Source organism: Acinetobacter sp. V104_13, assembly GCF_031798995.1.
Taxonomy (GTDB): domain Bacteria; phylum Pseudomonadota; class Gammaproteobacteria; order Pseudomonadales; family Moraxellaceae; genus Acinetobacter; species Acinetobacter pittii.
The window spans coordinates 115344-173014 of record NZ_JAVQNP010000026.1 but is presented as its reverse complement, the minus strand read 5'-3'; the positions used below and the strand labels follow the sequence as shown (position 1 = coordinate 173014).

The 57671-nt window shown below is 40.3% G+C and carries 49 protein-coding genes and 2 pseudogenes (2 of these 51 cut by a window edge); 25 read left to right on the top strand and 26 right to left on the bottom strand.

Going from position 1 to position 57671, the window contains the following annotated elements:
• The 6 genes and pseudogenes from RMB06_RS12195 to lgt form a co-directional block, all read right to left on the bottom strand.
• Positions 1 to 1039: the 5' portion of a DUF4105 domain-containing protein gene (locus RMB06_RS12195; RefSeq protein WP_311079674.1), read on the bottom strand. 17 nt of this gene lie to the left of the window's left edge; 1039 of the gene's 1056 nt are visible here — the first part of the coding sequence; the start codon lies at positions 1037 to 1039; its stop codon lies beyond the left edge, outside the window.
• A 14-nt stretch (positions 1040 to 1053) separates the two neighbouring features.
• The gene (locus tag RMB06_RS12190; protein ID WP_002114723.1) at positions 1054 to 1563 is read right to left on the bottom strand and encodes a dihydrofolate reductase; all 510 of its coding nucleotides are present in this window, start codon (positions 1561 to 1563) and stop codon (positions 1054 to 1056) included.
• Positions 1564 to 1607: 44 nt separating this feature from the next.
• Entirely contained in the window at positions 1608 to 2450 is an 843-nt protein-coding gene (gene thyA / locus RMB06_RS12185; RefSeq protein ID WP_017398793.1) for a thymidylate synthase, read from the bottom strand.
• An 18-nt stretch (positions 2451 to 2468) separates the two neighbouring features.
• A pseudogene (locus RMB06_RS12180) lies at positions 2469 to 2934 on the bottom strand (hypothetical protein).
• 9 nt (positions 2935 to 2943) lie between these two features.
• Positions 2944 to 3303: a hypothetical protein gene (locus RMB06_RS12175; protein WP_002115133.1), complete on the bottom strand. Its 360-nt coding sequence runs from the start codon at positions 3301 to 3303 to the stop codon at positions 2944 to 2946.
• An 80-nt stretch (positions 3304 to 3383) separates the two neighbouring features.
• Entirely contained in the window at positions 3384 to 4202 is an 819-nt protein-coding gene (gene lgt / locus RMB06_RS12170) for a prolipoprotein diacylglyceryl transferase (RefSeq protein ID WP_005066098.1), read from the bottom strand.
• 93 nt (positions 4203 to 4295) lie between these two features.
• Here lgt and RMB06_RS12165 point away from each other — a divergent pair, with 93 nt between their 5' ends.
• Positions 4296 to 5075, top strand: coding sequence for an NRDE family protein (locus RMB06_RS12165; protein ID WP_032005164.1), 780 nt, complete (start codon positions 4296 to 4298; stop codon positions 5073 to 5075).
• Between the two features lie 47 nt (positions 5076 to 5122).
• On the opposite strand, the gene RMB06_RS12160 is transcribed toward RMB06_RS12165, so the two are convergent.
• The 5 genes from RMB06_RS12160 to RMB06_RS12140 form a co-directional block, all read right to left on the bottom strand.
• A complete protein-coding gene (locus RMB06_RS12160; RefSeq protein WP_311079668.1) occupies positions 5123 to 7456 on the bottom strand; it encodes a PhoX family phosphatase in 2334 nt (777 codons plus the stop codon).
• Positions 7457 to 7661: 205 nt separating this feature from the next.
• The gene (locus RMB06_RS12155) at positions 7662 to 9614 is read right to left on the bottom strand and encodes an alkaline phosphatase PhoX (protein WP_311079667.1); all 1953 of its coding nucleotides are present in this window, start codon (positions 9612 to 9614) and stop codon (positions 7662 to 7664) included.
• A gap of 175 nt (positions 9615 to 9789) precedes the next feature.
• Complete coding sequence (tatC, locus tag RMB06_RS12150) at positions 9790 to 10560, bottom strand: twin-arginine translocase subunit TatC (protein WP_017398798.1); 771 nt, start codon at positions 10558 to 10560, stop codon at positions 9790 to 9792.
• Positions 10557 to 10994 (bottom strand): Sec-independent protein translocase protein TatB, encoded by a 438-nt coding sequence (gene tatB, locus RMB06_RS12145; RefSeq protein ID WP_002114889.1) that lies wholly within the window; start codon positions 10992 to 10994, stop codon positions 10557 to 10559. The genes tatC and tatB overlap by 4 nt, the downstream gene beginning before the upstream one ends.
• 12 nt (positions 10995 to 11006) lie before the next feature.
• Complete coding sequence (locus tag RMB06_RS12140; RefSeq protein ID WP_002114991.1) at positions 11007 to 11225, bottom strand: Sec-independent protein translocase subunit TatA; 219 nt, start codon at positions 11223 to 11225, stop codon at positions 11007 to 11009.
• A gap of 253 nt (positions 11226 to 11478) precedes the next feature.
• Here RMB06_RS12140 and RMB06_RS12135 point away from each other — a divergent pair, with 253 nt between their 5' ends.
• Complete coding sequence (locus RMB06_RS12135) at positions 11479 to 12354, top strand: AEC family transporter (protein WP_057085655.1); 876 nt, start codon at positions 11479 to 11481, stop codon at positions 12352 to 12354.
• Between the two features lie 192 nt (positions 12355 to 12546).
• On the opposite strand, the gene rdgB is transcribed toward RMB06_RS12135, so the two are convergent.
• The 7 genes from rdgB to RMB06_RS12100 form a co-directional block, all read right to left on the bottom strand.
• Positions 12547 to 13173 (bottom strand): RdgB/HAM1 family non-canonical purine NTP pyrophosphatase, encoded by a 627-nt coding sequence (gene rdgB, locus RMB06_RS12130; protein ID WP_002114893.1) that lies wholly within the window; start codon positions 13171 to 13173, stop codon positions 12547 to 12549.
• 174 nt (positions 13174 to 13347) lie between these two features.
• Positions 13348 to 13935 carry a tetratricopeptide repeat protein gene (locus RMB06_RS12125; RefSeq protein ID WP_005804213.1) on the bottom strand — a complete coding sequence of 196 codons (588 nt, stop codon included), beginning with the start codon at positions 13933 to 13935 and terminating at the stop codon, positions 13348 to 13350.
• Entirely contained in the window at positions 13932 to 14525 is a 594-nt protein-coding gene (gene metW / locus RMB06_RS12120) for a methionine biosynthesis protein MetW (RefSeq protein ID WP_001217230.1), read from the bottom strand. The genes RMB06_RS12125 and metW overlap by 4 nt, the downstream gene beginning before the upstream one ends.
• Positions 14525 to 15685 carry a homoserine O-acetyltransferase gene (locus RMB06_RS12115; RefSeq protein WP_002114709.1) on the bottom strand — a complete coding sequence of 387 codons (1161 nt, stop codon included), beginning with the start codon at positions 15683 to 15685 and terminating at the stop codon, positions 14525 to 14527. The genes metW and RMB06_RS12115 overlap by 1 nt, the downstream gene beginning before the upstream one ends.
• Positions 15686 to 15768: 83 nt before the next feature.
• Positions 15769 to 17466: a 2-isopropylmalate synthase gene (gene leuA / locus RMB06_RS12110; protein WP_005066113.1), complete on the bottom strand. Its 1698-nt coding sequence runs from the start codon at positions 17464 to 17466 to the stop codon at positions 15769 to 15771.
• A gap of 460 nt (positions 17467 to 17926) precedes the next feature.
• Positions 17927 to 18610 carry a Fe2+-dependent dioxygenase gene (locus RMB06_RS12105; RefSeq protein ID WP_032035366.1) on the bottom strand — a complete coding sequence of 228 codons (684 nt, stop codon included), beginning with the start codon at positions 18608 to 18610 and terminating at the stop codon, positions 17927 to 17929.
• Between the two features lie 106 nt (positions 18611 to 18716).
• A complete protein-coding gene (locus RMB06_RS12100) occupies positions 18717 to 21005 on the bottom strand; it encodes a TonB-dependent siderophore receptor (RefSeq protein WP_311079660.1) in 2289 nt (762 codons plus the stop codon).
• Between the two features lie 414 nt (positions 21006 to 21419).
• Between RMB06_RS12100 and tig the strand changes: the two genes are divergently transcribed.
• The 4 genes from tig to RMB06_RS12080 all read left to right on the top strand — a co-directional run bounded on the left by tig (position 21420) and on the right by RMB06_RS12080 (position 25841).
• Positions 21420 to 22754 carry a trigger factor gene (gene tig, locus RMB06_RS12095; RefSeq protein ID WP_002114878.1) on the top strand — a complete coding sequence of 445 codons (1335 nt, stop codon included), beginning with the start codon at positions 21420 to 21422 and terminating at the stop codon, positions 22752 to 22754.
• Between the two features lie 193 nt (positions 22755 to 22947).
• Complete coding sequence (clpP, locus tag RMB06_RS12090; RefSeq protein WP_002114870.1) at positions 22948 to 23553, top strand: ATP-dependent Clp endopeptidase proteolytic subunit ClpP; 606 nt, start codon at positions 22948 to 22950, stop codon at positions 23551 to 23553.
• 105 nt (positions 23554 to 23658) lie between these two features.
• On the top strand, positions 23659 to 24972 hold the full coding sequence (clpX, locus tag RMB06_RS12085) for an ATP-dependent Clp protease ATP-binding subunit ClpX (protein WP_002114726.1): 1314 nt from the start codon (positions 23659 to 23661) through the stop codon (positions 24970 to 24972).
• Positions 24973 to 25124: 152 nt separating this feature from the next.
• Positions 25125 to 25841, top strand: coding sequence for a DUF2846 domain-containing protein (locus RMB06_RS12080; protein ID WP_002115030.1), 717 nt, complete (start codon positions 25125 to 25127; stop codon positions 25839 to 25841).
• A gap of 25 nt (positions 25842 to 25866) precedes the next feature.
• Here RMB06_RS12080 and RMB06_RS12075 read toward each other — a convergent pair whose 3' ends face one another.
• From RMB06_RS12075 to RMB06_RS12055, 5 genes and pseudogenes are all read right to left on the bottom strand, one after another.
• Positions 25867 to 26421, bottom strand: coding sequence for a DUF2059 domain-containing protein (locus tag RMB06_RS12075; RefSeq protein ID WP_311079655.1), 555 nt, complete (start codon positions 26419 to 26421; stop codon positions 25867 to 25869).
• Positions 26422 to 26563: 142 nt separating this feature from the next.
• Positions 26564 to 28090, bottom strand: coding sequence for a fumarate hydratase (locus RMB06_RS12070; protein WP_002115045.1), 1527 nt, complete (start codon positions 28088 to 28090; stop codon positions 26564 to 26566).
• 226 nt (positions 28091 to 28316) lie between these two features.
• The gene (pta, locus tag RMB06_RS12065) at positions 28317 to 30461 is read right to left on the bottom strand and encodes a phosphate acetyltransferase (RefSeq protein ID WP_311079653.1); all 2145 of its coding nucleotides are present in this window, start codon (positions 30459 to 30461) and stop codon (positions 28317 to 28319) included.
• Between the two features lie 45 nt (positions 30462 to 30506).
• Entirely contained in the window at positions 30507 to 31709 is a 1203-nt protein-coding gene (locus RMB06_RS12060) for an acetate kinase (protein WP_311079652.1), read from the bottom strand.
• Positions 31691 to 31810, bottom strand: a pseudogene (locus RMB06_RS12055) (hypothetical protein). The gene RMB06_RS12060 and the pseudogene RMB06_RS12055 overlap by 19 nt, the downstream one beginning before the upstream one ends.
• A 659-nt stretch (positions 31811 to 32469) precedes the next feature.
• On the opposite strand from RMB06_RS12055, the gene edd reads away from it, so the two are divergent.
• The 5 genes from edd to RMB06_RS12030 all read left to right on the top strand — a co-directional run bounded on the left by edd (position 32470) and on the right by RMB06_RS12030 (position 38843).
• Positions 32470 to 34323, top strand: a complete 1854-nt coding sequence (edd, locus tag RMB06_RS12050; protein ID WP_311079651.1) for a phosphogluconate dehydratase — start codon at positions 32470 to 32472, stop codon at positions 34321 to 34323.
• A 20-nt stretch (positions 34324 to 34343) separates the two neighbouring features.
• Entirely contained in the window at positions 34344 to 34973 is a 630-nt protein-coding gene (eda, locus tag RMB06_RS12045; protein WP_311079648.1) for a bifunctional 4-hydroxy-2-oxoglutarate aldolase/2-dehydro-3-deoxy-phosphogluconate aldolase, read from the top strand.
• Positions 34974 to 35158: 185 nt separating this feature from the next.
• Positions 35159 to 36517 (top strand): gluconate:H+ symporter, encoded by a 1359-nt coding sequence (locus RMB06_RS12040; protein WP_016142252.1) that lies wholly within the window; start codon positions 35159 to 35161, stop codon positions 36515 to 36517.
• A 17-nt stretch (positions 36518 to 36534) separates the two neighbouring features.
• The gene (locus tag RMB06_RS12035) at positions 36535 to 37047 is read left to right on the top strand and encodes a gluconokinase (RefSeq protein WP_009390752.1); all 513 of its coding nucleotides are present in this window, start codon (positions 36535 to 36537) and stop codon (positions 37045 to 37047) included.
• A gap of 167 nt (positions 37048 to 37214) precedes the next feature.
• The gene (locus RMB06_RS12030; RefSeq protein WP_311079645.1) at positions 37215 to 38843 is read left to right on the top strand and encodes an NADP-dependent glyceraldehyde-3-phosphate dehydrogenase; all 1629 of its coding nucleotides are present in this window, start codon (positions 37215 to 37217) and stop codon (positions 38841 to 38843) included.
• 117 nt (positions 38844 to 38960) lie between these two features.
• On the opposite strand, the gene RMB06_RS12025 is transcribed toward RMB06_RS12030, so the two are convergent.
• Positions 38961 to 40226: a glutamate-5-semialdehyde dehydrogenase gene (locus tag RMB06_RS12025; RefSeq protein WP_005066156.1), complete on the bottom strand. Its 1266-nt coding sequence runs from the start codon at positions 40224 to 40226 to the stop codon at positions 38961 to 38963.
• 299 nt (positions 40227 to 40525) lie between these two features.
• Between RMB06_RS12025 and RMB06_RS12020 the strand changes: the two genes are divergently transcribed.
• Positions 40526 to 41839, top strand: coding sequence for an alpha/beta fold hydrolase (locus RMB06_RS12020; protein ID WP_033849442.1), 1314 nt, complete (start codon positions 40526 to 40528; stop codon positions 41837 to 41839).
• A gap of 55 nt (positions 41840 to 41894) precedes the next feature.
• On the opposite strand, the gene RMB06_RS12015 is transcribed toward RMB06_RS12020, so the two are convergent.
• Both RMB06_RS12015 and nagZ read right to left on the bottom strand, forming a co-directional pair.
• Positions 41895 to 42737, bottom strand: a complete 843-nt coding sequence (locus RMB06_RS12015; protein WP_033849440.1) for a class I SAM-dependent methyltransferase — start codon at positions 42735 to 42737, stop codon at positions 41895 to 41897.
• A gap of 302 nt (positions 42738 to 43039) precedes the next feature.
• Positions 43040 to 44059 carry a beta-N-acetylhexosaminidase gene (nagZ, locus tag RMB06_RS12010; protein ID WP_311079640.1) on the bottom strand — a complete coding sequence of 340 codons (1020 nt, stop codon included), beginning with the start codon at positions 44057 to 44059 and terminating at the stop codon, positions 43040 to 43042.
• Positions 44060 to 44251: 192 nt separating this feature from the next.
• Between nagZ and RMB06_RS12005 the strand changes: the two genes are divergently transcribed.
• The 13 genes from RMB06_RS12005 to der all read left to right on the top strand — a co-directional run.
• The gene (locus RMB06_RS12005) at positions 44252 to 46435 is read left to right on the top strand and encodes a carboxy terminal-processing peptidase (RefSeq protein ID WP_017398811.1); all 2184 of its coding nucleotides are present in this window, start codon (positions 44252 to 44254) and stop codon (positions 46433 to 46435) included.
• Positions 46436 to 46573: 138 nt separating this feature from the next.
• Positions 46574 to 47863, top strand: coding sequence for a glycosyltransferase family 1 protein (locus RMB06_RS12000; RefSeq protein WP_075383343.1), 1290 nt, complete (start codon positions 46574 to 46576; stop codon positions 47861 to 47863).
• 24 nt (positions 47864 to 47887) lie between these two features.
• Entirely contained in the window at positions 47888 to 48439 is a 552-nt protein-coding gene (locus RMB06_RS11995; protein WP_311079637.1) for a phosphatase PAP2 family protein, read from the top strand.
• Between the two features lie 99 nt (positions 48440 to 48538).
• Complete coding sequence (gene iscX / locus RMB06_RS11990) at positions 48539 to 48739, top strand: Fe-S cluster assembly protein IscX (protein WP_004698764.1); 201 nt, start codon at positions 48539 to 48541, stop codon at positions 48737 to 48739.
• A gap of 113 nt (positions 48740 to 48852) precedes the next feature.
• On the top strand, positions 48853 to 49284 hold the full coding sequence (gene ndk, locus RMB06_RS11985; RefSeq protein ID WP_000963851.1) for a nucleoside-diphosphate kinase: 432 nt from the start codon (positions 48853 to 48855) through the stop codon (positions 49282 to 49284).
• Positions 49285 to 49407: 123 nt separating this feature from the next.
• Positions 49408 to 50643, top strand: a complete 1236-nt coding sequence (gene rlmN / locus RMB06_RS11980) for a 23S rRNA (adenine(2503)-C(2))-methyltransferase RlmN (protein WP_002115097.1) — start codon at positions 49408 to 49410, stop codon at positions 50641 to 50643.
• Positions 50644 to 50657: 14 nt separating this feature from the next.
• Positions 50658 to 51458 carry a type IV pilus biogenesis/stability protein PilW gene (gene pilW, locus RMB06_RS11975; protein WP_199977444.1) on the top strand — a complete coding sequence of 267 codons (801 nt, stop codon included), beginning with the start codon at positions 50658 to 50660 and terminating at the stop codon, positions 51456 to 51458.
• Positions 51449 to 52240 carry a RodZ domain-containing protein gene (locus RMB06_RS11970; protein ID WP_033849429.1) on the top strand — a complete coding sequence of 264 codons (792 nt, stop codon included), beginning with the start codon at positions 51449 to 51451 and terminating at the stop codon, positions 52238 to 52240. The genes pilW and RMB06_RS11970 overlap by 10 nt, the downstream gene beginning before the upstream one ends.
• Positions 52241 to 52261: 21 nt before the next feature.
• On the top strand, positions 52262 to 53377 hold the full coding sequence (gene ispG, locus RMB06_RS11965) for a flavodoxin-dependent (E)-4-hydroxy-3-methylbut-2-enyl-diphosphate synthase (protein WP_086400274.1): 1116 nt from the start codon (positions 52262 to 52264) through the stop codon (positions 53375 to 53377).
• A complete protein-coding gene (gene hisS / locus RMB06_RS11960) occupies positions 53374 to 54666 on the top strand; it encodes a histidine--tRNA ligase (protein WP_044101238.1) in 1293 nt (430 codons plus the stop codon). The genes ispG and hisS overlap by 4 nt, the downstream gene beginning before the upstream one ends.
• A gap of 28 nt (positions 54667 to 54694) precedes the next feature.
• Positions 54695 to 55393 carry a tetratricopeptide repeat protein gene (locus tag RMB06_RS11955; RefSeq protein WP_125518849.1) on the top strand — a complete coding sequence of 233 codons (699 nt, stop codon included), beginning with the start codon at positions 54695 to 54697 and terminating at the stop codon, positions 55391 to 55393.
• Positions 55393 to 56538, top strand: a complete 1146-nt coding sequence (bamB, locus tag RMB06_RS11950) for an outer membrane protein assembly factor BamB (protein WP_064785518.1) — start codon at positions 55393 to 55395, stop codon at positions 56536 to 56538. Before RMB06_RS11955 ends, bamB begins: the two co-directional genes overlap by 1 nt.
• 189 nt (positions 56539 to 56727) lie before the next feature.
• Positions 56728 to 57671: the 5' portion of a ribosome biogenesis GTPase Der gene (gene der / locus RMB06_RS11945; protein WP_199997429.1), read on the top strand. 466 nt of this gene lie beyond the right edge of the window; 944 of the gene's 1410 nt are visible here — the first part of the coding sequence; it begins with the start codon at positions 56728 to 56730; its stop codon lies off the right edge, out of view.

The window sequence follows — 57671 nt, the reverse complement described above, 5'->3', positions numbered from 1 at the left end:
AACCTTGTCGAACGATTTGAGAGAAGTGTTGACTACTCTGATCTGAAAGCTGTTCAAAATTTTCAGTACGTGGGTTGATATGCGCAATTTGATACCACTGTTTTAAACTGATATTTTGATTAAGTGCTTTAAGGTCATATAAATAATTAGGTAAGTAACCCGAAGCGATTAGACGATAATCTTTAGGAAGTTCATAGGGGTTAATCGCTTGAACCATATCAAAAATTAAAGTTGTACAGTTACTCGTAAGTGTGTTATACCACTCTGGCTTCTTGCGCAGCTCATCCGATTTCTTAAGATATTCTAAAAATAGCGCTTTTTGCTCGCTACGCGGCATATTGACTGGGAAATTATAAACCTGCTCTTTGCGGATGTTACTGCGCGTGTAGACAATATCTTTTTCATCAGAAGCAATTAAGCTCAGTTCATATTTTCTAAAAAAACCGCCAATTGCCGAAAACTCCTCAGTCTTTTCTTTACGAATCTCGATTGAGAAGACTAGTGGTTGTTGGTGTGCAAATTCGAAACTTACCAGTGTGTGAGCAATTTGTGGTCCCATCCAGTAAGAAGTAATGATATTTACTCCATTTAACTGGTTGAGGTCAAAAGTGCGGGTTTCCCATCGCACATCATAGGTTCCGTCAGGATGCCAGTTGAAGTTACGAACATTGTGCAAAGTGATCACATCACCGTGCTTTTCGTAACTCAGTATATTGGCAACTTCAGGGTTCCAGTCTCGATCTTGACGTGCAGTAATCGAAAAATACCAAACAAGAGAGCAGGCAAACGCTAAAAGATAAATCAGGATATCGGTACGGCGGCTAACAATATGACCTTCAACATATAAGCCAGCCATGCTGAGTGCAAAAGCAATCCAGATGCCAATGAGTATGCGGCTGCCTAACCAGCCAAAAGGTTGTTGAACCCAAAGCGCTACGCATACCCAAATGCTAGAGAACACAATAAACAGCGTGAATAAACTATGTAATAGCCCAAAAAGTAGAGCAGTAATAAATTCACGTGTTCCGATATTGTGCATAGGCATCCATAAAATTATTTTTTATAAGTGGCAAACTCGAATGAAGTTCCTGATTTTTCATCAACATGCTGTTCACTTGCGGTTTTATGAAACTCACTTGGTATTGTTGGATAATGTGCATCACCTTGCACATCTAAGTCAACATGAGTAAGTTCAAGACGGTCTGCAATCGATAAGGTTTGCTTGAATATCTCGCCCCCACCAATGATGAATAAAGCTTGTTTTTCGGTATTCTTTACATCTTCTAAAGCTGCGTTTAAAGCATCTTCAATTGAATATGCAACTTTAACACCGTCAAATTGCCAGTTAATGTCACGGGTAATTACCCAGTTCACACGGTTTGGTAGAGCACGGCCCATAGACTCAAGTGTTTTACGGCCCATCACGACCACACCGCCTTGTGTGATTTCTTTAAAATGTTTTAAGTCGGCAGAAATATGCCATGGCAACGCATTGCCTTTACCAATACAGTGGTTTTTGTCCATTGCCACAACGTGGACAACTTCTACATTTTGCCATGCCATAATCTTATTCTCTAAACCGTAATCTAATGAAATTTAAGCCGTCTTTATACTGCAACTGGTGCTTTAATTGCAGGATGTGACTCGTAACCTACAATCTCGATATCTTCAAATTTGAAATCAAACAAATCAGTTATTTCTGGATTTAGTTTCAATTGGCATAGCGGTAAAGGCTCACGTGTCAATTGAAGTTTAGCTTGTTCAAAATGGTTTACATAAAGATGTGTATCACCACCAGTCCAGACAAAATCACCTACACCTAAACCGCACACTTGAGCAATCATATGGGTGAGTAGAGCATAACTCGCGATATTAAAAGGCACGCCTAAGAATACGTCAGCACTACGTTGATAAAGCTGGCATGACAATTTGTTGTCTTGTACGAAAAATTGGAAGAGCGTATGGCAAGGCGGTAAGGCAACTTGTCCAGCTTCATTTGGGTTCCAACCAGAAATAATTAAACGGCGCGAGTTTGGATTGGTCTTAATTTCGTTAATTAACCATTTAATCTGGTCAAAACCATCTTGATTATAAGTACCGTCAGCATTTTTAGTTGCGCCGAAATTACGCCATTGATGACCATAGACTGGTCCAAGTTCATGCTCTGGACGGCCAAAGCGAGCAGTTTGTTCTGCTGTTGCCCATTCATCCCAAATTGAAACTTTATTGTCTTTTAGGTATTGGACGTTGGTGTCGCCTTTTAAAAACCAAAGTAACTCAATCACAATCGAGCGGAAATGAACTTTTTTTGTGGTGAGTAAAGGAAAACCTTTAGAGAGATCAAAACGCATTTGATGACCAAATACAGAACGGGTTCCTGTGCCTGTACGGTCGCCTTTGTCACCGCCATTATCAAGGATATGTTGTAGTAGGTCTAAATATGCACGCATAACACTCTCGAGTTCGGATTAATTCCATAAAATAGAAGGGGAGATGGTTTCTGGATCAATAAACCGTGGAAGATAATAACATGGTTTAATGACAGGTAGGAAAGCGAGCAATAGTTTGTAATTAAAATCGTTTAGCACGATTTTGATAAATCGAGACAAGGAAAAAGCCAATCAGTACAAAGCCTAAAGCTTGTATGAGATGAATCCATTTATGTTGAACCGGAAGTAAATACATCAAAATAATAATGATTAAAATAGGATAGATTTTGATTAAAACTCCCAAGCTCGATTTGCCTGATGTGTTGTTTGAAAGTTTGGTATTCAAGTAATGCCCAATATGTAAGCCAAACCCGAAAATAAGGCTGAGTATTGTATAAATAGGAGATAAAGGCTGAACCTGATTGGCTGCATAAACTGCAACACAAACAACAATAATGAAGATAAGTTTGATGTGACGTGGTGCGTTGTACCAATAAGCCAGCATATATTGAGCCTATTTATTAAAAAGTGATTGAGGTGAAAAGATAAAAGCTGCAAGCGCCATAAAAGCGATTCCTTGCACACCCCAGATCAGCAAGTTCGGCATTGTTTTAACAAAAATAAGTGCAAATAAAAGAGCGATAGGTATCCACGTCAGCAGGCGATAAAGTAGGCCAGTTGGATTTTTTTGAGCAAAATGCAATTTAAAATAGCGGCAGATTAAAAAAATAACCCCAGTTCCTGTAAACATTAGAATGGTATCTAAAGGCAGTGGTTGATACTGATATAACCCAATACAGATCAACAGTGTAATAATTAAAATTACTAATTTTTTAAATGTCGGGACTTGAGTGTTAAACCAGAATTCCAGCATGTCGTATCTTCATTTTTGGGAGAGTAAAAACTGTAGCATAAAAAAGAAAAGAGGAGCCGAAACTCCTCTGATTTATCATATTAACTGTTCTTTTGTGGGCCCCAGTCATAGATTTTCTTTTGGTAGGCATACCACATCATCCAAAGGCCAATTAATAGCATTGGAACGGTGAGGATCTGACCTTTAGTCATCCAGCCAAACAAAATAAAACCTTGGTCGGCATCTGGTTGACGGAAGAATTCCATTACGAAGCGTGCAACACCGTAGCCCATTAAAAATAGGGCAGAAACTGCCATGCGTGGACGTGGTTTTGAACTAAACCACCACAAGACAATAAATAGGATTAAGCCTTCACAAATTGCTTGATAAATTTGTGATGGATGGCGTACCAGTTGTAATGGGTCAGTTGGGAAGATCATACCGAATGGATAATTTGGGTCAGTTACTGCACGACCATATAACTCTCCACCAATGAAGTTACCAAAGCGACCAAACATTAAGCCAGTCGGTACACATGGGGCGATAAAGTCGAGGGTTTGGAACCATGTTTTTTGATATTTTTTACACCAAAATAACATCGCAATCATGACGCCTAAAAAGCCGCCGTGGAAACTCATACCACCTGTCCAGACTTGGAATAACCAAATCGGATTTTCAAGGAATTTATCAAACTCATAGAAAAGGACATAGCCGACACGACCGCCCAGAACGACACCTAAAGCACCGTAAAACACCAGATCGGAAACCATTTCTGATGTCCAGCCATCACGCTGTTTGGCACGGTAGGAAGCAAGCCCCCAAGCACATAAAAATGCCAATAAATACATGAGTCCATACCAATGGACTTGAAGAGGTCCTAGATGTATTGCGACCGGATCGATATTAGGATAGGTCAGCATTGCTGCTCCTTGATCTTACGTTTTGACAGATTGTAGCGGAATGATGTGAAAAATGTTGTACATTCAATGTGTAAAGATAGGGAATAAGAAAAGATGTGTATTGTGGCTTTAGCATGGCATGTTCTGGATGATATGCCCTTATGTCTTATGTCAAATCGGGATGAGTTCTATCATCGACCAACAGCATTGTTACATCAGTGGCAACATACACCGATTATTGCTGGGCAAGATTTACAGTCGGGTGGGACTTGGATGGGCGTTACACCTGAAGGCCGATGGGCTGTCTTGACCAATTTTCGTGATGGACGAGATCAAAAATCATATGAAACTTCTCGGGGGCATTTAGTTCAGGCTTTTTTAGAGTCAGATTTATTACCGATTCGATTTGCTCAACAATTAGAACAGCAGCAACAGAACTTTGCTGGCTTTAACCTATTTATGGGAAATGCTGATCAAGCGGTTTATATGAGTAACCGTGGTGAAGCCCCGCAAGTATTAGCCAATGGTGTTTATGTGGTTTCAAATGGTTTGATGTCTGAACATTGGGAAAAAACCAGACATTTAAGAACACGTTTTACGCAAGAGTTTTTGCCTATGCTTCAGCACCAGACGGAAGAGTTAACTTTGCAACATGCTGCATGGGATATTCTTGAAGATGAACGTAAGGTCACAACGGCATTATTACCCAATACCGGCATTCAGCCAGAGATGGAAGAGTTATTATCATCGACTTTTATTCAAAGTCCTGTGTATGGCACACGTTGTTCAAATTTTTTAAGGATGACCAATAACGAATGGCTTTGGCTGGAAAAGACTCAGCAAGGCGAGCATAGTGGTCAAATTGTTCAGCAGCAGGTTCTCTTAAATCGATGATAATAAAAATGCCGATCAATTGACCGGCATTTTTAATCATCTAAGAATTAGCCTACGATCACACCGCCATCTTTACGGGTAATCACAACAGTTGCTGAGCGTGGACGCGCAGTTTTGTTGCTTGGATCTTTCTGGGTGGCTGGCCAGTTACTTTCTGGTGTCGAGTAACTTGCAGAATCTTCACCAGGATGTTGAACATTAATGAAAATTGCTTTGTAGTCAGGTGTCATCGCAATACCTGTAACCTCACATTGCTTAGGTCCCACTAAGAAACGGCGCAAAGTTGAGTCTGTAACTTTAGCACCGACTAAAGTTTGCTGACCATTTGACGTAGTTGCAGGAGCACCATCTCCAATCTGGCCTGGTAGCGCAGCAAGCATCATACAGTTAGTAACATCGGTGTAAGCACCATCATCTGTTTGAATCCAAAGTACGCCACGTGGGTCAAACCACATACCATCTGGAGATGACAAATCATTATTGTCTGTCAGACCCGATAAGTTGATGTTTGAAGCCATAGATGCTTCTGCACCAAATAGGTAAATATCCCATTTGAAGGTTTCAGCAGTGGTTTTGTCATCAGTTTCTTTAAAACGGATGATATGACCGTTAACGTTACCTTTCTGTGTGGTTTTTCCATCTTTAAGGTCTGTATAGTTACGAGGGTTCGCAGCATCGGTCGCGTAATCTTTACCACGATTTGAATTGTTGGTTAGGGTGACATAAACTTCACCGTTCACTGGGTTGACCGTACACCATTCTGGGCGGTCCATTTTTGTAGCACCGACTGCATCGGCAGCTAAACGTGCAAATGTGACAACGTCAGCTTGAGATTTAAATGGGTAGGTCGTGTTGCTTTCATTTAAGCCATTTTTGCCATAGGCAAGTTCAATCCATTGACCTGAACCATCATTATTAAACTTGGCAACATACAATTTACCTGCGTTCATGTATTTGTCGCCAGCCGCATAACCACGATTTACATCTTTGACATCCCACACTGCGGTAGAGACGAATTTATAGATGTACTCACCGCGAGAATCATCGCCCATATAAAATGCTAATGGTTGACCTGCTACGGCACGACAAGCACTATCTTCATGTGCAAAACGTCCCAATGAGGTACGTTTAACCGGATTTAGGCGAACATCAAACGGATCAATCTCGACCATCCAACCGAATGTATTTGGACCGTTACGATAATCTTGGGTAGCTTGTGCAGCTTTTACGTCGGCATTCCAGCGGTCATATAAGTCTTGTGACTCTACTTGACCAATTGCTGTTTCCCAGCCGTAACGCGAACTTGTGCCTAAATAAATTTGTCGCCCTTGTTCATCAACGTTAGGAATGAGCTCACCATTTTTATCTTTTAAGTAAATGATGTTGCCATCTTTATCTTTTTTAGGTGCACCTTTTTCATCTTTCTCATATAGATAAGGTTCATCTTTTTTAACGCCCAACCCGTAACGCTTTAATGCAATTTTTTCTGCATCTGTACGTGCATATTCATCGCTACCTGAACGCTGGAAATAACCAATAAAGTTTTCTTCCGTGGTTAAGTATGTGCCCCAAGGTGTATAACCATTACCGCAGTTATTATGAGTACCGCGAGTTTTACTTGCAGTAGGGGAGAAGCGAGTTGCAAGCAAGCCAGAACCAGCTGCAGCACCTGCAAAATCCATTTCTGTTGATGCTGTAATACGGCGGTTAAAAATAGAACTTTTATCAATTGTTACTTTTTGAGTTGCAGCATCTTTTTTGATGTAAACAATAGAAACGCCATGCGCATTGGTTTCACGAATGACCTCATCTTCAGGGCGGCGTCCATCAACTTTTGTTGGGCCTTTTGGGTGAAGGAAAGTCTGATTAATATATTCATGATTCATGACCAACAAACCTTGCGCTGAAGCACTCTCGTCAAAGCGGTTTGTTGAAGTATTTAAACCAAAATAATGCATACCATCATGACAGTCGCCTGAACGGAACTGGAAGCTTGGGCCAGATGGAATATTATTATCGTCCCAGTCGCCAAAAGCAGGGTTGATTGAATCACCCAAAGCAAAAATGACATTTGCTTCATAGCCTTCAGGTACAGTCACGATGTCGTTATGGTTTTTCGCAACTGCGGTAAAAGTTAATTTTTCTGGTTTTTTATTTGGATCTACAGGTGTGGTTCCACCGTTGTTTGAACCTGAGTCATCATCACTATCATTACAGCCTGTTAAGGTAGAGGCTAAAGTTAGCGCTACAGCACCACTTGCTGCTTTAGTAATTAAACTACGGCGACTGATGTGTTGTTCTAAAATGTCGCGGAAGTGGATATTGTCAGAAGTATTATTGTCCAGTTCTTGGTCTTCATGATATGGCGTCAGCTCTGTCATGGGGAATTCCTAAGTAAATAAAGAGATTGTTCTAAAATTCTTCATGAGCTTAGTTTGTGAATGTGACGAGGCGTTGACGTTTTGATGATAAGTTAATGAAAAGTTCTGTAATTTTTCATTTAATTTTCATAAAAAGTAAAAGTTGAATGTAAAAACATTAAAGCTGGTCTTAGCCAGCTTTAATGTTTAGAGAGCTTATGAAAAATTATTTAGTTGTGACTGAAGGGGCAATTGGGTCTGCTGTAATATAGCCGACGTTAGCACTATAACCATTGTTGTAATTTTGGTTAATTAATGCCTTAACATCCTCAGGTACACTACTACTATCGCCTGGATGTTGGAAGTTGCTCATGATGTAAGTCCAACCATTGATTGAATCTACAGCATGTAAACCTGTTGACTCTGCACCTGCAGGTGTAGAAAGCAGTCGTGTTAACTCTTTGGTATCTACATTGTATGCCCACAAGAAGTTGTTCACGTGGTTACCTGAGTCTTCACCAATGAATAATGTACGTAAAGTTTCAGAGAACTTCAGATTGTCTGGGCTAGCAATTTTGTCTGGGTTCGCTGTATTACCTAAACTATCTTTCGCAGCAAGATCTTCACCCATGAGCAGCATATATGAGTAAAGAGGAACCCACTCACTATTAATTGCGCTGCCTTCATTGTCTGTAAAGCTATTACCTAACTTGTGTGCAAGCACGCCACCAGCAGTAATCTTTTTAGAGAACGCGACATTATGTCCAGCGACATAACCTTTACCGCCAATGACCATTGAATCTTGAATATTAGCTAAAGCAGAGTAAGCAACTTTATCTTTAATATTTACGTTAGTACCTTCCATCTTGGTGAACGCCATACTTGCACCTTTTAGTGCTGCATAACGATGTGTTTCCAAGAAAGCTGCTGCTTTTTCCATACCTGGTTTAAGTTTGACCCAAAGCTGTTTCTTTGCCAAAGTGATTTCAGTATAGCTCGCATCATTTGGATTGGTTGTTAAACTTTCCATGATGTCAGTTGACTTAATCCCACCAGCAACTAAATCCTCAATTTCTTTACTTGTCGCATGGCCAAGTTTGATCCATTGAATGCTAGCAGTTGAGGTTTCAGTTAGCGTATTGATGTATTTAGCAACATATAGTGTCCCTGCAGATAAATCTTTTTCTTTATCTGCAACGAACATGAAGAAACCACCATTGGTGTAGTCATCTCCCATAAGTGCTGTACGGTTGTCTGGCATAACATGGATAAGTTCGTGAGAAATACGACCCAAACAATAGTGCTTTTTAATGCTACCTGTACCATCAAGGTTAACCGTTACTTCTGGCAAATGACCGTAGTTATATGGGGTTGCTTTGGTTTCATCACCAAAGAAGTATTTACCAAGATATTTTGGATCTGTACCGCCAATACCTTGATTGAATGCATCTGGCTCGTATTCTTCACTTGATAAGTGAGTGTTCCAAGGTGATAAGCTAGCACCGCAAGTAATCCATAAACCGTGTACTGGTGCAGTATCAACATTGAAGTATTTTTTAAGTTCTAGGTGACCTGTTTTTTGGTCTTGATCTAAAGTTAAAATTGCGATTGGTGAAGGTAATTGACCGTAAGTATCACCACCTGCTTGGTCTTTAGAGTTGTATTCAAATTGAACGACATGGAACACTGGGTTTGCTACGCCTTCAACTTTCGCACCTTCTAATTGAATTAGAGATGAACCATCTGGACAGTCTGAAAAGAACTGACGCTCTTTACCAGCAACTGACTTATCCATAATTGGATTGCCGTTAACATCAAAATAACCACCCGCAATAATCGTCCCACCACCAAGTTTTGGTACGCTATCACCAGTTTTAAAGAAAGGTTTATAAGCGAGTTGGTATTCAGTACTGGTTGAATTTTCCCAATCAATTTTTAATTTAGAATTCACTACAGTTGTTGCACGATCAGCTGCAGTTGTTGGCGCTGGCATTGCTGTGAATTTTGCATTTTTAAATTTGCTTGGTTGTGGTGTTGGAGTGACTACTGAGCTGTCATCACTATCATTACAACCTGCTAATGTTGCTGCCGTAGCCATCGCTCCTAATGGTAGAAAAGGAATCCCCGAAAACCATTTTAAAATTTCGCGACGCGTTGGTTGAGTAGAAGCAGTTGTCATAAGAAATCCGTAAATTTTGTGGGTATATTTGTTGAGTTGATTCTATGGACTGAAAATGACACTTTTCTTACATTTTTAAGTCACTTTGAAGACAGTTTATTGCTTTGTAGATTAAAAAGTGTTCTACATAAAAAAGCCTGAACTTGTAGGTTCAGGCTTTTCCTTAGAAACTATTTTATTCAGCAGAATGGGCTTTTCTTTTCTCAAGAATTTTACCAAAGAGTAGGCCAAGTTCGAAAAGCAACCACATTGGGATGGCTAACATCACCATTGAAATTGCATCTGGTGGGGTAATAAACATCGCTACAAAAAAGCATCCAACAATGATAAAACGTCGCTTTTCAGCAAGGCTTTTTGTATTTACCACACCGATTAAAATAAGGAGGAGTGTCGCGATTGGAATTTCAAAAGTCAGTCCAAATACTAAAAATAACTTTAAGCAGAAGCTTAGGTAGCTATTAATATCCGTCATCGGTGCAACAGTTTCAGGCGATACACTAATAAAGAAATGTAAAATTGCTGGAAGAGTAATGTAATATGCAAAAGCAACACCCGCATAAAACAAGACAATACTACCGATGAGTAATGGTAGTGCTAAATGACGTTCTTTTTGATACAGCGCTGGACGAACAAATGACCAGATTTCATACAGAATAAATGGCATTGCCAGCACAAGTGCGACAAATAAATTGAGTTTAAAAGGTGCCATGAATGTTGCAGTGACATCGGTTGCAATCATTGACGAGGAGGTCGGAAGTTGCAGCCTCAAAGGTTCAGATAGTAATTGGTAAGTATTATTTCTAAAAGGTAATAAGCAAAAAAATAAAAATAAGGTTACTCCGACAATCCTAAATAAATGACGTCGTAAAACGACCAAATGGCTCATGATTGGCATTTGGTCTAAATTTTCCTGATTATTTACAGTGGTTGAAGGCAGTTGGTTCATACGGCAATCTTCAATTTAACAGGTGATGTCTCTGAAATATCAGTTGATGATGCTAAAGGCATAAATTTTCTAATGTATGGGACTTTATAATGGCCTGATATAGGAAGACATATCCGAATAGGTTGGGGCACTGATTTGGTTGCCTCAGCCTTATCTATATTTTCAGAAATATTCTGCTTTTGAATTTCTTCAAGCTGTTGTTGTACTTTACGTTCTAGTGCTTCAATGCGGTTGAGTTCTTCTTGCATTTCTTTTCGAAACTCAGAAAGACGCAACTCTTGATCAATCTCATTTTGCAAATTGGTAATATAACGTTTTAGACGAACATACCAACGACCAGCAAAGCGTGCAGCTTCTGGAAGTTTATCTGGACCTAAAACTAAAATTGCAATAATTGCAAAACAGAGTAGCTCTGTCATTCCTACATCAAGCATGGTCGAAAACCTTTAGCTTTTTACTGATGTGCTGTCAGGTGTTTTGACTTGGGCATCAATGGTACGTGGAGTATTAAGAGCAGTAGTCTCATCTTCTTCACGAACTGATTTTTTAAAGTCTTTTACTGCACCGCCTACGTCTTTACCGATATTTTTTAATTTAGACGTACCGAATAATAAAATAACGACAATTGCAAAAATAACGACATGCCAAATAGATAAACCGGCCATGATCTTATACCTCTTTTTCAGTTTGCTTTATATCAACAGGTTGCCATGACAGGAATGTGACATTTATATGTCATTTTTAAGACAATGAATGGCTGCCAAAATCTAAAAAGTTAATTTTATAAACTGCATATCTCCTTTTTTTATTTATACATAGTTTGAAAAAAGTCACTTAAATTACTTGAAATGGAGAATACATTTGATTTTGAAAAGGTGTAGCATAGCAAGCTGGTTTTAATGAGCAAGAGGAGAGAGCATGGCGCTACTACTGCCTGTATTGGCATTTATCACAGGACTTCTACTTGCTCAGACTTCCATTGCAGAAACCATAAAACCTATTCTTTCAGCTTGGCTTGCACGACTCCTGATTCCAATTGTTATTATTTACAACATGGTATTTTATCAGCCAGGTAGTTTGAGTTTGATGCTGTTTAGCTTCGGTTCAGCATTTCTTATTTTCTTTGCCTATTTAGCTCTATTTAAAGATAGATTATTAGCGCTATGCGTGAGTTATACCAACATGGGGTGGCTTGGCTTTCCCTTTGCCATGGCTTTATTTGGTCCTGATGCTACGGCCCCTATTGTGGCTTTATATATTGGTATGTCTCTTTTTGGAAATGCATGGGCTGTTACGGCAGTCACCACTGCACCACAAAGTAAGCTCAACATATTAAAAAAGGTTTTAACCTCTCCACCGTGTATTTCAATATTCTGTGCACTTTTACTTAGGTCGTTAGGTGCTCAACATATCGAGCATCCTGCTATACATTGGGTATATGAAGTTGCCAAGTTTGTCATGACTTTTGCTGGTATGTGTGTGCTGGGAATGTGGCTACGTCGTACTCGAGTGCATTTGAAAGACTTAATTTACAGTACTAAAGCTCAAGCATTTAAAGTAGTGTGCGGATTTATTCTCTGTGGCTTAACTTATAGATTTTTACCCATTCCAAATATCAGTCAGCAAATTGGAGTGATGTTTTTAATGTTCTGTCTGCCACCAGCAGCCAATATTGTAGCGCTAGAAACACATTATCAAGGAACTGGTAGATCTGCGGCTTATATTGCTTCGGGGACGATTGTAAGTTGTGTGTGTATTGCGATTTATGCTGTTTTTTTGCATTTCCCACTATAATTAATTTAAAAATTTTTCCCCTACATCTGCTTGTACGAAGGCGGCATGGATGCCGCCAGTTAGACGGTGGTACATGAGCGTACCATCAGTCTAACAAAAGATTTTTGCTTACTTTTCATCTTTGAAAAGTAAGGTCTGCCTATACAAAGTTTAATATATTCTAACGCTGCATATTGTGGCCATGTGATCAGCTTACTTCTGCAAGCTCTCTTTAAATAACTGCATCGCTTGCCCACGATGACTAATCTTATTCTTGTCTTCTTTAGACAATTCAGCGCTAGACACTTGTAGCTCAGGCAACCAGAACAATGGGTCATAGCCGAAGCCATTTTCACCACGTGCAGCTTCTAAAATTTCACCGTGCCAGATACCTTGGAAAATTTGTGGTAATGGATCTTCTGCATGAGTGACTAAAGCAAGTACGCACACAAACATACCTTCAATCACTTCACCATTTTTACGGTAGGGTAAAAGGTCATTTAATAATTTGGCATTGTTCGCTGCATCGTCACCATGTTCTCCAGCATAGCGTGCTGAATAAATGCCAGGTGCACCGCCTAAGACTGGTACACAAATACCAGAATCGTCAGCCATAGCAGGTTTACCCGAAATTTTAGAGGCATGACGAGCTTTGATAATGGCATTTTCAATAAAGCTTAAACCATCTTCAATTGCATCAGGAATATTAAGGCGACCTTGAGGAATAATTTCTACTGGTAACTTAAGCTGTTCAAAAAGTTTTTCAAACTCTGCGACTTTACCTTTGTTATTGCTGGCAAGAACTAAACTGCCCTGATCAAACCAATGTGGGGTAGACATAATAAAACCAAACTTTATAGCTAATATCGAACATCAGTTATGTTACGTGTTTTTTGGAAGGGGATATAGAGGAAAACAAATAGAATATAAAATGGGATAACCTAAACTGAAGCCACCTTGTAGAGCATACAATGTGGCTTCAGTCGAGTAAGGTTTTTTACGGATGAACCGTTATTATTGTGCTTGAATCCATTTGTCCGCACGGTCACGTGCTGTACGGATTTGTTCTTGAGTTAAGTTCGCTGCTAGAGCAGTTTTCTTACCTTCAGATAGGCTAATCACTTTATTGTCGAGCATGCCATCACGAGTTGAAAGCTCATACCATTGGTAAGCACCAACGTAGTTTTTCTTTTGCTCTTCCATCATCGCAAGGTTATAGCTTGCACGGTTATCACCATTGCTTGCTGCTTTTTCAAAGTATTTACGAGCCATAGACTCATCTTTTTTAACACCAATACCGTCGGCATACATGCGGCCTACGTTTAATTGTGCTGGCGATAAACCTTGATCCGCTGCTGCTTTAAACCATGCGAAAGCCTGTTTGTCATCTTTTGCTACGTCTTTACCATATTGATAATGCGTACCAAGATAAAACTGTGCGCCTGCTTGACCAGCTTTTGCTGCTTTCTGAAGATCGTTAATCCCCATTGTTGAAAAACGTGCAGCCTGACTCGCAACCGATTGTGGCTGGGCGATATAATCTGCATGAGCCTGCATACTTAGCAGTCCTGCAAATAGTGTGCTAAATAATGTCTTTTTCATAGTGCACTCACTCGATAAATAGCGACTTCACCAAACAAATTCGGAACATGTTTGCTTAACAGGCTTCCCTGCTGATTTCCATTGACGGCGAGTCGATTAATAATTTGTATCTGATTTTCAGCACATAGTGCTTCGAAATCTTTAAATGTACATAAATGAATGTTGGGGGTGTTATACCACATATATGGTAGAGCATCCGATACAGGCATCATTCCTTTTAATGCAAGAAAAGAGCGAGTCTTCCAATGCGCAAAGTTTGGAAAAGTAATAATTGCCTGCTTACCCACACGCACCATGTCTCTTAATAAAACATCGGGTGCATCTACGGCTTGCAAAGCTTGTGCCATAACCACATAGTCGAAGGACTGGTCTGCAAAGCGGCTTAAGCCGAGATTCAAATCTTGTTGAATAATATTTAACCCGCGACTGACGGCAATTGCAATCTTTTCTTGATCAATTTCTAAACCATAAGCACGAATTTGATGCTTTTGGCTCATATGAGCGAGTAATTCACCGTCACCACACCCTAAATCGAGTACGCTTGAGCCGGGTTTAATCCACTTTTCTGCTAGTTGTTGATCAATACGCATTAGCTTGCCTCCAGTGATGTCGATTTTAAGTGTTCTTCACCGCCTAAGAAAGCGCGCATGGTTTTGACATACAGTGGAATCGGGAATAAGAACGAGTCATGGCCTTGTTCAGCATCAATGTCGAGATAACTTACTGGCTTATGATTGGTAATAAGTGCATCTACAATTTCTTGTGAGCGGCTTGGTGCAAAACGCCAGTCAGTTGTGAACGAGACAATAAGGAACTGGCATTTAGTTTTACCCATCGCTTCAGTTAAAGAATGACCGTACTCACGTGATGGGTCAAAGTAATCTAAAGCTTTAGTCATGATGAGATAAGTATTGGCATCAAAGTTACGGCTGAACTGTTCACCTTGATAACGTAAATAGCTTTCGACTTGAAACTCGACATCAAAACCGTACATAAATTTGCCAGATTTTAAATCACGGCCAAATTTTTGTTTCATAGCTTCTTCTGAAAGATAGGTGATATGACCGACCATGCGAGCCAGAATTAGTCCGCGTTTCGGATAACTATCATTTTCTAAATAACGGCCATGATGGAAGTCTGGATCAGACAAGATTGACTGACGAGCAACCTCATTAAATGCGATATTCTGTGCTGAAAGCTTTGGTGCACTGGCAATAATCACACATTTTTGTAGGCGGTCAGGGTAGTCTACGGACCATTGTAGTGCTTGCATGCCTCCTAATGATCCACCGACCACTGCATACCAGACATCTACACCCAAACGGTCAGAAAGCATGGCCTGAGTTTTAACCCAGTCGCGTACCGTTACTAATGGGAAATCAGGTCCATAAGGGCGATTGTCATTTTCAGGATTTGGTGAGGTCGGGCCAGTTGAGCCATTACAGCCACCAATATTATTGAGCGAAACTACAAAAAACTTATTTGTATCGATTGCCTTACCCGGGCCAATACAACTATCCCACCATCCAGCTTTTTTATCATCTTCGTGGTGATAACCCGCTGCATGATGATGTCCGGAAAGAGCATGACAGATTAAAATTGCATTTGATTTATCAGCATTTAAAGTGCCGTAAGTTTCGACCATTAGTTCAAAACGTGGCAAAACACGATCACATTCAAGGTGTAATGGTTCTTCAAATTGGAACTTTTGCGGAGTGACTAACCCCACTGAATCAGCTGGAAAAGACACGGGAACATTTCGCCTTTTAAATCTTTCAGGAATAAAAAGAAAGGATACCAAGCTAGGTATCCTTTCCAAAGTCTTTTTTTTAATTAAACAGCGGCGGCAACAACCTGATCTGTACTTAAAACACCTTGATCAATCAAACGGTTGGTACACGCAATAATTGCTTCAATTGATGAGGTGACTGTATTGTCATGGACACCGGCACCAAACGAACCTTTACCTGTACCTTTTACTTGAAGTTCAATTAAGGTTAATGCTTTCGCATTTGCACCTGAACTAATACTACGTTCTTCATAGTTCAATACGTCAATTGGTAATTGAAGAGCATTTAAGAATGCAGAAATTGGTCCATTACCTTCACCACGAAGTTGTTGCGTTTCACCTTCGACATCAATATCAAGTTCGATAATTTGAGTGCCATTAATGTCAGATAACTTGTAGTGTTTGACTGTGTAGTGATGATTCTTCACATCAACATACGCGTCTTTAAATAACGTCCAGATTTCTTTAGCGTTAATTTCTGTACCGTTCTCATCAGCATATTGTTGAACAACCTGACTGAATTCGATTTGCAAACGACGTGGCAACACAACGTTGTAGTTTGATTCTAATAAATAAGCGATACCACCTTTACCAGACTGACTATTTACACGAATTACAGCATCGTAGTCACGGCCCAAATCTTTCGGGTCGATTGGTAAGTAAGGCATATCCCAGATTTCTTCGTTTTTCTGGTACTCGAAGCCTTTTTTAATCGCATCCTGATGTGAACCAGAGAATGCAGTAAATACCAAGTCACCTGCATATGGATGACGAGGGTGTACAGGTAAACCAGTACATTCTTCAACCGTTGCAATCACTTCATTAATATTAGAAAAATCTAACTCTGGTGCTACACCTTGGGTATACATGTTCAATGCAATTGCTGCAACGTCAACGTTACCTGTACGTTCACCATTACCGAACACACAGCCTTCAACACGGTCAGCACCTGCCATAATGGCAAGTTCTGATGCAGCAATACCACAGCCGCGGTCATTGTGGCAGTGAACAGAAATAATTACACCATCACGACGTGCCAAATTACGATGCATCCATTCAATTTGGTCTGCATAAACATTTGGTGTAGAAACCTCGACAGTCGCTGGCAAGTTTAAAATAACTTTATGATCTGGACGTGCATCCCAGATTTCTGTGACGGCATCACAGACATCTTTAGCCACTTCCAATTCAGTTGCAGAGAAACATTCTGGGCTGTATTGGAAAATCCAGTCTGTTTGAGGATATTGAGCTGCATACTCTTTAACTTTTTGAGCAGCATTAATTGCTAATTGTTTTGCGCCATCAACATCTACATTCAACACCTTTTGACGGAAGGTTGGAGAGTTGGAGTTATAAATATGTACAATCGCTCGTTTAGCACCTGCCAAAGATTCAAAAGTACGTTCAATTAAATGGTCACGTGCTTGAACCAAAACTTCAATGTATACGTCATCAGGAATATGATTTTCTTCGATCAACATACGAGTAAAATCGAAGTCAATTTGAGATGCAGAAGGGAAACCGATTTCAATATGTTTAAAACCGATTTTCACAAGCATTTTGAACATTTTAAATTTTTGTTCCATGTTCATCGGTTCAAAAATTGCTTGGTTACCGTCACGTAAATCCGTACTCATCCAGATTGGCGCTTTTGTAATTTCGTTATTTGGCCATTGGCGATCTGGTAAATCCACACGCTGGTACATACGGCGGTATTTTTTGCTAGGGTCAGCCAACATCATGAGAAAACTCCTTGTCTCGTAGCGCGGTTGCTCTGGATATATTTAAAAGGCAACGTCTCTACTTAATATATATGGTATCTAATTCAAAAAAATTAAAGGGAATTTCAAAGTGCTGCTTTAAAAAGCAGACAAAATTTTTATACGCGCGCTTGGCGCAGCATCAGGAGTTGCAGATGATGTCTTGCTTGAGTAGGCGGGGCAAACAAGTAATTCGTTTTCATCTCTAGACCGTGAAATAATAAGTTTGGTGGTTTGCAGGTAATCTTGTTATTTAGATATATCACATCTAAACAATGATTACACCTTGTGCAAAATTCTTATCATAATTTTAGTTAAGTTGTTTAGAAAATAATTTTCTAATTTTGCGCTGTTTTGTTTTTTGTGGGAAATAATTTTCATATTTTTGCCTTATTAAGGTAAAAAAGATTATCCAGTCTTAAAAAGGCAAAAATAAATATAGTTACAGTTCTGACCACATACGAATTAAATTATGATAAATGTTGGTCAGCTTCATGACTTCTGGATAGTTATCACCGTGTGATTTACGTAGTTCTCGAATGCTCTCATCAAGATTAAATAAAAGATGGCGTTTACTATCGTCACGGACCAAACTTTGTACCCAGAAAAAAGAAGCAAAACGAGTACCTGAGGTAATGCTACTGACTTCGTGCAGGCTAGTAGACGGGTAGAGCACGACATCACCTGCTGGTAATTTAACTTCGTGATAACCATAAGTATCTTCAATCACTAGGTCACCACCTTCATATTCATCGGGTTCACTTAAAAATAATGTACAAGATAAATCAGTGCGGAGCTGTTCAGAAGTTCCACGGATAAGGCGAATTGAGTTATCTACATGGAAACCAAAGCTTTCATGTTCATCATAACGATTAAAAAGCGGTGGAATAATTTTGTGGGGTAGGGCAGCAGCCTGAAACACTGGATTTTGCCAAATTGCTTTGATGACAAGATCACTTAAATGATGAGTAAGCGGGTCCTGTTCTGAGAGTTGCTGATTTCTTTTCACAGAAGCAGACAAGGTGCCGGCAGTCACTTTCCCACCTACCCAATTGGCGTCTTTCATGAGCTTACGAAACTCGGCAACTTGCTCTTTGTTTAAAACATTGGGGATATGATGAATCACGGCAAATACCTTTTTAATAGATACTTCATTTGTAAAAATAGCCTCATGACGAGGCTATTTTATATGAACTTCAATTAATTCCATAAATAAATTATGGAATTTAACCTTAGTACTTAAAGTTAATCGCTAAGACAGCATTACGACCATTGCCTTCAAATGCGTAGTGAGCTGCATGTGCACTAGTGAAATAACGCTTATCAGAAATATTATTAATATTAAGCTGTAAGTTTACGTTCTTGTTCACGTCGTATTTAGCCATAGCATTGTAAATAGTATAGGTTGGCAAGTATTTCGGAGCAGTCGTATTTACGAAAACTTGATCACGATATTCAACACCAGCACCTAAAGTCAATTGAGGCATTACTCGGTAAGTAGACCATAAAGTAGCGCTGTTTTTCGCTACAAATGGTAATGGTTTACCTTCTTGAGCAACTGCATTGTATGCCGCTTCAGTAATTTCACTATCTAAATAGCTATAGCCTGTAGAAACATCCCATTTGTCGGTAATTTTTCCGTTCAAACTAATTTCAAATCCATCAACTTTACTTTTACCTGCATTGGCAGTCGTAGTAGGGTCGATTTGGATACGTGTATTTTGCTTTTCAGTACGGAAAACTGCTGCTGTTAAGTTCGCACGATTGTTAAACAGGTCCCATTTAGTTCCTAGTTCAAAAGTACGAGCTTCTTCTGGTTTTAGATCATTTGCACTCGCACTTGCAGCACCTGAGTCGCTAATAGAATCTGAACCTGTATCGCCTTCAGCAAGTACACCCACAGGGTTTGCTGATGTAGCGTAGCTTAAATAAATACTACCATCTTCGGTTGGTTTGAAAACTAAACCAGCTTGGTAAGAGAAGTAATCTGTATCGCTTTCTAATTTATCGCCAGTTTTATGAGGAGTACGTCCACCTACGTCCTTATTATATTTTTTCTCAGTTTCGAACTTATCCCAACGAACACCTAAGTTAAGTAACCATTGTGGATTAAATTCAATACTATCTAAAGCATAAACTCCTACATTATGACTGCGTGTCGTAGATTGCGCTTTAATTGCTCCACGTGTGTCATAGAAGGCACCATTTTCAGGATTATTTAAACTCGTACACCAGCCATTTGCTACAGCAGCAGCTGAAGTACAGTTTTGAATATTACTGTCTAAAATAGTCGATGTAGTTTCACCAGCAGCATTAGTAAAGGTGTATACGCCTTGGTCAGTTTCTTGGAAGCTCCACTCAGTACCAACATTAAAAGAGTGTTTTAAGCTTCCTGTATTGAATTTACCTCTTAAAGAAAGCTGATCGCTATAAGCATCGCTATCTAAGATACGGCTTAACGCACGGCGAGCGATTGTACCTCTGTAAATATTACCTTTAGAGTCATCAGCATTCGTATAAACATAATCAGATTTAGACTTGTTATAGGTTGCTACATTCGACAAGGTAAGGTTTTCATTAAAGTCGTGTTCCAACTTAAACGTACCAATGTGATTTTCTCGCTTATCGAAATCACGTGCTTTCCAGCCATAGTAGGTTCCAGCTTTTACATCAACAGGTTTACCATCACCAGGTGTAACAATAACCCCAACTGGAGGTTTGGTTGGGTTTGCATTATTAAATGGAATACCTGCATCAGGTTCATCATTACTACGTAAATAGTAGTAGCTCAGTGTTCCACGTGTTGCTGTATCTAGCCCAAATGCAAGACTTGATGCAATACCGGCACGGGCATATTCTGCACCGTTACTTTGACCAGCTTTTTCATTTTCGTGACCCATGATAACTACACGACCAGCAACTCCGTTACCAAAGTCTTTGTTGGCATCAAGTTGGATATGACGATAGTTGTCAGTACCACCTTGAACACTGCCTTGGTATACATCGCCTTCATGAGCAACTTTAGGGATTAAGTTAATACTTCCACCCACGCTACCACCACCACCAAGGGCAGAAGAAGAGCCTTTAATCACTTCAACTTGTTCAATGGCAAACATATCGCGATTTTGAGACGTTGTATTACGAACACCATCGACATAAATAGAAGACTGACCGCTATAACCACGAATGTAAGGCATGTCGGTAAACGGTGTGCCGCCTTCACCTGCACCTAAAGTAATGCCTGGCTCATAGCGTAATGCTTCGAGTAGGGTATTAGAGTTTGTATCTTTAATTAATTTTTGAGAAAGAATAGAGACTGATTTTGGTGTGTCTTTGAGAGGAGCTACGAATTTAGAGTTTGCAGACTGATCTACTTTTAAAGATTCTTCTTGAGTCGCTTTAGTATGAATTGTTGGTAATTGTGAAACTGTTTCTTGCGCCATGGCTGTTGTTGCAATCATTGATAGCGATGAAGCTATTGCAGAAGAAACAATTTTTTTACGTGTTCTAATCAAAGACATAACTTCAGGACTCTAAAACTAAAAGGTTATGCGAATAATAATAATTCTTATTTATATGTACAGTTTGTGTTAATTGGATTTGCCAATTGAATTGTGAAGGAAAAGTGAATGATTGAATGGGGAAATGTACTTTTATGTAGCTAATCTACTGATTATTGGTAATTGTTTATTAAAGCGATTAAATTCAAAGTTTAATTGTAATTTTAGATTTATAAAGAATAACTAAAAAATTAGTTTTACTTAAGTACTTATGAAAAATATTTAAAGAATCATAAAATTACTGTGAAATTTACTAGAATAATGTCCTTCACTTACATGAAGTGATCGGTTAATTTTGTATATCTTGAAAGTTGTCATATAATACAGCACTTTTTTAAAAACTGTTCCTACTAACTAATTTTTATCGAGGAAGCCATGCAAGTAACGACTGAAGCGGTTTCGGGCGTTGCCCGTCGTTTAAATGTGTCTGTACCGACGAGCCGTATTAACGAGCAATTTGAAGCTCGTTTGAAGCGCACTGCCAAAACTGTGAAGATCAACGGCTTCCGTCCAGGTAAAGTACCTGAAAACGTTGTTCGTCGCGAATACGGTGCAAGCATTTATCAAGAAGTTGTAAATGACATCATTCGTGATAGCGTTTTTGAAGCAATTCAACAAGAAAAAATCAATGCGGTAGGTATGCCGAACATTGAGAAAGTTGAACATAAAGAAGACGCTTTAGTTTTTGAAGCAACTGTAGAAGTTTATCCAGAAGTTGAAGTAAAAGCATTTGACGGCTTAGAAGTTGAACGTAAATCAGCTGAAATCAAAGACGCTGACGTTGACGCTATGATCGAAAACTTGCAAAAACAACGTCAAACTTGGGCTGTAACCAAGGGTATGGCGAAAAAAGACATGCAAGTGACTTTTGACTTTGAAGGCACTATCGATGGTGAGAAGTTTGAAGGCGGTTCTGCTGAAGACTTTAAACTTGTGTTAGGTTCAGGTCGTATGATCCCTGGCTTCGAAGATGGCATCATTGGCATGAAAGCTGGTGAAGAGAAAGTAATTGACGTTACTTTCCCTGAAGATTACCAAGCTGAAAACTTGGCTGGTAAAGCAGCTCAGTTCAAAATCACTGTGAAGCAAGTTGAAAAATCTAAACTTCCAGAAATTGATGCTGAATTCTTAAAAATCTTCGGTGTAACTGAAGAAGAAGGCGTTGAGAAGTTAAAAGCTGACGTTCGTAAGAATATGGAACGTGAAGTTCGCAATGGTTTACGTAACCAAGTTAAACAAGCTGCTTTTGATGCTCTTGTTGCTGCGAATGAAGTTGAAGTTCCAACTGCAATGGTTGCTCAAGAAATTGACCGTCAACGTCAACAAATGGTTCAACAGTTCACTCAACAATTTGGTGGTGCAGGCGCGCAATCTTTTGACAAGAGCATGCTTCCTGACGAATTGTTCAAAGAACAAGCAGAGCGTTCTGTTAAGCTTGGCGTATTGGTAAGCAAAGTTTTAGCTGATGCTAAACTTGAAGTTGACCAAGCTCGCGTTGATGCTTACATTGACGACATGGCTTCTTCTTACGAAGATCCAACTGAAGTGATTGAATACTTCAAAAATGATGCTCAACAACGTGCTCAAATCGAAGCAGTTGTATTAGAAGATCAAGTTGTTGATCACATCTTAGCTGGTGCTAAAGTGACTGACAAAGCTGTATCTTATGATGACTTATTGAAAGAACAACAAGCTCGCCGTATGGGCTAATCTTTTAAGAAGTCAGAAAAAGGCGCCGAAGGCGCCTTTTTTGTTTTTCATTATGTGGTCAATTTGAGTGCGGCATTAAGTACTTAGGTATAAATAATATAATATTTCAGTGCGAACCTTTTGCAATTTGAGAAATTATCCCGCATATTGTTGCCATAGGTTAAGTCACAAAAAATTTAGGAATAAATAACGTATGTATGTTCCAACAATTGAAAATGCTTTAGTTCCTGTTGTGGTTGAACAATCTTCTCGCGGCGAACGTTCTTTTGATATTTATTCACGACTTTTACGTGAGCGCGTCATTTTTTTGACAGGTGAAGTTGAAGATAACATGGCAAATCTGATCGTTGCCCAAATGTTGTTTTTAGAAGCTGAAAATCCTGATAAAGATATCCACCTTTATATTAACTCTCCAGGTGGATCTGTGACAGCGGGCATGGCCATTTATGACACGATGCAGTTTATTAAGCCTGATGTTGTGACATATTGTATGGGTCAAGCTGCTTCAATGGGTGCATTCTTGTTAAATGCGGGTGCTAAAGGCAAACGCTATTGTTTAGAAAATGCCCGTGTCATGATTCATCAACCATTGGGTGGTTTCCGTGGTCAAGCATCGGATATTGAAATCCATGCGCGTGAAATTCTCTTTATTAAAGAGCGCTTGAACCGCTTAATGGCAGAGCATAGTGGTCAAGACTATGAAACCGTTGCTCGTGATACTGACCGCGATAACTTTATGACAGCCCAAGCTGCTAAAGAATATGGTCTGGTTGATCAGGTGTTAAGTAAGCGTCCATAAGGACCTTCTTATATAAATAACTTGAGATGTTGAAAAAGATCTCCATTTAGTTATTTATGCAGTGCATCTTGCCCTAATATTTAAGATTCTATTTGTGGAGTGAATATGTCCGAACATCCTCAAGGACAAAAACATTGTTCATTTTGCGGTAAAACGCAGTCTGAAGTCGGGAAACTGATTGCAGGTGAGGACGCATATATTTGTAATGAATGTGTGGATGTCTGCTTAGACCTTGTACAAACCAGCCAACAGGTTGAAGCAGGTGACTGGGCGAGCAAGGCATTGCCAAAACCACATGAAATACGTGCTGCGCTTGATCAATATGTTATTGGTCAAGATCTTGCCAAAAAGACACTCTCTGTTGCAGTTTATAACCATTATAAACGCTTGAAAGTTGGTCATAATGGCCATGTGTCTAAAGAAGTAGAAATTGCTAAAAGTAACATTCTACTGATTGGACCTACTGGTTCAGGTAAAACTTTACTTGCACAAACATTGGCTCGCCTTTTAGATGTTCCATTTGCGATGGCAGATGCAACAACATTAACCGAAGCGGGTTATGTGGGTGAAGATGTTGAAAATATTGTGCAAAAGCTTTTGCAAAAAGCAGACTACGATGTAGAGAAAGCTCAGAAGGGCATTATCTATATTGATGAGATTGATAAGATTACTCGTAAATCTGAAAATCCATCAATTACGCGTGATGTGTCTGGTGAAGGTGTACAACAAGCATTATTAAAAATGATTGAAGGTACAGTTGCTTCGATTCCGCCTCAAGGTGGTCGTAAGCATCCACAGCAAGAGTTTATCCAAATTGACACCTCAAATATCTTATTTATTTGTGGTGGTGCATTTTCTGGTTTGGAAAAAATTGTACAACAGCGTCAAGAGAAAGGCGGTATTGGTTTTACAGCTGACGTTAAAAACAAAGATGAAACCAAAAAGCTTGCTGAATTGTTCCGTCAGGTTGAGCCAACTGACTTAGTGAAATTTGGTTTAATTCCAGAATTCATTGGCCGTTTACCAGTGATTGCGACACTTGAAGAGTTAGACGAAGAAGCTTTAATGCAAATTTTGACTGAGCCAAAAAATGCATTAACACGCCAGTATCAATATCTTTTCACTATGGAAAATGTTGATCTGATCTTTGAAGATTCTGCATTACGTGCTGTTGCTAAAAAAGCGCTTGAACGTAATACGGGTGCGCGTGGACTACGTTCTATTATGGAAAACGTACTGCTTGAAACTATGTATGATTTACCAAGTCGTACAGATGTTGGAACAGTCATTATTAATGAAGCAGTCATTAATGGTGAAGCAGAACCTGTTTATCAGGCTGAACGCCAACCTAAAGAAGCTGCAACGCATGAAAGTGTTGCTAAGGCAGATTTAAAGGTTATTGATTCGAAGTCTGCATAGATTTCATTCATCTAAAAAGCATGAATCGTGTTAGTGATTCATGCTTTTTTTGTTTTCAATTTATATGGGTAGTGTTAATCTTAAAAATACAAAATACGCATAGTTTTGCGGTGTAAAAAATAAATCAAAAACAAAACGCTTTGAGGGATGCCATGCGTTATTTAATCGTATCTTTGTGCTGTGCAGGACTATTTGTGGGCTGTCAAAGTTCATCTCATTTAGAAAAAAATCCGAGTGAATTGACCGCGACTCTACCTAAAGTTGATGTTGAAAAAGAACCTGGTTTATTAGATCAATATCATTTAGGCGGTTTTACTGTGGGAGGGTGGGTCAACCAAAAATTGGGTCAGACTTTTGCTCCAATCAAACCACAAAATGAACAGGCAGCTGTAGTTTATCTATATCGACCAGACACAAAATGGAATCGTCAGGAAATTGCAGCAATTAATCTCTTTGTGAATGGTAAGCGCATTCCGAGTCTATTACATAATCATTATTACTGGATTGAGTTACCAGCAGGAACGTATCGTCTTTCTGCGAGTCGCCCTTTACTTGGTATCCATTTTCAAGAACCAAAATATATTGATATCACTGTTGAGGCGGGAACGTCTTATTATTTGAAATATGATGAAGAAAATAAAATGGACCGAAGTGAACATACTGGTCCATTTATGTTAATGCAAGACAATATTGGACGTAGAGAGATAGCATTTACCGAGCTTAAATCCTCTAGCTATAATTTTGTTGCTGAAGATGCTTCAGGAAAGATCCGCCATAAACCACAAGAATTAAAGCCAGCTAAATATGATGAAAAATCAGATGTACATCTGATTAAGCCATTTAAATTATGGAATCCTTTAACTTGGTAATGAGCTGCAAAAGATAAAGAAAAGTTTAAGACTTTTCTTTATCTTTCATCAACGGTGCAAGAATTTTAAGCATCTCTTCTTGCATATGATCTCGTGCTTTAGGGTCATTAAATGTTTGCTGTCCCAACTCCATCATATATTCTGAAATTTGCCCCATAATCTGTACGTTTTTGCGCGTAATTGATTGGCCTTCTGGGGTTTTTAAAAATTTCAGATTAGCCTGAATTTCCTCTTCAGTATAAGTCTTTAGGTAAATATCCTGTAAGGCTTGAGCTGTTTTGGGGTTGCTAATGAGCTGATTGCTCGAATCTTTTAAGAGTGAACCTAACTTCTTCGCGGCCTCTTTTTCTTTTGGACCTAAAGTTTTGATACCCGTGATATTACTAACGATCTGTTCTGCCTGATGATCATAGTAAGGCGTTAATTCATTAATTGACTCTTTAAGCAGGTAATCAATTTGGCTCATTTGCATGAGTTCTTTAACTGAACTTAATTTGGCAGGAGAGGCAAATAAGCTTGTGGTAATACAGCTTAGGCAGAGGCTGATTGAGAGATTTTTAAGAATAGGGCGAATAGTCATGAAATGACCTATATTCAATATTTGGCGAGAGGGTGCTTTCATTAATAGCACAGATTGACGAAGTAATTGTTACAATTCTTTTCAGATTTTAAAATAAAAAAAGAATGCATAAAAAAAGCACCGAATTCGGTGCTTTTCTTGATTAGCCAGCTGCTGCATCGACTACTGGAATTTTTCCAATTTTCGCTTGCCAGATTTTTGGAGCTACTGCGTGAATTGAAGTACCGTTTACATCAACTGCAACAGAAACTGGCATATCTTCAACTACGAATTTGTAGATTGCTTCCATACCTAAGTCTGCAAACGCAACAACTTCAGCTTCACGAACAGCTTTAGATACGAGGTAAGCCGCACCACCAACTGCCATTAAGTAAGTTGCTTTGTTGTCTTTGATTGCTTCAATTGCTGTAGGACCACGGTCAGCTTTACCGATCATACCGAATAGACCAGTATGCTCTAATACTTTACGTGTGAATTTATCCATACGTGTTGCAGTTGTAGGACCAGCAGGACCAACGACTTCATCACCCACTGGATCAACAGGGCCAACGTAGTAAATAAACTTACCTTTAAGATCAACTGGTAATTCTTCACCATTGTCGATCATTTCAACCATACGTTTGTGCGCAGCATCACGACCTGTGTACATTGTTCCGCTAAGAAGTAATGTGTCACCTGGTTTCCAAGAATCCATTTCTTCTTGAGTAATGGTATCAAGGTTTACACGTTTAGACTGTGAAGAGTCCCAAGTTACAGATGGGTAGTCTTCAAGTTTTGGTGCTTGAATATGAGCTACACCTGTACCATCAAGCTGGAAGTGAGCATGACGAGTAGCAGCACAGTTAGGAATCATACCTACTGGTTTACCAGCAGCGTGACATGGGTAATCTTTAATCTTAATATCAAGAACAGTCGTTAAACCGCCAAGACCTTGTGCACCAATACCAAGTGCATTTACTTTTTCAAAGATTTCGATACGAAGTTCTTCGATTTTGTTCTCTGGTCCACGACGAAGTAATTCGTCCATGTTGATTTCTTCCATGAGCGCTTCTTTAGCAAGCATCATGGCTTTTTCAGCAGTACCACCAATACCAATACCGAGCATGCCAGGAGGACACCAGCCTGCACCCATAGTTGGAACAGTTTTAAGTACCCAGTCAACAATTGAGTCAGATGGGTTAAGCATCGCAAGTTTAGATTTGTTTTCTGAACCGCCACCTTTAGCAGCAACAGTAATATCTACTTTGTTACCCGGAACGAGTTTGTAGTGAATTACAGCAGGGGTATTATCTTTTGTATTTTTGCGACCAAATGCAGGGTCAGCAAGTACAGATGCACGAAGAACGTTGCTGTTTTCAAGGTAACCTTGGCGAACACCTTCGTTTACCGCATCGTCTAAGCTCATTGTTAAGTCAAATTTAACATCTAAGCCCACTTCAAGGAAAACGTTAACAATACCAGTATCTTGGCAAATTGGACGATGACCTTCCGCACACATGCGAGAGTTAATTAGAATCTGTGCAATTGCATCCTTTGCGGCTTTGTTTTCTTCGCGATCATAAGCACGGCTCATCGCTTGGATAAAGTCTTGCGGGTGATAGTACGAAATAAACTGTAGGGCGTCCTTGATCGATGTAATCAAGTCATCTTGTTTGATAATCGTTGTCATACCAGAAAATCTCTTGAGCGGGCTGTTAGCTAGCGGGCTAAATTATATGACAAAAAGACAGTGTTGTGGGAGATTGGTTGATCTTTTGACCGAAAGTCGCATAAGAACATATTGATGAGATTTAAAAGAGAGAAATCGGAAAATTATTTATTTTTAATGACTAAAATAAAAAAAGCCATTTGAGCGGATATCAAATGGCGAGAGGTAGTAAAGGTGAATTTATTAATTATTTGGCAGCGGCTTGCTGCTCTGCCTGAATTGCCGTTAACGCAATGGTAAAGACGATGTCATCTACCAATGCTCCACGAGACAAGTCATTGACTGGTTTGTTGAGGCCTTGCAGCATTGGCCCAACGCTCACAACATTTGCAGCACGCTGTACTGCTTTGTAAGTGGTATTACCCGTATTTAAATCTGGGAAAATAAATACATTGGCACGGCCAGCAACACGTGAGTCAGGTGCCTTTTGACGTCCCACACTTTCAACGGAAGCTGCATCGTATTGAAGTGGACCATCAATCAGTAAATCTGGACGACGTTGTTGAGCAATTTGAGTTGCTTGCTGTACTTTTTCAACATCAGCGCCTGTTCCGGAAGTACCAGTTGAGTAGCTGATCATGGCAATACGTGGGTCAATCCCAAAAGCTTTAGCCGAATCAGCAGACTGAATTGCAATTTCAGCAAGTTGCTCTGCTGTTGGGTCTGGGTTAATTGCACAGTCGCCATATACATAAACTTCATCTGGCAAAAGCATAAAGAATATAGATGAAACTAGTGAATAATCAGGTGCTGTCTTGATGAGCTGGAAGGCTGGGCGGACCGTATTTGCTGTGGTGTGTACCGCGCCTGAAACTAAACCGTCGACTTGATCTAAGGCTAACATCATGGTGCCAAGCACTACGGTATCTTGAAGCTGTTCTTTCGCTTGCAGCTCGTTGAGTTTGCCTTTACGTAGCTCAACCATTGGTGCAACGTATTGATCACGAATGCTATCAGGATCAATAATTGCCAGTTCAGCAGGTAATTCAATACCACGTGCTTTTGCAACATCGTGCACAGCATCTGGTTTAGCTAACAAAATACAGTCAGCAATACCACGTGCCTGACAAATTGCGGCAGCTTGAATGGTGCGCGGTTCATCACCTTCAGGTAGCACAATCCGTTTTTTCGCTGCAATTGATTTTTGCACTAGTTCATGACGGAAAGCCGATGGCGACAGGCGAGGGGTAGCAGCATTGTTGCTGTGCTGTTTAAGCCATTCAACATCAATATGACTTGAAACAAATCGAGTCACTTGCTCTGCACGTTCAGTATCGTCAGTTGGAATCTCATTGCCAAAATTAGATAAACGCTGTGCAGTTTCAAGTGTGTTTAAACGGGTATGTAAAATCGGTAACCCTTGTTTAATTGCACTTTGGCAAAACTCTAAAAGCTCAGGTGCTGGCGCTTCTCTTTCGGTAAGAACTAAACCCGCCAGAGGAATACCATTGCTGGTTGCCAAACTACTTGCAAGTAAAACATCGGTACGCTCAGATGCGCTAATAATTAACTCGCCTGCAATAAACTTATTCAGTTCATATTCAATGCTTGAAGCAATTAAACTCGAATGCAAAATACGACGTGTTTTAGCTTCACCTTGATGTAACCATTGCCCATCAATAACGCTGGCAATATCAAGTGTTCTTGGCACGCTCAGTGTATTGCTAAAAGGAACTAAACCAATAATCGGTAAATCGCTAGAGCCGAAATAACGATTATATTTTTGCAGTTCAGTCGTAAATTTTGCGATTTCTTCAGTTGGTCGTAACGATGGATCAAACGCAACAGGAATTTGAGCTGTTTCTTCTGTTAATCCACGGGTACGCATAAACAGTACGCCAGCAGTACGATTTGATGTTGCACCGCCAAACTGACGTAAATGAGCATCTACTTTTTCTGCTGCTTTTTTCGGGTTTTGAATATCTGCTGTGCTGACCAGCACGACTTCTGCATCAAGTGCTTGTGCAAGACTTGCGTTGAGCTCACTGGCAAAATGGTCTTGTCCGTTTGGTAATAAGCCTTCCACAATAATGACATCATGGTCTGCTGCAACACTACGATGAAGGCTAACAGCTTCTTCAAGTAATTCATCTACTTCCCCAGCGGCAATAAGCTGAGTTAATTTTTCATGCGAAATAGATTGAACGGTTTTACTTTGAAATAAATGACCAAATAATGAAGTGGTTCGGTCAAGATGCTCTTGGTCTTCTTGAGAAAATGGTTTTAAAAAGCCAGCTTTAATCCCGTTGCAATCAAGTGCGTAAATCATACCTAAGCAGGCAGAGGTTAGGCCAACCCCTTCGCCTGTAGGAATCAATAAAATTGTATTCATATAAACCTATAAATAAACGAATATCGAGTTTTCGCTAGGATCTGATTAAGCAAGGCTTGCTACAGATGCTGTATTTTCTGCCGTTTCAACAACTTGACGAGTTTCTTTGGCAATACGGCCTTCTTCGTCTGTAGGAATGACCCAAATTTGTGGACCATTTCCGTTGTCGATTCTTCCTTCAGTGCCACGTTTTAGATTGTTGTTTTGATCTTTATCAAGCTGCAAACCAAAATGAGGTAAATAAGCTAAGGTTTTTTCACGAATATAGGCTGAGTTCTCGCCAATACCGCCCGTGAAGATTAGACCGTCTAAAGTTGGTAAACCACAGCTTAATGCAGCAAGTGATTTTGCAAGGCGATAGCTAAAGACTTCAATTGCAAGACGAGCATCTTCATTACCACTTTCAGCCGCTTCAATCACTGTACGCATGTCGTTAGACAATTGCGATAAGCCAAGTAAGCCACTTTCGTTATTTAAAACTTTATCAATTTTTGCTAAATCCCAACCGAGGTTTTTGGCAAGGAAGCTGTGTAAGCTTGGATCAACGTCACCACTACGTGTTCCCATCACTACACCTTCAAGTGGAGTAAGACCCATAGAGGTATCAACACTTTGTCCATTCCATACTGCGCAAGTTGAACTGCCGTTTCCTAAGTGGGCTGTTAACCATCCACCTTTTTTCAGGTTACCTGCCAGCTCACTCGCTTTGTCAGATACATAAGCATGGCTTGTGCCATGGAAGCCATAACGGCGGACGTTATGGTCAGTATATAAAAATTTAGGAATTGCATAACGGTATGCATGCGGTGGCATGGTTTGGTGGAAGGCAGTGTCGAATACGGCAACTTGAGGTAATTCAGGGAATAGACGTACGGTTGCATCAATACCAATTAAATGTGCTGGGTTATGAAGTGGGGCTAAAGGTGTCGCAGCACGAATACGTTCAATAATTTCAGGAGTGAGTAACTCTGCTTTGGTTAAACTACCACCGTGTACAACACGATGTCCGATTGCTTGCGGTTTGTAGTTGGCAAGACGTGCAAGTAAAGTTTCTAAAGCTTTAGCATGGTCAGCATAAGGGATTGAAAGTTCAAGTGGTTCACCACCTACTGTAATTCCCTTAATACGAGCATCAGCTGCCCCCAAGTTTTCTGCTAAACCGTAAATACGATCTTCACGACGCTCTGAAACTAGTGCGTATTTAATAGATGAAGAGCCGCAATTGATAACTAATACTGATGTAGCCACGTTGAAATACCCAAGTCCTGATTTAAAATAGTTTTCCTAACTTCCTATTCAAGATGTATTATTTTTTGATACAGATTGAACGGGTTGTCATGTTTTAGCATGTGTTGTTTTTCTGTCCAAGATAGACTTTAGCCCATTAGACTTAAGAACTATCGACCATCAAATTATTTGCAACTAATATCTGTCCAGTATAAAGCTTAACCACTGTATTCCTTGTTTTTTTGTAGAAGAATTAAACAGTTTTTTGTATATATTTATGAAAGGTAAATTTTGAATTAATGTAATTTTCAAATATTCGGTATAAATTTTTAAAAGAAAAAGAATTGCTGTTATTTTAATCAAGCCCGATGGTTGTATTACAAATAATATACGTAACTGGAATTAAGTTTTAATCGCTTATATATAAGTTAAAAAGAATAAATCATAAACATTTTTAATATAAAACTCAGTATAAAAAGTCGGTATCTGTACATTTATAAAGATATTTCATTGCATTGATATTATGAGAATTTTCTCATAGTTTTTAGAGTGTAATATACCTGTAAATATAGTCCAAAATAAAACCCTTCACTTGTTTATAACTTAAACATTATTTGTCTTTAATACTCATGCTTGGGTATTTCCGTAAAGTTGACTAGGGCTTGCATGTCGCTTTTTGCCTTAATAATATTGTTCCTCCCCCTTACCAAATGATTATGAAATATATCATTTGGTCTATTTTTTATGTTCCGGCTTATCCGGTTGTACAGGAGCGTCCAGCATGGACTTGCCGAATCCAGTATTGGCAAAAGTGACCGAGCGTGTAATCGCACGTAGTCAAAAAACTCGTTCTGCATATTTACAACGTATTGAACATGCACAAGGCAAATTTCCTGCCCGTGGAGCACTTTCATGTGCCAATCTGGCTCATGGTTTTGCCAGTATGGAAGATAATGAAAAATTAATTATTAAAGTAGGCCGTGAACCAAATATTGGCATCGTATCTTCGTATAACGAAATGCTGTCGGCACACGCACCTTATAAAACATTTCCAGATTTAATTAAAAGTGCCGCTCGTGAAAATGGTGGCGTAGCACAATTTGCAGGTGGCGTTCCTGCGATGTGTGACGGTATTACTCAAGGTAATGCTGGCATGGAACTATCATTGTTTTCTCGCGAAACCATTGCGATGAGCACAGCGATTGCATTGTCTCATAACATGTTTGACGCAGCTTTATGTCTGGGCGTTTGCGATAAAATTGTGCCGGGCTTACTGATTGGTGCTCTGCAGTTTGGCTATTTACCTACTATTTTTGTGCCAGCTGGCCCAATGACCAGTGGGTTATCTAACGATGAGAAAGCTAAAATTCGTCAGCAATTTGCAACGGGTCAGGTTGGCCGAGATGCTTTGCTAGAAGCTGAGTCAGCTGCTTATCACGGTCAAGGGACCTGTACTTTTTATGGTACAGCCAACAGTAACCAGATGCTGATGGAAGTTATGGGCTTACATTTGCCAAGTGCCGCATTTGTTCATCCTCATACACCATTACGTGATGCACTCACCGCAGAAGCGGCGATTCGTGTACTTGATTTAACAGTTGAGCGTGGAAACTACACGCCAATTGGTCATGTTGTCGATGAAAAAGCAATTATAAACGGTATTGTGGCATTACTCGCTACAGGTGGTTCAACCAACCACACTCTACATCTTATTGCGATTGCTCGTGCGGCTGGCATCTTGATTGACTGGGATGACTTTGATGAGTTATCGGCTGTTGTTCCATTGCTCGCAAAAATCTATCCAAATGGTAAAGCTGATGTAAACCATTTCCAAGCTGCGGGTGGGGTCGCTTTCCTCATTCGTAATCTACTTGAAGCTGGTTTGTTGCATAACGACGTAACGACTGTGGCTGGTAAAGGTTTACAGCACTACACCAAAGAACCAAAACTGATTGATGGCAAGCTCACTTGGGTTGACGGTGTGGTTCAAAGCCTTGATGACAAAGTTCTACGTAGCATTGATGCGCCGTTTCAACCAGATGGTGGCTTGCGTTTAATGCAAGGTCGCCTTGGCCGTGGCGTAATCAAGATTTCTGCTGTTGCGCAAGAACACCGTAAAGTTAAAGCTCCAGCAATTGTGTTTGATTCGCAAGAAGCAGTGCAAGCTGCGTTTGATCGTGGTGAGTTACACCGAGACTTTATTGCAGTTGTTCGTTTCCAAGGTGCGCGTGCTAACGGTATGCCTGAATTGCATCGTTTGACGCCTGTGTTGGGTGTTTTACAAGATCAAGGTTTCCACGTTGCTTTAGTCACTGATGGGCGTATGTCTGGTGCTTCAGGTAAAGTTCCTGCGGTGATTCATTTATCTCCAGAAGCCTTACTAAATGGGCCGATTGCTAAAGTTCAAACAGGCGATATGTTAATCATTGATGCCGAAGCTGGCGTACTCGATGTTGAAATAGATGACGGTGTATGGCAGTCGCGCCCTGTTGCACAGCCAGAACATCAGGCAGAAAACGAAGTTGGCTTTGGCCGTGAATTATTTGGTGTTTTCCGTGCTGCTGCTGCGCCAGCTGAACATGGGGCATCTGTATTTGGTGCATTAGTTGGTGAAAATTCACCAGAGCAGATTTGAGTCAAAGGAACTGAAAAATAATGATTAAAATTGAAGATATCGTCAAATTAGGCCCAGTTATCCCTGTATTGGCATTTGATTCTGCTGAGCAAGGTGAGGATGTATCACGTGCTTTACATGCAGGTGGCGTGAAAGTTCTTGAGATTACATTGCGTACCGCTGCTGGTCTTGCTGCTATTGAGCGTGCTAGCCAATTAGCTGATGACATTGTGGTGGGTGTAGGTACGATTACCAAGCCAGAACACTGTGCTCAAGCTAAAAAAGCAGGTGCTCAATTTGGGGTATCTCCTGGTTTGACTAAAGACCTACATTTGGCTGCGCAAGATGCTGGTTTACCTCTATTGCCTGGTGTGATGACACCAAGTGACCTGATTCAAGCGATTGAATTGGGTTATGACATTGTGAAGTTCTTCCCAGCTCAACAAGCAGGTGGCGTTGAGATGCTAAAAGCATTTTATGGTCCATTTCCAAACCTACATTTTTGCCCTACAGGTGGAATTACTGCAGAGTCAGCACCGGATTTCTTAAAGCAACCTAACGTGGTTTGTGTAGGTGGTTCATGGTTAACACCTAAAGCTACTGTAGCTGCCCAAGACTGGGCTGAAATTACTCGCTTGGCACAAATTGCGAGTCAGTTGAGAGCACCGTAGATGTAGTCGATATTTATAAAAAATGAAGTGCATTTTATGTGCTTTAAAGGCTGTATTGATGTGACCAGTTTGTGCTGGTCACACCTAAATATAAAAATTTAATGTCTTAACAGTAGGAATTACTGTGGTTGAAGACCTTTGTTTAGGCAGTGTGCCTAAATAATTATTCCAAGGAGAAGTGTCCCATGGAGACGGTTCAGGGTGGCATGTTACTGATCTACACTGTAATCGCGATTATTGCTTTAGTGGTTATGATCGCGAAGTTTAGAATTTATCCATTTCTGGTTCTCATTATTGTTTCACTTGGTTTAGCTTTAGCTGTTGGCATGCCAATGGGCGATATTGTTAAGTCATATGAAGCTGGTACTGGTAAAACCCTAGGCCACCTCGCGATTGTAATCGCATTAGGAACAATGCTCGGCAAAATGATGGCTGAGTCGGGTGGCGCAGAGCGAATAGCGATTACCCTAATTAAATGGTTTGGTGAGAAAAATATTCACTGGGCCATGATGTTTATTGCCCTTATTGTTGGGCTTCCCGTATTTTTCGAAGTAGGTTTCGTTCTACTCATTCCAATTGCATTCAACATTGCGAAGCGAACAGGCAAATCCTTACTGGTTGTGGGCTTGCCAATGGTTGCAGGTTTGTCGGTTGTGCATGGCTTAATTCCACCACATCCAGCAGCACTGTTGGCAGTACAAGCTTATCATGCTGATATTGGTAAAACGATTGCTTATAGTCTGATCGTTGGTGTGCCAACGGCAATTGTTGCTGGACCATTGTATGCACTTTGGATCAATAAATACGTCAAATTGCCTGAAAATAATCCTTTAGCAAAGCAGTTTGTTGAAGCAGATGCTAGTAAGACACGTGAATTACCAAGTTTTGGTATTACCTTATTTACGATCATGCTGCCGGTTGTATTGATGTTGATCGGTAGCTGGGCAGATCTTTTCTTTGCACCCCAAACTTTTGCAAACGACTTATTACGTTTTATTGGTACTTCTGATATCGCGTTGCTCATCGCAGTATTGGTTAGCTTTATTACTTTCGGTACGATGCAGGGCTTTAACCGTGAACAAATTGAAAAATTCTGTGGCGGGTGTTTAGCTTCTATTGCTGGGATTATGTTGATTGTAGGTGCTGGTGGTGGTTTTGGTGGCATTTTGCGTGACACCGGTATTTCTAATGAGATTGTTTCTACAGCTTTAAAGGCAAATTTATCGCCGTTATTGTTGGGCTGGTTTGTTGCAGCACTGATTCGTTTAGCAACAGGATCGGCTACTGTTGCCATGGCTACGGCGTGTAGCATTGTGGCTCCCATTGCAGCAACAGCAGGTGTTGCAGTTAGGCCGGAACTTTTAGTACTTGCCACAGGTTCGGGTTCATTAGTTTTCTCACATGTAAATGACGCAGGATTCTGGTTAATCAAAGAATATTTCGGTATGACAGTAGGGCAGACGCTCAAGACTTGGTCGGTATTGGAAACGATCATTTCGGTGTTAGGTTTATCTTTCACGCTACTGCTTAGCACTATTTTATAATTAAAGGTGAGTAATCCATGATTGTGATTGCAATGGGTGTCTGTGGAACAGGTAAAACCCTAATCGGTGAATTGTTATCAGAGCGTTTGGCTTGTGAGTTCCTTGATGGCGATACGCTTCATTCAGCTGCAAATAAAAGTAAGATGAGTCAAGGCATTCCCTTAACTGATGAAGACCGCTTGCCATGGTTACAAGCAATTCGTCAGGTCATTGAAACCAAACAAAGAGACGGTGAAACAGCTGTATTTACATGTTCATCTTTAAAACGCATGTATCGCGATATTTTAAGAGGGCAGGACCAAAATGTTAAGTTTGTCTACTTAAAAGGTTCTTATGAGTTATTACAGCAACGACTTGCAGAAAGATCAGGTCATTTTTTTGACCCAGCGTTGCTACAAACACAGCTAGACACATTAGAGGAACCTGATGTGAATGAAGCAATTGCTATTGATATTGCTCTCACACCAGAACAGATCATTGAACAAGTCATCCAGAAGCTAGGGGTGACTGATAGTGTGTGTCGGGGGTAAATTCATCTAGAAAGATTACCAACGCTTTAAGATATTCACCTTGTGGTTTACGGTTCAAGCAAGGTGAGTACGGATAATAATAGTGATATTGACCCGAATAAAACCTGATTACAGTGGCGAGTTCGGGAATATATAAAAGACATACGAATAATAAGGTATTAAGAAGAATGAATCAGTTAAATAATCTACAGCTTAAATTTCCAGTAGTAGACAGTATTCCTGAAAGTGTGCGTCTGCCCTCCCAAATTCATCAGCGTGTCTCACTCGTGGATGGTGAGTTGAAGCTATGGGCTGGTGCAACCAAGAAAACATTATCTCCAATCTGGATTCAGCAGCCTGACGGTAGCCTAGAGCAAGTTGAACTTGGTAGTTATCCGGTCATGGGCGAAAAAGAAAGCGATGAAGCACTAGAGGCAGCGGTAAGGGCTTACAACAATGGTCGTGGCGAATGGCCTATGATGAAGGTTGGTGAGCGCATTGCCTGTATGCAAAAATTTATTCAGCGCATGGTGGAACAGCGAGATCTAATTATTAAGCTGATCATGTGGGAAATTGGCAAAAGCTTGGCGGATTCAGAGAAAGAATTTGACCGTACGATTACCTACATGCGTCAAACGATTGATGCCCTGAAAGATTTGGATAATGCCAACTCCCGCTTTGTAATTGCTGAAGGTACGATTGGACAAATCCGTCGTACTCCATTAGGTGTCGTGTTGTGTATGGGACCATACAACTACCCACTGAACGAAACCTTTGCGACTCTGATCCCAGCCATGCTGATGGGGAATACGATCATCTTCAAACCACCTCAATTTGGGACATTGTTGTTTGAACCGTTACTAGAAGCGTTCCGTGATTCATTTCCAAAAGGTGTGATCAATACCATTTATGCACCAGGTTCTCTAGTGGTACCCCATCTACTGGCATCTGGGCAAATTAATGTACTGGCACTGATTGGTTCTAGTAAAGTAGCTGATCATTTGAAGAAGCAACATCCTAAATCTCACCGTCTGCGTGCGATTTTGGGGCTAGATGCGAAGAATGCCGCTATTATTCTGCCAGATGCCGACTTGGATCTAACAGTGAAAGAGTGTCTGCTGGGTGCATTGTCGTTTAATGGTCAGCGTTGTACCGCACTCAAAATGTTGATGGTACATCGTTCAATAGCAGATGAATTTGTTAACCGCTTAACGGCTGAGCTGGCCAAACTTAAAGTGGGTATGCCTTGGGAAAAAGGTGTGTTTATTACTCCGTTACCAGGTATGCACCGTACGAACTACATGACTGAAGTCATTGAAGATGCTGTAGCTAAAGGGGCAAAAGTAGTTAATCCGGAAGGCGGTGAATTCTGCAAAACGATGTTCTATCCAGCTGTAGTTTATCCAGTGAGTGAGGGAATGAGGCTGTATCGCGAAGAACAGTTTGGTCCAGTGATACCAGTCTCTGTTTACGATGACATTGAAACTGTGCTGGACTATGTCACTACTTCTGATCATGGTCAGCAGGTGAGTATTTTTGGTAGCGACCCTGAGCAAATTGGTCACTTGGTTGATCCGCTGGTTCATCAGGTTTGTCGTGTGAACATCAACTGTCAATGTCAGCGTGGCCCTGATGTGTTCCCGTTCGGTGGTCGTAAAGATTCTGCGGAAGGTACACTGTCTGTGCATGATGCTCTGCGAGCGTTCTCTATCCGTTCCATGATTGCTGCTAAGCAGACAGATGACAGTAAGGGCATGTTGGCCTCTATGGTATCTGAGCACTATTCTAAATTTGTGAATACGGACTTTATTTTCTAATAAATATAAAAATAAAAAGCCAGCCTTCGGGCTGGCTTTTTTATAGTGACTTATAACTTGAATAATAAAAAACGCCTGAAATTGATCAGGCGTTTTTATTTGAACTCATAGATTTAATTATTGGCGAATTTGTCCGTCACCTAACACAATCCATTTTTGTGAAGTTAAGCCTTCTAAACCAACTGGGCCGCGGGCATGGATTTTATCGGTGGAGATACCAATTTCAGCGCCTAAACCATATTCGAAACCATCCGCAAAACGAGTTGATGCATTAATCACAACTGAGCTTGAATCTACACGAGCCAAGAACTGACGAGCTAAAGTGTAGTTTTCAGTCACAATTGCATCAGTGTGATGTGAACCATATTTGTTGATATGGTCAATTGCTTCATCAATCCCGCTCACCACTTTAACTGCAAGAATTGGCCCTAAATATTCGGTGTACCAATCTTCTTCTGTTGCAGGTTTTACAGAGGCACCCAAAATACGGCGTGTTTCTGGACAGCCACGTAACTCAACTTGTTTTTCAGCATACAGTTCAGCAATGTGCGGTAAGAAAACGTCTGCAATTTTCTCATCAACCAACAGCGTTTCCATCGCATTACAAACACCGTAACGATGTGTTTTTGCATTTAAAGTAATTGGTAATGCTTTTTGCAAATCTGCTTGTGCTTCAACAAATACATGACAGTTACCATCAAGATGTTTAATCACCGGAATACGCGCTTCGTTGGTTACGCGCTCAATCAAGCTTTTACCGCCACGTGGAACAATGACATCTACATATTCAGCCATGGTGATGAGATGACCAACAGCTGCACGGTCAGAAGTTTCAATGACTTGTACTGAATGCTCAGGTAAACCGGCAACTTTTAAACCATGCTTAATTGCTTCTGCGATTGCTTTATTTGACTCGAGTGCTTCTGAACCACCACGTAAAATAATGGCATTACCTGATTTAATCGCTAAAGATGCAGCTTCAAGTGTTACGTTTGGACGTGATTCATAAATCATACCAACAACACCTAAAGGTACACGCATTTTTCCAATTTGAATGCCTGTGGGGCGATATGCAAGATCAGTAATTTCTCCAATTGGATCGACAAGCGCGATCACATCTTTTAAACCTTGCAACATCCCTTTAAAGCGTGCGGGCGTAAGCTCAAGACGATCAAGTAAGGCACTGTCGAGCTGATTGCTACGACCTTTATCCATGTCGATTTGATTCGCCGCCAAGATTGCTGCCTGATTATTTTCCAAAGCAGTATAAATAGCAGAGAGTGCATGATTTTTTAGTGAGGTAGAAGCACTTGTTAAGACGCGTGAGGCCTCGCGTGCTTGTTGCCCAACTTTTTGCATATATTGTTCAATTGAATCTTGCATAGCATTTTTTAATCATTTACCAATGAGTAAGATAGTAGCAGTCAAATGCGGAACAATGAATGGCTTTTTTTCAAAAATGTGACCGCCATAAAAAAACATTTAAATATTTTGCAAACTATTAGCGACTTAAACAAGATGAGCGGTCATTTCAGCGATTGCGTATATTTCAGACAATTGTTTAGAATGTTATTGTGCAATACAAACTAATACAAAATTTAAAGTTTTGTGCATAAAAGATTACGTGTTCAAGAAGGAACTCTTGCAGCATAAAAAAATTACAGCAAGGAGGAAGCAAGGATATGAATTCCATTATTCAAATGGATTCGGAGATCAACCAAGCTTATGCCGGTTTTGGCTTTTTCGATATCTACCATAGAGATAGTTTTAAACAACCTGCTCGTACAACATGGATTGACGGTTGGAAAATTGAATATATGGCAATTGCCGATCCTAAAACGATTCACAAAACGCCGATTGTGATTGTTGGTGGTGCTTTCCAGAATTTTAATTCTTATAAATATTGTGTTGAACAATTGTTTGAAAGTGGTCCGGTTATTTTAATTGACTTACCTTCAATGGGTGCAAATCAGCAAATTACCAATCGCGACACAGGAGTGTCTGCTGGTACTTTAGAACTTCCTGATTTATCTGAAATGTTAGGACGTTGGTTAGATATCGTTGGAATACAAAAAGTTTCTGTAATGGGAATGTCTTTAGGTTCCGTGATTGCCTCTTGTTTTGCTCATCACCGTCCTGACCTGATGGATCGTATGATCTTGATGGGAGTTATGCAGAAGACTCGTAAAAGTTGGCGAATGATTTTGGAAGAGTCACTCAAACTCATGCAAGAAAACCGCATGGAAGAGTTTGGGCAAGCTGTGATTTTGTATTTGGTGAATCATGCAAAATTAGATAAAACTCGTATGTCACCAACCGCTAAAAAGTTATTTTTTAGGCAAATGGCCGAGTTTACTGGGACTGAGCGAGAACGTTATGAAATTAACTGTAATCGTCTTTTGCGTTTAACAGATGTACCTATTCCAGAGTGCAAAACGTTGGTTGCAGCAGGGCAGTACGACAGTTTTACTCTGCCTCATGAAAATGCCAATTTTGCTTTGCAATGTCCAGATATGGAATTTGCACTTATTGCAAACGCTGATCATGTGCCACAGCTCCAGCGTCGTAAAGAAACTATGAGTTTGTTCACTTCATTCTTGAAGGGTGAATCTATCCAAAATTTGGATGGCATTATTCCTATGACACGTGAACAAATGCAAAACATGGAGCGCCGTGGTGAGGAGCGAGTTCCAGTTTTGCAACCTAAAACTAAACTGAGCCACCGTGAATATAAAACAGAAGTGCCAGTGACGATTGTTGATGTGACTTTCTTTGGTATGTATTTAAAAATGGATGATGTTTCGCAGCTTGATTTTGTGAATGATCATCCACGTGATTTGGCACTGCATTTAGAAGATGAAGAAGGTCGTTTTGCAATTGAGTGCTTAATTTTTGAAAGTACAGCGCAGGGTATTCGAGCTTTATTTAAACATGGTAGTTTTGAGCTTGCTGATCGGTTAAGCCGTTTTATTGCTCGTCAAAAACAAGCAGCTTAATAATATAGTTATAGATGGAAGCTCGTTTATTTCGAGCTTCCATTTTTTATATTTATTATTTTATTTGCGCGTGAATAGTCCAGACTAAATCGCCTAAATGCTCTTCATGGCTATCTTGAGAAACTTGCCCAAAGAATATTTGAGGTTGTTCCACATTCACCTGCTGAAACTCCGTGTCTTTAAAAAAGTCCTTAACCTCTTGTGGACTTTTGAAGTGAAAACTAAACGAGCTTCGAGACATTAATTTCAATAATTTACTGCTATTCCAGATAATACTGGCAAGTTTGTTTTTTACTGGTTCAGGGTAGAGATCAGTTAAATAGTGAAAATTTTTAAAAGACGAACCATGGTGCGCAATTGACTGAATCAGTTGTTTTAATAAATCTTTATCAAAATAGTTAATCAAGCCTTCACTGATTACAACCAGTGGACGGTTCGGGTCAAACACTTCAAATGCCTGAGCAAAAGCTTCTGTAAATAAATCAACTGATAAGATTTCAGGTGCATTTTTTTCAATTTGCTGTAACGCATTTTGTTTGGTTTGTGCCATATCGGGCAAATCAAGCTCCCGATAGGTAATCGAAGGGTAATGTTGCCTAAACCACCAGCCACGTGGCGATAATCCGCATGCTATTTCTAAAACTTGTAAATCAGGATTTTCTTGAATGAGTTGTTCTAAATGATGATCAAGCATGGTGTGGCGCTGTTTGAGCGTCGTGCGCATGCTACCGCCGACATACTTCTCTGCCCAAGACTCTATCGGATGAACCAAATATGCCAGTGATTTGCCTTTAGTTGTGGCAAGTGCTTCATGAGAGATCCCCATTTGATACCAGATATAACCCGTATAGTGGGCTGTAAAAGAGATATGGCGGTGTTTTGAAAGTTGTTGTGTCATTCGTCCTAGGCTCTATTTTTCCATAAATTTATCTTGATATTTTTTATGTCGTAATTTTCATAGCAGAGTCATGCTGTGTTCTAATTTTATTTAGTCATCAGCCTTCGGCTCGACCTACTTTTCTTTTGGGAAAAGTAGGCAAAACCATTGTCATCCACAAAACCTGTTCAAAGCCTGATATTTTTTGATTTAATTGCAAAAAAGCATTTTGCATAAACCATGCAGGTTGTGGATGACGTTACCGAGTATCCAATTGTTGAGACAATCTTATTTCATAAAAACTTATCAATTACTCAGTAAAGTTAAATCGAATTTTTAAACTCTTCAATGGCTGTTTTGACAGCTTGCCACTCGTTTCCAAGCGATAAGGTTTCACCAATTTGAATTTGTGGAATTTGGCCGCGCATGCGTTCTAAACGCTCTTGATTTGGTAGTTCTAAGTTTGTAATACCTTCAAGTGCTGTACAGGCTGCACTTCGATCATTACACACCAGCCCCATGTCACACCCAGCTGCTAGAGCAGCCTGAATACGAGCATCCGCACCACCTGCGACACATGCAGCCTGCATGCTTAAGTCATCAGAGAAAAGTACACCATTAAAATTCAAACGTTTGCGTAGAACTTCTTGAATCCAGAAAGGTGAAAAACCTGCTGGATTTGAATCAACTTGATCATAAATCACATGTGCTGGCATGAGCGCATCTAGCTGAGGCATAAGCTTAATGAAGCTTTGCATATCATGGTTGTAAATTTCGTCATAGCTACGACTGTCGATTGCGGCCGCAACATGAGAGTCGGCTTTCACAGAACCATGGCCTGGGAAATGTTTGCCTGTGTTTGCCATTCCAGCTTTTTTCATACCTTGCATAAATGCGCCTGCAAGCGGGGCAATATCATCAATATTTTTAGAGAAGCCACGGTCACCAATCACGTCACTAATTGCATTAAGATCTAAAACTGGTGCAAAACTAAAATCGATGCCGACTGCAAGGACTTCTGTTGCCATTAACCAACCGCACTGTTCAGCCAGCTCAAGTGCTTTTTGAGGTTGAGTTAAATATAACTCCCCAAAACGACCCATGGCTGGTAATAAGGTAAAACCTGATCTTAGGCGCTGAACTCGGCCACCTTCTTGGTCAACAGCAATCAAAATATCTGGGCGAATTTGACGCATATGGTCGGTTAAAGCACGCACTTGTTGTGGAGATTCAATATTTCGTGCAAATAAAATCATGCCACCGACTTGCGGAGCGCGTAATAGTTCAATATCTTCTTGAGTAAGTTCTGTGCCGGCGATGTCCAGCATCAATGCGCCAATCATATTGGTTCCATTTGAATTTTGATTGAAAAACAATAAGCGAATTTTGCAATGTTTTGCTACATTTTGTCAGTACAGAATATGATAAAACTACACGGTATAAACAATTTAGTTGGTTAAGATTTTGAATCTGCTTAGTTCATATCGAAAACAGAGCGTGTAAGATAGGAACACCCAAGGAAGTATTAAAAATTTATGAAACTTCAAACTATAGCTTGTGCAGTAGCGATCGCGACTGGCGGTTTATTCTTCTCTCATACGATGAATGAAGCGAGAGCAGCAACCAATACTGCTGCGGTTTCTCAATCAATCCAGCCAACGCAAGAACAAGCTTTGGTAGCTCGCCAGCTGGCAACTTTAGTTGATCGCCAACATTATTTAAATATGCGTCTGGATGCGACCACATCAAATCGTATTCTGGATATGTATTTAGATAGTCTTGACCCAGATCACTCACTATTTTTAGACGCTGAAGTTCAAAATTATAAAAAACTATATGGTTCAAATTTTGGTGCTTCATTAAAAGCGGGGAATTTAACTGGACCGTTTGCAATTCATCAGCAATATCGTGAACGCTTAAAACAATTTTATGAGTTCATGTTAGCTGAGTTAAAACAACAGCAAAATTTAAAGCAGCCTAATAGTTATATTGAAGTTGATCGTGAAAAAGCACCGTATTTTAAAACGACTGCTGAGCAACAAAATCATTGGCGCAAAATGTTGGTTTCACAGTTAATCAACTTAACCATTAGTCGTGAAGAAGAGCAGGCGAAACAAAAAGCGCTTAAAGAAAATCCTTCACTTGCTGATGGTCAAGACTTAACTGGCCCAGAAGATTTAACGCCAGCTCAAACGTTAACTAAACGTTATACGCGTCAGCTTGAAAGAATTAGTCGTGTGAAAAGCGATGACGTCTTGGACAAAACATTAAATGCAATGTTGGCGACCTATGATCCACATAGTAACTATTACCCGCCAATTGATGCGATAGAACTTAATCGCCAAACTACCTTGCAACTCGAAGGTATTGGGGTGTCGATTCGTCCAGAACGTGGCAACGAAGATTACACAAAGATTGAAACCATTGTAGAAGGTGGTCCTGCAAGTAAGTCTGGTCAAGTGAAATCAGGAGATCGAATCATTGGTGTCGCCCAAGAAGGCGAGAAAATGGTTGATGTGATTGGCTGGACAAGTTCTGAAATTGTTGGGCTTATTCGTGGTAAACGCGGAACAAAAGTCACGCTAAAACTTCTTGGTGCTGGCGCATCAATGAGTCAGGCACGTAACGTGACTTTAGTACGTGATGTTATTCAAGAAGAAGATGCGGGTGTTCGTTCACGCACAGTTGAAGTGACACGTGATGGTAAAAAGCATGTGTTGGGCGTAATTGAAATTCCATCATTCTATTTTGACTATCGTTCACGTCGTGCAGGTCAACAATACCGTTCAGTTTCTGAAGATACTGCAAATGCTTTTGAAGCGCTAAAAGCGAAGAAAGTAGAAGGTATTATTATTGACTTACGTAATGACCCAGGTGGCTCATTAGAAGAAGTTGCACGTATGTTGGGTCAGGTGATTAAGTCTGGTCCGGTGGTGCAAATTCGTGATGGCAATGGCAACGTAAGCGTGTTTGAAGATAACGATGGCGGTCAGCAAATTTATACAGGCCCACTCGCGGTATTGGTGAACTTGGCATCGGCGTCGGCAAGTGAGATTTACTCTGCTGCAATTCAAGATTATGAGCGCGGTATTATTATTGGTAGTACAACCACTGGTAAGGGTACAGCTCAGGTACAACTTGATACTCTGGCATATGGTCAAGCAACTTTAACTCAGCGTAAGTTCTATCGTATTACTGGTGGTAGTACACAAAATAAAGGTGTAGTGCCTGACATTAAACTCGTCGATATCTATAACGAAGAGTTTGGTGAGCGTAAATCGAAGAATGCATTGAAGTGGGACACAATTCCTACTGCACCATTTAAACGTGAAGGTTCTGTTCAACCTTATGTGACAAAGTTGTCTCAATTCTCTGAACAACGTGTTAGCAATGACGCTCAGTTTAAATATCTAAATAAACGTACTGCGATTGCTAAGGTAACGAGTGACCAAAAACAAGTTGTACTTGATATTGATAAGCGTCGTGCTGAACTACTTGGTTTAGAGAAACAAACTTTAGATGCAGAGAATGAACGCCGTGCTGCAACGGGTCAAAAGCCTTTTGCAAACTGGGAAAGCTATCAAGCTTCATTAGATGCTCTAGCTGAATCTCGCGCTAAAATGAAAGCATCGCAACGTCCAGCGTTACCAGAAGAAGAAACTTTTGTGACTGAAGCTGCTAATGTACTCATGGATTATGCAAAATTGCAAAATCGCTAAGAGTTACTAGGATTTAAGAAAAAAGCATGCTGTCATCAGCATGCTTTTTTTATTTTTCATGTCAGTAAACTGTCATGCATGTATCATCAAAATGTCAAAAAAACTGCTTAATCTTTAAGCATGAAAATAAATACATTGATGGATGGCGCTATGCAAAGTTCATACGCGACAGCACTATTAAAACAACAGCAACTTCCTGAAAGCTTCCAATTCTTTTTTAAACAAAAGCAGCAGCTATCTAATGCACATTCATTGCATGATTTGGTGCGCCCACGTTTAAAAATTGCGATTGTAACGGAAACTTGGCCACCCGAAATCAATGGTGTGGCACTATCATTATTACAGTTATGCCAAGGTTTACAAAAACAGGGGCATAAGATTTTACTGATTCGCCCAGAGCAAAAAGCGAAATGTCATGACTTTACGCCAGAGCAAGAATGTCTGGTGATGTCGCAGGCTATTCCAAAATATCCAACTTTACAATTTGGTTGGCCACAATATTTAAAAGTATCGAAAGCTTTTGAAAAGTTTGTGCCAGATGTCGTGCACATCGTGACTGAAGGGCCGTTAGGTTTAACCGCCATGCAGGCTGCTAAGGCAAAAGCTATTCCTGTTTCGAGCGGCTTTCATTCACCATTTCAAGACTTTAGTCGATTCTTCGATTTGGCTTTTTTAGTCAAACCGATTCAAAAATACCTGTGCTGGTTTCACAATAACACTCAAGTGACCTGTGTGCCGAGTAAAGATACTCAAGAAGCATTACGCGGTTTTGGTATTACTTGTCCACTGGTTGTCGTTGGGCGTGGCGTAGATACAACCAGATTTTCACCGAAGCATCGCTCTGAAAATTTGCGAAAACAATGGGATGCTGATGAGAATACACGCGTTATGCTTTATGTGGGGCGTTTGTCTCCCGAAAAAGAAGTACAAGTTCTCATTGAAAGTTATGCGAACCTGCAAACCATTCAGCCAAATAAAACTAAATTAGTAATTGTAGGAGATGGCCCAGATTTTGCTCGTTTAAAGTCACTACCTGAAGCGAAGGGTGTTATCTTTACCGGAAGTCTGAGAGGTCAAGATTTGGCGGCTGCCTATGCGAGTGCAGATGTATTCGTATTTGCGAGTCAAGTTGAAACGTTTGGTAACGTAGTTTTAGAGGCAATGGCAAGCGGTTTACCAGTTATAGCGTATGATTATGCATGTGCACATCAATACTTAACACATGGTGTGAATGGCTGGTTAAGCCCACTTGGACAAAAAAACCACTTTATACAACAAATTTATCAGCTTCCTTCAGTACAACAACTTAGAGAAATGGGCGTACAAGCCTGTCATAAAGTACAGCAAAGCGGTTGGCAACTTCCGGTTCAGCAATTGGAGCAGGCATTTTATCAGGTAGTGAAGGAGCCCTCGTTGGACTTCACCTAAGTATCCTAAGATAGGAGAATGACCATGAAATTTAAGAATGCAAAAATAAAAATACTCGATTTAGATTTGAGAGGCTGTTTATATCTGAACAATTTCTCTCACTCACAGCGTGTTGCCCTTTTTTTCAAAATTATCAGTCGTGTTGGTGATGGTCCATTTTGGTATCTCATGTTGGCAATCGTGTGGGGCATGCAAGGCATTAACTATAGCTTGCAAATCATCTACTTGTTATTAAGTGGTTCTGTCGGCACAGCAATCTATAAATTTTTAAAACATAAAACAACGCGACCACGTCCTTATCAGGTGCATCAGGTAATTGTACTTGGTGAAAGACCGCTTGATCACTTTAGTTTTCCATCAGGTCACACGCTTCATGCGGTCATGGTGACAATTGTATTGGGTTACATCCAGCCAGTTCTGCTTGCAGCCATGTTCCCATTTATGGTGCTTGTCGCTTTGTCACGGATGGTATTGGGCCTTCATTATCCAAGTGATGTGATTGTTGGTGCGCTAATTGGTGCAGCGGTCGCGGCTACGATTATTTTTGTGGCGCCATTATTGAACATCGCTTTATAAGTATCGGTAATTTTTATCAGCTTAAGCTATCGATTAAGTTTGTGGATTTGCTAAAGTACACAGTTCGTGATTTAGCAGATTAAACAGATAGGAGCCGCTATGGGCTTACGTTGGACAGATACGATTGATATTGCCATTGAATTGTCAGAAGCACATCCAGAAGTTGATCCGCAATGGATCCGTTTTACCGATTTACATGCATGGGTGTGCGCATTGCCAGACTTCAGTGATGACCCAAATAAATCGACAGAAGGATTGCTAGAAGGCATTCAGATGGCCTGGATAGACGAAGTTCGCTAAAAACAGTAGAAAAAATCGCAACTTTTACACATTCAAAGCTGATTATTGCCTATGACATCGGTATAATGCGGCAAATTTTTTAAAGTTTAAATCTTAAAATAAAGGAGCCACTCATGGCTATTGAACGTACTTTGTCTATCGTAAAACCTGATGCAGTGTCTAAAAACCACATCGGTGAAATTTTTGCTCGTTTTGAAAAAGCGGGTTTAAAAATTGTTGCGACTAAAATGAAACACCTTTCTCAAGCTGATGCTGAAGGTTTCTATGCTGAGCATAAAGAACGTGGTTTCTTTGGTGACTTAGTTGCATTCATGACTTCTGGTCCAGTTGTAGTATCTGTTCTTGAAGGCGAAAATGCAGTTCTTGCACACCGTGAAATCTTAGGTGCTACAAACCCTAAAGAAGCTGCTCCTGGCACTATCCGTGCTGACTTCGCTGTAAGCATCGACGAAAATGCTGCTCACGGTTCTGACTCAGTTGCTTCTGCAGAGCGTGAAATTGCTTACTTCTTTGCTGACAACGAGATCTGCCCACGCACTCGTTAATCGAAAGCATTCAAACCAGATAAGTGGTATACTACTTATCTGGTTTTTTTATTCTCTTAAGAGAATATTGTTTGATTCTTGAACAATATCTTCAGTTTTTTGACATGGTTTAGGTAAATACACATGAGTTCTGCAGTGGTCGTTTCATCTGAAAATCTTGATGGACAGCAGCAATCTTCGTCCACGCCGGTAATCCCTGCTGCCGAAAATAAAGTGAATTTACTCGGCATGTCTCGTCCTGAGTTAGAAAAATTCTTTGAAGATATTGGTGAGAAGAAGTTTCGTGCCGGACAGGTCATGAAATGGATACATCAATACTTTGTTACTGACTTTGCTGAAATGACCAATATTTCAGGCAAATTACGTGCGAAGCTTGAACAGATTTGTGAAATTAAAGCACCTGAAGTGGTTCACCGTCATTACTCAAAAGATGGTACACGTAAGTGGGTGTTTCGCGTAGGTGAGGGTGCAGGTTCTTTAGTTGAAACCGTATTAATTCCTGCCGAAGATAAAACTGGATTACGTAAAACGCTTTGTATTTCCTCTCAAGTGGGTTGCGCATTAGATTGCTCATTTTGTTCAACAGGCAAACAAGGTTTCCAACGTGATTTAACGCCAGATGAAATTATTGGGCAACTCTGGATGGCAAACTATTCTTATATGGAAGAAGTGCCTGTTGCTGAGCGTGAGCGTTCAGTGACCAATGTGGTGATGATGGGTATGGGTGAGCCATTACTCAACTATGATGCTGTATTAAGCTCAATGCAGATTATGCTTGATGACTTTGCTTATGGCATGTCAAAACGTCGTGTGACTTTATCAACGTCGGGTGTTGTACCGAAAATTGACCAGCTTGCAAAAGACATTGATGTCGCTTTAGCCATTTCTTTACATGCGCCAAACGATGAATTACGTAATGAGCTTGTGCCAATTAATAAAAAATATCCATTGGCTCAGTTAATTGCAGCATGTCAGCGTTATATTGCCAAAGATGGTAATGAAAGTACGCGTAAACATGTAACGATTGAATATGTGATGTTAGAAGGCGTAAATGATCAGCCTGAACATGCACAGCAAATGATTAAATTATTAAAAAATTTACCAAGTAAAATTAACTTGATTCCATTTAACCCGTTCCCGCATGCGCCATATGGTCGCTCAAGCAGAAATCGTATTATCTCGTTCCAAAAAACTTTGTCTGATGCGGGATTTGTGTGTACGATTCGTCAAACACGTGGTGATGATATTGATGCTGCATGTGGACAGTTAGTGGGTCAGGTGGCTGACAGAACCCGCCGTGCAGAACAGTGGCAGAAAAAAGTCACACAGCGTCAAGAGATTTTGCGTACACAAGGATAAATTGAGGGCAGGCTTTGAGTATTCCAAAGTTAAAAACGGTCTTATGTATGGGGATTGCAGTTGCATTTCTGGCAAGTGGTTGCCAGACAACGCATACGCAAAAAAAAGACCCAGAGAAAGCGGTAAAGGTGCGTACACAACTTGCTGCTGAACATATCCGTTCGGGTGACTTGGACTCAGCAAAGCGAGCTCTTGATCAAGCTTTAAGTGTAGATAGCCGCGATGCTACTGCAAATATGATGATGGGTATTTTGCTACAGCAAGAAGGTAGCAAACCCAATTTAGAAAAAGCAGAACATTATTTCAAACGAGCAATTTCATCTGAACCGGATAATGCTCAAGCACATAATAATTATGGTACTTATTTATATCAAATGGAGCGTTATAATGATGCGGTTGAGCAATTTCGTATTGCTGGCGCAACATTAGGTTATGACCAACGCTATCAGGCATTAGAAAATCTGGGGCGTATTTATTTAAAATTGGGTGATGTTGCGAATGCTGAAAAAACATTCAAACAAGCACTCCTTGCTAACCGCGACTCTTATATTTCAATGTTAGAGTTAGCGGAAATTTTTTATTTGCAGCAGCAGATTCCGGCTGCTACACAAATGTATGAGCAATATGTTCGTACAGTGGGGCAGAAAAATCAGGGTGCAAGAGCACTTTGGATTGGTGTAAGAGTGGCTCGAGCCAATGCGGATAAAATGGGAATGCAAGTGTTAGTAAACCAGTTACGTGCCTTGTTCCCGGAAAGTCCAGAATATCAACGTTATTTGCAATTACAGTATAGTACTGAGGCCGTATGGAAATAAATCCTAATTCACAGCAGCCAACTGGCTCAAGCTTACCGACTTCTGCTTTAGGAAATATTCAACGTCCTGGTGAGTATTTACGTCAAATTCGAGTTGCTCAGAATAAAGAGTTAGGGCAAGTTTCTTCAGATTTAAATATGCCGGTTAAGACCTTGACCGCTTTAGAGCAAGATGACTATAAATCATTGCCGGAAGCGACTTTCATTAAGGGTTATTACCGTTCATATGCAAAATATTTGAATACGGACGCGACGGCAATTATTCAGCGTTTCGATGAGATTTATGCAAATGATACTGGGCTGTTACCAAATCATGCTTTAAATAATTCACCAATTAAAATCATGGGCAAACTCCCGGGTTCTAATAGTGATCGTAATAAGAAATGGTTAAAGCGCGCACTTCTTGCTGTTGTAATTCTTGCTGTTGTGTCATTGCTTGTTATGGGTGTCCAAAAATGGACTTCAAAGAAAGAAGATGCTGATTTACCTAAAGTAAATCAATCGAATGTTGAAGTTTTACCTATGCAAGGAGCTACCACCTCAACAGTGGGTGACCAATTGGTGTTAAACTTCAACCGACCAACTTCTGTTCATATTGTTGATGCAACGGGTAAAGTTTTGGCGACAGGTCGTCAGTCATCAACTTTAAGTTTAAATGGTGAGTCTCCATTTCAGATTCGTCTTGATGATGCAACGGCTGTGTCATTAAGTCTAAACCAAGAACAGATTTCATTGTCTCCATATACGGTAAACGGTAAAGCAGAATTCCGTTTATCCCGCTAATACCATGAGTTGAGCGATACAATGATAGAGAACCCAATTAAACGTCGACCAACACGTAAAATCCGTGTTGGTTCGGTGTATGTCGGTGGCGATGCACCTATTAGTGTGCAAAGTATGACAAATACCGAAACTTGCGATGTCGATGCAACCGTTGCTCAAATTGAGCGTTGCGTTGATGCAGGTGCTGATATTATGCGTGTTTCGGTCCCATCTATGGAGGCTGCTGAAGCATTTGGCGCGATCCGTAAACGTGTTTCAGTTCCATTAGTGGCTGATATTCACTTTGACCATAGAATTGCTCTAGCTGTTGCAGATTATGGTGCAGACTGTTTACGTATTAACCCAGGTAATATTGGTTCAGATCAGAAAGTGCGTGAAGTGGTTGCTGCGGCGCGTCATCATGGCATTTCTATGCGTATTGGGGTCAATGCGGGTTCTTTAGAAAAAGATTTACAAAAGAAATATGGTGAGCCTACAGGTGAGGCGCTGCTCGAATCAGCTTTACGTCATATTGATATTTTAGATCGTCTTGATTTCCATGAGTTTAAAGTTAGTGTAAAGGCCTCAAATGTGTTTTTAACCATGGATGCTTATCGCTTGCTTTCTCAGCAAATTGATAATCCATTACATTTAGGCGTAACTGAAGCTGGTATTTACCGTACAGGTACGGTGAAATCAGCGATTGCCCTTGGTGGATTGTTGATGGAAGGTATTGGCGATACGATGCGTATTTCGCTTGCTGCCGAACCGGAAGATGAAATCAAGATTGGTTTTGATATTTTAAAATCACTTGGGCTTCGTTCTAACGGAATTAACTTTATTGCTTGCCCGAGTTGTTCACGCCAAGAATTTAACGTTATTCAGGTGATGCAAGCGTTGGAAGAACGTTTAGAAGATATTCGTACTCCAATGGATGTGTCGGTAATTGGTTGTAAGGTAAACGGTCCGGGTGAAGCAAAAGAAGCTGATATCGGGGTTGTTGGGGCTGCGCCTCGCTCATTGGTTTATCGTAATGGTGAAAAAAGCCATTTAATCGATACCGATCAATTGGTTGATGAAATCGAAACTATGGTTCGTCAACGTGTCCAAGAGCTTGAAGAAGCTAAATCTAAAGAAATTATTCGTAGTTCATCATGAGTTCAATCGTCGCAATCAAAGGTTTTAATGACATCTTGCCAACGCAAACAGTAGCGTGGAGACGTCTCGAGCAACATTTAGCATCTTTAATGGATGCTTATGGATATCAACAAATTCGTTTGCCGATCGTTGAACAAACGGGCTTGTTTAAACGTGCTATTGGTGATGCTACCGATATTGTTGAAAAAGAAATGTATACCTTTTTCGACAAAGGTAATCCACCAGAGTCATTAACCTTGCGTCCGGAAGGTACAGCAGGTTGTGTTCGTGCATTGGTTGAACATAACTTGTTGCGCGGTGCTACGCCACGCGTGTGGTATATGGGACCTATGTTCCGTTATGAAAAACCACAAAAAGGACGTTACCGCCAGTTCCACCAGTTTGGCGTGGAAACTTTCGGTGTTGCGACTCCTGATATTGATGCTGAATTGATTATGTTGACCGCTCGTTTATGGAAACGTATGGGCGTTGCTGATAAGGTTCAGCTTGAGTTAAATACTTTGGGCGAAACTGATGAGCGTACAGAGTATCGTAATGCTTTGGTTGCGTTTTTAAACGAGCATAAAGATGCGTTAGATGAAGATTCACAACGCCGTTTAACAACGAATCCATTACGTATTTTAGATTCTAAAATTGAATCTACTCAGAAAATTTTAGAAAATGCGCCGAAATTACATGACTTCTTGAAAGAAGAAAGCTTGGATCATTTTAAGCAGTTACAAGATTATTTGACAGCTGCTGGCATCCAATTTGTCATTAATCAAAAATTAGTGCGTGGTCTGGATTACTACAATAAAACCGTTTTTGAATGGACAACTACCGCTTTAGGTTCGCAAGGTACTGTATGTGCTGGCGGTCGCTACGACGGTTTAGTTGGTCAGCTAAAAGGTAAGCCAGATCAATCTGTACCTGCTGTTGGTTTTGCGATGGGTATGGAGCGTTTATTGCTTCTACTTGAGCAGGTTGAACAGGCTCAAGTTATTCGTGATTGTGAAGTCTTCTTGGTTGCAGAACCTGCTTATCAAACTAAAGCTTTGATTTTAGCGGAGCAATTACGTGACCAGTTAGAAGCTGCAAATAGCAGTATTCGAATCAAAACAGGTTCACAAGGCAGCATGAAGAGTCAGATGAAAAAAGCTGATCAGGCTGGGGCTGTTTACGCCATGATTTTAGGTGAGCGTGAATGGGAAGCACAGCAGCTTGCTATCAAAGAGTTAGCAACAGCTGAGCAGTCTCAAGTTGCGCTGGCTGAGCTTGTACCATTCTTAATCGAAAAATTTACAAAATAAACTGAAACATCTGGAAAAGGACAATCACATGAGCTTAAGTGATGAAGAACAATTCGACAGCTTAAAGTCGTTCGCCAAAAAATATGGTTCTGCCATGATTAGCGGGATTCTCATTGCATTGATTGCCTTTTTTGGGTGGGAATATTGGCAAAAAAGAAATCTTGCGAGCAGCCAGACAGAAACTGCAAAAGTACAGCAGTTAATGGATGAGGCAAATGCAAGTGCTGATAATCCTAATGCTTTAACTTCGGTAACTGCATCGGCAGATAAAATTGTAAAAGATGATATCAATTCTGTTCAGGCGATACAGACTCAGTTTGTATTAGCAAAATTAGCTTATGAAAAACAAGACTATGCTGCTGCTGAAAAAGCATTGAAGAAAGTCGAAAATTCAAAAGTAAAAGATGAAGGTTTGATTCAGGTTGTAAAATTGCGTTTAGCAGATGCACAATTGGCGCAAAACAAATATGATGAAGCACTAAAAACCTTGTCTGGTAACGTCGATCCTGCATTTAAAGCAACAGTAGAAGAGTTACGTGGTGATATCTTTGTTGCCAAGAAAGATATTGATTCTGCTAAAAAAGCGTATCAGGCAGCATGGGATTCGTTACTGGAACGTAAACAAGAACGACAAATTTTACAAATTAAACTCGAAAGTGTTGGCGTTTTAGTTGAAGATCCACAGATTGAGCGCCCAATTTTGGAAACACAGGTGGAAGAGTCTTAATGAATCAGAAATTCAAACTGCCTTTGGCAATTGCAATCGCATCAGCTGTACTGGTGGGATGTTCTAGCAACAAAGTAAAAGAAGCAAAACCAAATCCACTACCGAAATTGACTGAGTCGAAAAAGACTCTAGTACCCGTGTTTTCGCGCAGTGTTTCTTCTACTGATAAGGCAGATCCGTTACGTTTGCAGCTTGATGCAAGTGAGGGCGTGGTCTTTACGCTTGACCCAAAAGGTGAAGTCGCTGCATATCGTGGTAAGCAGCGTCTTTGGGAGAAAAAAGTCAGCAAATTAGGCTTGAGCTCTGGTGTTGAAGCTGCTGAAGGAATTGTTGTTGTTGGTAATAGTAAAGGTCAACTTTTTGCTTTAGATCAGGCAACAGGTGAACAAAAGTGGACTGCGCAGTTATCTGGTGCACTATTAAGTCCTTCTTTAGTTCAGTCTGGACGCGTGATTACCATTGCAAACGACGGTACTGTATTTGCGCATGATGCTGCTTCAGGCCAGCAAGTTTGGGCTTATAAATTACCAAATGTCCAATTTAGTTTACGTGGTCAGGCGTCACCGGTGAGTCTTGACCCGCGTACCGTATTAATCGCATCTGCGAATGCGTATGTTTATGCAATTGATACGATTAGTGGTATTCCACGTTTCCAACGTCGTGTTGCGGTAAGTGAAGGTCGTTCTGATATTCAACGTTTGATTGATATCGATGGTGATCCTACTGTTGCTGGACAGTTTATGGTAACGACTAGTTTCCAAGGGCAAGTGACCGTAACTGATCTAGCTTCGCAACGTGTAGTTTGGAGTGAAGACTCAAGCAGCACGAAGCGTCCAGAAGTTTATGACAATAAAGTATTTGTTTCATCAACTGATGGTAAGTTAACTGCTTATGATTTAACGACAGGCGAACAAGTTTGGCAAAATGATAGTTTATTAAACCGTCATTTAAGTAACCCTGTTGTGTTGGGATCGGACCTTATTGTTGGTGATTTAGATGGCGTATTACATCTTGTTGATCCTGCAACAGGTAAGTTGATTGGTCGTTCAAAAACAAGTGGTGAAGTCAATACATTACGTGTTATTGAGAACCAACTTTACGTTTCGACCAGAAAAGGCGATTTAAGTATTTGGCAGAATCGTTAATTTCGTTTGCTTGTGCTAAAATAGCCGCTTAACAAATTACGCTGTTAAAAAAATATCGGGGTGTTTGAATTAAATCAGTTCAAAGCCCCGTCTTTTATTATGGTCATATCTGACCTTAAAATATATCTCCTGTATTGTTTCTAATGCTCATGCCATGAGATATGGCTGGTCTTGAATTAAGGTTATTGTATGAAACCCGTTATTGCGCTCATTGGTCGTCCGAATGTCGGAAAATCAACGTTATTTAACCAGATTACCAAGAGTCGTGATGCACTTGTAGCCGACTTCGCGGGTCTGACTCGTGACCGTAAATATGGTGATGCGACTTATCAAAATAAGTCTTTCATTGTTGTTGATACTGGCGGTATCGGTGAGAGTGAAGGCGGTATCGATAACTACATGGCCGAGCAGTCAAAAACAGCAATCAATGAAGCAGATATTATTATTTTTGTGGTTGATGCTCGTGCTGGGTTGTTAGCTTCTGATGAGCAAATTGCTCGTGAACTACGTACATTGGGTAAGAAAATTTATCTTGTTGCGAACAAGGTAGATGGTGTTCATGCCGAAGCAGCTTTGGTTGAGTTCTACAAACTTGGTATGGGTGAACCATTACAAGTTGCCGCTAGCCATGGTCGTGGCGTACAGCAAATGCTGGAAGATGTACTTGCGGAAGTTCCAGAAGATGAAAATCCTGAAGAACATGACAAAGATACTGGCTTACGTTTAGCAATTATTGGTCGTCCTAACGTTGGTAAGTCAACACTGGTCAACCGTTTGCTTGGTGAAGACCGTGTGGTGGCATTTGACCAACCAGGTACAACGCGTGACTCGATTTACATTCCTTTTGAGCGTGAAGGCCGTAAATACACCTTAATTGATACAGCAGGTGTGCGTCGTAAAGGTAAGGTTGAAGAAATGATTGAGAAGTTCTCAATTGTTAAAACTTTGCAAGCAATGAAAGATGCACATGTTGTCGTAGTTGTAGTCGATGCGCGTGAAGGTATTGTTGAGCAAGACTTGCATTTAATTGGCTATGCGCTTGAAGCTGGTCGTGCCATGGTTATTGCCATCAACAAATGGGATAACATGTCTGAATATGACCGCAAGCAGTGTAAGCTCGATGTTGAACGTCG

Bases quoted from the DNA above. Each gene is read 5' to 3' on its own strand.
- RMB06_RS12190 (WP_002114723.1), bottom strand. From the start codon at position 1,563: ATGGCATGGCAAAATGTAGAAGTTGTCCACGTTGTGGCAATGGACAAA.
- thyA (WP_017398793.1), bottom strand. From the start codon at position 2,450: ATGCGTGCATATTTAGACCTACTACAACATATCCTTGATAATGGCGGT.
- RMB06_RS12175 (WP_002115133.1), bottom strand. From the start codon at position 3,303: ATGCTGGAATTCTGGTTTAACACTCAAGTCCCGACATTTAAAAAATTA.
- lgt (WP_005066098.1), bottom strand. From the start codon at position 4,202: ATGCTGACCTATCCTAATATCGATCCGGTCGCAATACATCTAGGACCT.
- RMB06_RS12165 (WP_032005164.1), top strand. From the start codon at position 4,296: ATGTGTATTGTGGCTTTAGCATGGCATGTTCTGGATGATATGCCCTTA.
- RMB06_RS12160 (WP_311079668.1), bottom strand. From the start codon at position 7,456: ATGACAGAGCTGACGCCATATCATGAAGACCAAGAACTGGACAATAAT.
- RMB06_RS12155 (WP_311079667.1), bottom strand. From the start codon at position 9,614: ATGACAACTGCTTCTACTCAACCAACGCGTCGCGAAATTTTAAAATGG.
- tatC (WP_017398798.1), bottom strand. From the start codon at position 10,560: ATGAACCAACTGCCTTCAACCACTGTAAATAATCAGGAAAATTTAGAC.
- tatB (WP_002114889.1), bottom strand. From the start codon at position 10,994: ATGCTTGATGTAGGAATGACAGAGCTACTCTGTTTTGCAATTATTGCA.
- RMB06_RS12140 (WP_002114991.1), bottom strand. From the start codon at position 11,225: ATGGCCGGTTTATCTATTTGGCATGTCGTTATTTTTGCAATTGTCGTT.
- RMB06_RS12135 (WP_057085655.1), top strand. From the start codon at position 11,479: ATGGCGCTACTACTGCCTGTATTGGCATTTATCACAGGACTTCTACTT.
- rdgB (WP_002114893.1), bottom strand. From the start codon at position 13,173: ATGTCTACCCCACATTGGTTTGATCAGGGCAGTTTAGTTCTTGCCAGC.
- RMB06_RS12125 (WP_005804213.1), bottom strand. From the start codon at position 13,935: ATGAAAAAGACATTATTTAGCACACTATTTGCAGGACTGCTAAGTATG.
- metW (WP_001217230.1), bottom strand. From the start codon at position 14,525: ATGCGTATTGATCAACAACTAGCAGAAAAGTGGATTAAACCCGGCTCA.
- leuA (WP_005066113.1), bottom strand. From the start codon at position 17,466: ATGATGTTGGCTGACCCTAGCAAAAAATACCGCCGTATGTACCAGCGT.
- RMB06_RS12100 (WP_311079660.1), bottom strand. From the start codon at position 21,005: ATGTCTTTGATTAGAACACGTAAAAAAATTGTTTCTTCTGCAATAGCT.
- tig (WP_002114878.1), top strand. From the start codon at position 21,420: ATGCAAGTAACGACTGAAGCGGTTTCGGGCGTTGCCCGTCGTTTAAAT.
- clpP (WP_002114870.1), top strand. From the start codon at position 22,948: ATGTATGTTCCAACAATTGAAAATGCTTTAGTTCCTGTTGTGGTTGAA.
- clpX (WP_002114726.1), top strand. From the start codon at position 23,659: ATGTCCGAACATCCTCAAGGACAAAAACATTGTTCATTTTGCGGTAAA.
- RMB06_RS12080 (WP_002115030.1), top strand. From the start codon at position 25,125: ATGCGTTATTTAATCGTATCTTTGTGCTGTGCAGGACTATTTGTGGGC.
- RMB06_RS12075 (WP_311079655.1), bottom strand. From the start codon at position 26,421: ATGACTATTCGCCCTATTCTTAAAAATCTCTCAATCAGCCTCTGCCTA.
- RMB06_RS12070 (WP_002115045.1), bottom strand. From the start codon at position 28,090: ATGACAACGATTATCAAACAAGATGACTTGATTACATCGATCAAGGAC.
- pta (WP_311079653.1), bottom strand. From the start codon at position 30,461: ATGAATACAATTTTATTGATTCCTACAGGCGAAGGGGTTGGCCTAACC.
- edd (WP_311079651.1), top strand. From the start codon at position 32,470: ATGGACTTGCCGAATCCAGTATTGGCAAAAGTGACCGAGCGTGTAATC.
- eda (WP_311079648.1), top strand. From the start codon at position 34,344: ATGATTAAAATTGAAGATATCGTCAAATTAGGCCCAGTTATCCCTGTA.
- RMB06_RS12040 (WP_016142252.1), top strand. From the start codon at position 35,159: ATGGAGACGGTTCAGGGTGGCATGTTACTGATCTACACTGTAATCGCG.
- RMB06_RS12035 (WP_009390752.1), top strand. From the start codon at position 36,535: ATGATTGTGATTGCAATGGGTGTCTGTGGAACAGGTAAAACCCTAATC.
- RMB06_RS12030 (WP_311079645.1), top strand. From the start codon at position 37,215: ATGAATCAGTTAAATAATCTACAGCTTAAATTTCCAGTAGTAGACAGT.
- RMB06_RS12025 (WP_005066156.1), bottom strand. From the start codon at position 40,226: ATGCAAGATTCAATTGAACAATATATGCAAAAAGTTGGGCAACAAGCA.
- RMB06_RS12020 (WP_033849442.1), top strand. From the start codon at position 40,526: ATGAATTCCATTATTCAAATGGATTCGGAGATCAACCAAGCTTATGCC.
- RMB06_RS12015 (WP_033849440.1), bottom strand. From the start codon at position 42,737: ATGACACAACAACTTTCAAAACACCGCCATATCTCTTTTACAGCCCAC.
- nagZ (WP_311079640.1), bottom strand. From the start codon at position 44,059: ATGATTGGCGCATTGATGCTGGACATCGCCGGCACAGAACTTACTCAA.
- RMB06_RS12005 (WP_017398811.1), top strand. From the start codon at position 44,252: ATGAAACTTCAAACTATAGCTTGTGCAGTAGCGATCGCGACTGGCGGT.
- RMB06_RS12000 (WP_075383343.1), top strand. From the start codon at position 46,574: ATGGATGGCGCTATGCAAAGTTCATACGCGACAGCACTATTAAAACAA.
- RMB06_RS11995 (WP_311079637.1), top strand. From the start codon at position 47,888: ATGAAATTTAAGAATGCAAAAATAAAAATACTCGATTTAGATTTGAGA.
- iscX (WP_004698764.1), top strand. From the start codon at position 48,539: ATGGGCTTACGTTGGACAGATACGATTGATATTGCCATTGAATTGTCA.
- ndk (WP_000963851.1), top strand. From the start codon at position 48,853: ATGGCTATTGAACGTACTTTGTCTATCGTAAAACCTGATGCAGTGTCT.
- rlmN (WP_002115097.1), top strand. From the start codon at position 49,408: ATGAGTTCTGCAGTGGTCGTTTCATCTGAAAATCTTGATGGACAGCAG.
- RMB06_RS11970 (WP_033849429.1), top strand. From the start codon at position 51,449: ATGGAAATAAATCCTAATTCACAGCAGCCAACTGGCTCAAGCTTACCG.
- ispG (WP_086400274.1), top strand. From the start codon at position 52,262: ATGATAGAGAACCCAATTAAACGTCGACCAACACGTAAAATCCGTGTT.
- hisS (WP_044101238.1), top strand. From the start codon at position 53,374: ATGAGTTCAATCGTCGCAATCAAAGGTTTTAATGACATCTTGCCAACG.
- RMB06_RS11955 (WP_125518849.1), top strand. From the start codon at position 54,695: ATGAGCTTAAGTGATGAAGAACAATTCGACAGCTTAAAGTCGTTCGCC.
- bamB (WP_064785518.1), top strand. From the start codon at position 55,393: ATGAATCAGAAATTCAAACTGCCTTTGGCAATTGCAATCGCATCAGCT.